This window comes from uncultured Bacteroides sp. (assembly GCF_910578895.1).
Lineage (GTDB): Bacteria > Bacteroidota > Bacteroidia > Bacteroidales > Bacteroidaceae > Bacteroides.
Genome location: NZ_CAJTSC010000031.1, coordinates 1 through 41,318 on the forward strand (window position 1 = coordinate 1; position 41,318 = coordinate 41,318).

Annotated in this window: 23 protein-coding genes and 1 pseudogene; 10 read left to right on the forward strand and 14 right to left on the reverse strand. The window is 45.1% G+C overall.

All coding sequences use genetic code 11. From position 1 onward, the window contains the following. The first annotated feature begins 476 nt into the window (after positions 1-476). From QZ327_RS09100 to QZ327_RS09130, 7 genes are all read left to right on the forward strand, one after another. A complete protein-coding gene (locus QZ327_RS09100) occupies positions 477-1,652 on the forward strand; it encodes a glycoside hydrolase family 88 protein (RefSeq protein WP_294618782.1) in 1,176 nt (391 codons plus the stop codon). Between the two features lie 449 nt (positions 1,653-2,101). Further along, positions 2,102-5,224, forward strand: coding sequence for a TonB-dependent receptor (locus tag QZ327_RS09105; RefSeq protein WP_294618761.1), 3,123 nt, complete (start codon positions 2,102-2,104; stop codon positions 5,222-5,224). A 13-nt stretch (positions 5,225-5,237) separates the two neighbouring features. Next, complete coding sequence (locus tag QZ327_RS09110) at positions 5,238-7,040, forward strand: RagB/SusD family nutrient uptake outer membrane protein (protein WP_294618762.1); 1,803 nt, start codon at positions 5,238-5,240, stop codon at positions 7,038-7,040. 31 nt (positions 7,041-7,071) lie between these two features. Next, complete coding sequence (locus QZ327_RS09115) at positions 7,072-10,068, forward strand: SusC/RagA family TonB-linked outer membrane protein (protein WP_294618763.1); 2,997 nt, start codon at positions 7,072-7,074, stop codon at positions 10,066-10,068. A gap of 16 nt (positions 10,069-10,084) precedes the next feature. Beyond that, complete coding sequence (locus tag QZ327_RS09120; RefSeq protein WP_294618764.1) at positions 10,085-11,779, forward strand: RagB/SusD family nutrient uptake outer membrane protein; 1,695 nt, start codon at positions 10,085-10,087, stop codon at positions 11,777-11,779. A gap of 27 nt (positions 11,780-11,806) precedes the next feature. Continuing rightward, a complete protein-coding gene (locus tag QZ327_RS09125) occupies positions 11,807-13,528 on the forward strand; it encodes a BACON domain-containing carbohydrate-binding protein (RefSeq protein ID WP_294618765.1) in 1,722 nt (573 codons plus the stop codon). Positions 13,529-13,610: 82 nt separating this feature from the next. Next, positions 13,611-16,004: a polysaccharide lyase family 8 super-sandwich domain-containing protein gene (locus tag QZ327_RS09130; RefSeq protein WP_294618766.1), complete on the forward strand. Its 2,394-nt coding sequence runs from the start codon at positions 13,611-13,613 to the stop codon at positions 16,002-16,004. A gap of 336 nt (positions 16,005-16,340) precedes the next feature. Here QZ327_RS09130 and QZ327_RS09135 read toward each other — a convergent pair whose 3' ends face one another. From QZ327_RS09135 to QZ327_RS09155, 5 genes are all read right to left on the reverse strand, one after another. Further along, positions 16,341-17,441 carry a glycoside hydrolase family 88 protein gene (locus QZ327_RS09135; protein ID WP_294618767.1) on the reverse strand — a complete coding sequence of 367 codons (1,101 nt, stop codon included), beginning with the start codon at positions 17,439-17,441 and terminating at the stop codon, positions 16,341-16,343. 13 nt (positions 17,442-17,454) lie between these two features. Then, a complete protein-coding gene (locus QZ327_RS09140) occupies positions 17,455-19,230 on the reverse strand; it encodes a RagB/SusD family nutrient uptake outer membrane protein (protein WP_294618768.1) in 1,776 nt (591 codons plus the stop codon). Positions 19,231-19,240: 10 nt separating this feature from the next. After that, entirely contained in the window at positions 19,241-22,270 is a 3,030-nt protein-coding gene (locus QZ327_RS09145) for a TonB-dependent receptor (protein WP_294618769.1), read from the reverse strand. Between the two features lie 208 nt (positions 22,271-22,478). Then, a complete protein-coding gene (locus QZ327_RS09150) occupies positions 22,479-23,705 on the reverse strand; it encodes a DUF2264 domain-containing protein (protein ID WP_294618770.1) in 1,227 nt (408 codons plus the stop codon). Between the two features lie 18 nt (positions 23,706-23,723). Next, complete coding sequence (locus QZ327_RS09155; RefSeq protein ID WP_294618771.1) at positions 23,724-24,956, reverse strand: DUF2264 domain-containing protein; 1,233 nt, start codon at positions 24,954-24,956, stop codon at positions 23,724-23,726. Between the two features lie 585 nt (positions 24,957-25,541). On the opposite strand from QZ327_RS09155, the pseudogene QZ327_RS09160 reads away from it, so the two are divergent. Together QZ327_RS09160 and QZ327_RS09165 are read left to right on the forward strand one after the other, a co-directional pair. Beyond that, positions 25,542-26,093, forward strand: a pseudogene (locus QZ327_RS09160) (two-component regulator propeller domain-containing protein); the annotation flags it as partial. Between the two features lie 339 nt (positions 26,094-26,432). Then, positions 26,433-29,126, forward strand: coding sequence for a hybrid sensor histidine kinase/response regulator transcription factor (locus QZ327_RS09165; RefSeq protein ID WP_294618783.1), 2,694 nt, complete (start codon positions 26,433-26,435; stop codon positions 29,124-29,126). 38 nt (positions 29,127-29,164) lie between these two features. Here QZ327_RS09165 and QZ327_RS09170 read toward each other — a convergent pair whose 3' ends face one another. The 7 genes from QZ327_RS09170 to QZ327_RS09200 all read right to left on the reverse strand — a co-directional run bounded on the left by QZ327_RS09170 (position 29,165) and on the right by QZ327_RS09200 (position 35,392). Next, positions 29,165-29,383 carry an immunity 17 family protein gene (locus tag QZ327_RS09170; protein ID WP_294618772.1) on the reverse strand — a complete coding sequence of 73 codons (219 nt, stop codon included), beginning with the start codon at positions 29,381-29,383 and terminating at the stop codon, positions 29,165-29,167. A 40-nt stretch (positions 29,384-29,423) separates the two neighbouring features. Then, the gene (gene tsaE, locus QZ327_RS09175; RefSeq protein WP_294618773.1) at positions 29,424-29,849 is read right to left on the reverse strand and encodes a tRNA (adenosine(37)-N6)-threonylcarbamoyltransferase complex ATPase subunit type 1 TsaE; all 426 of its coding nucleotides are present in this window, start codon (positions 29,847-29,849) and stop codon (positions 29,424-29,426) included. Positions 29,850-30,192: 343 nt separating this feature from the next. Next, a complete protein-coding gene (locus QZ327_RS09180; RefSeq protein WP_294618774.1) occupies positions 30,193-30,999 on the reverse strand; it encodes a metal ABC transporter permease in 807 nt (268 codons plus the stop codon). Between the two features lie 86 nt (positions 31,000-31,085). After that, a complete protein-coding gene (locus QZ327_RS09185) occupies positions 31,086-31,508 on the reverse strand; it encodes a phospholipase (protein ID WP_294618775.1) in 423 nt (140 codons plus the stop codon). A 287-nt stretch (positions 31,509-31,795) separates the two neighbouring features. After that, entirely contained in the window at positions 31,796-33,085 is a 1,290-nt protein-coding gene (locus tag QZ327_RS09190; protein ID WP_294618776.1) for a 3-phosphoshikimate 1-carboxyvinyltransferase, read from the reverse strand. Positions 33,086-33,825: 740 nt separating this feature from the next. Continuing rightward, on the reverse strand, positions 33,826-34,425 hold the full coding sequence (locus QZ327_RS09195) for an aminotransferase class IV family protein (RefSeq protein ID WP_294618777.1): 600 nt from the start codon (positions 34,423-34,425) through the stop codon (positions 33,826-33,828). Then, the gene (locus QZ327_RS09200) at positions 34,409-35,392 is read right to left on the reverse strand and encodes an aminodeoxychorismate synthase component I (protein WP_294618778.1); all 984 of its coding nucleotides are present in this window, start codon (positions 35,390-35,392) and stop codon (positions 34,409-34,411) included. Before QZ327_RS09200 ends, QZ327_RS09195 begins: the two co-directional genes overlap by 17 nt. Positions 35,393-35,513: 121 nt before the next feature. Between QZ327_RS09200 and QZ327_RS09205 the strand changes: the two genes are divergently transcribed. After that, positions 35,514-35,903 carry a DUF2721 domain-containing protein gene (locus tag QZ327_RS09205; protein ID WP_294618779.1) on the forward strand — a complete coding sequence of 130 codons (390 nt, stop codon included), beginning with the start codon at positions 35,514-35,516 and terminating at the stop codon, positions 35,901-35,903. 244 nt (positions 35,904-36,147) lie between these two features. Here QZ327_RS09205 and QZ327_RS09210 read toward each other — a convergent pair whose 3' ends face one another. Then, the gene (locus tag QZ327_RS09210; RefSeq protein ID WP_294618780.1) at positions 36,148-39,438 is read right to left on the reverse strand and encodes a S41 family peptidase; all 3,291 of its coding nucleotides are present in this window, start codon (positions 39,436-39,438) and stop codon (positions 36,148-36,150) included. Positions 39,439-40,676: 1,238 nt separating this feature from the next. Continuing rightward, positions 40,677-41,318: transposase (locus tag QZ327_RS09215; protein ID WP_294618781.1), on the reverse strand; the 642-nt coding region annotated here is incomplete at its 5' end.

Below are 41,318 nucleotides of genomic sequence, written 5' to 3' on the forward strand. Positions count from 1 at the left end.
GATATCGGTGTTTGTGGCGAGCGGCATTAATGCTGCTCGTGATGGACATTAATGTCTATCGTGACAGACATTAATGCCGCTCACGTCAGACATTAATGTCCCTCGGCCGAAACACTTGTGTCCGACGGGAGAAAAAACGGTTTTCCGCATAAACCGTGCATCTTTATCGGGAAAAAGCGCATGCGTATCCGCGTTTTATGCAAGGTATCTCTGTTTCGGAACAAAGGCGCAGGGGCGGGAGTAAGCAAAACAGCGGTTTTGCTCTCTTTTTGTCATGAAACGGGAGCGGGGGCGGGAGTACAAAACACCTGCGTTCTGCGTACATTTCGTTTTGTCCGGCGTGGTGTACGCAGAACGTATGCCGGATGTATTTACACTTCACGCCTGTTTCCGGTTGTCTTGCCACATTTGCAGTGTGATTAAGAACCATTATGAACGATGTATATATGAGAAGCTGTTTGTTGATATTCGCCGGGATGTCGTTGTTGGCATTTGCGGGTTGCAAGCCGGGAGCGGCAACTGCCGGTGATTTGATTTCGGACAATGTGAGGAATGCCGCCGGGCAGTATTCCCTGATGGCGGAGCAGATAGAGGAGAGCGGGCGGATATTGAATCCGCGCACCTTGGATAAAGACGGAAAGACGGTTTACGTCCCTTACCGGGATTGGACCAGCGGTTTTTTCCCGGGAAGCATGTGGCACTTGTATCACCTCACGGGAGATAAGAAGTGGGAAGCGTTGGCGGTGAAATACACAGAGGCCATCGATTCGGTGCAATATGTCACCTGGCATCACGATGTCGGCTTTATGGCAGGATGCAGCTTCCTCAACGGAATGCGTTTGGGAGGCAGGGATTACGGCAAGGTGATTGTCCGGGCGGCTGAATCGTTGTCTACCCGTTTTCGTCCCAATGCCGGCGTGATCCAGTCGTGGAACGTAGACCGGGGATGGCAGTCGGAACGTGGCTGGAAGTGTCCGGTGATAATTGATAACATGATGAACCTGGAACTGCTTTTTGAAGCAACCCGCCTGTCCGGCGATTCCACCTATTATAATATGGCGGTCAGCCACGCCGATCGCACCTTGAAGAACCATTACCGCGAGGACTACAGTTGTTATCATGTGGTGGATTACGACCCGGAAAGCGGTGAGGTGCGCGGCAAGCAGACAGCTCAGGGATATGCCGACGAGTCGGCTTGGGCAAGAGGGCAGGCATGGGGGCTGTACGGTTATACGATGTGCTACCGCTACACACGCAAACCGGAATACCTGGCACAGGCGCGGCGCATTTATGACTTCATATTTACCCACCCTAATCTTCCGAAGGACCTGGTGCCCTATTGGGACTACGATGCGTTGAATATCCCCAATGTGCCGCGTGATGCCTCGGCGGCGGCCATTACAGCCTCCGCCTTGTACGAACTGGACGCTTACCTGCCGGAATCGCATTGCTGCGAGGTGGCGGATAAGATTGTGGAGAATTTGAGCTCCGCCGCTTATCGGGCAAAGGCGGGTACGAACGGCAACTTCATCCTCATGCACTCTGTAGGGGCGTTGCCGATGGGTGCGGAGGTCGACGTGCCGTTGAATTATGCGGATTACTATTTCCTGGAAGCGCTGAAACGTAAAAAGGATGGAAGCAAACAAGGGTAAACAGGATAAGGGTGAGAAGTTTTTTTCAGGATAACACCCCATTCTATTATTAATCGTTCCTTTTGTCGGGACACATGAATTGAGGCAAGAAACAAACGCATGCGTTGCGGACAGGAGTGCTTTCGCATTCCCTTTTTGAATGAAATTGTAACTTTTGTGAACTATAAGTGTTGTTTTTCCCACGCTTATGTTCCTGTTTTTGTAACAGTAGCAGTATTTTAACATACAGGTATTAAACCTGCTTAATTAATCTTTTAAAATCTAATAAATTATGGAACGAAGATTTGTGTTGTATAATAGTTTCAGATGTTGACCTGTCTTTTTTACCCTCCTTGCATGGGACTCTGCAAATGAGCATGAAGTTAAAAATGTGTGTGAAATGTAATAATTTAAATTTAGTATTTATGAAAAGAAAAATCAGATTTAAGTTAGCTTTTTGGCTATCACTTATGATGTTTTTTGTGCCGGTGACGGCTTTTGCGCAAGTCACGGTTACAGGTAATGTCTCTGATGACATGGGACCTGTAGCCGGTGCCAATGTCATTGAAAAAGGAACTGTTAACGGCGTTATTACCGATATGGACGGTAATTTCCGCCTTCAAGTCCAGAATCCCAAGACAGTGGTGCTGAAAGTTAGCTTTATAGGTTACAGTGATCAGGAAATTCCTTTGAATGGCAAAACAAACATTAAGGTGGTTTTGAAGGAAGACTCTGAAATGTTGGAAGAAATGACGGTGGTGGCATACGGCGTTCAGAAGAAAGAGACGCTGACCGGTGCCATTTCATCGGTGAAGACAGATGCGTTGCTGCAGTCGCCCAACTCGAGTGTCGCCAACTCGTTGGCGGGAAAGATTCCGGGTCTTTCATCGGTTCAGTCGAGCGGACAGCCGGGTGCCGAAGATCCTAAGATTTTCATCCGTGGTGCGGGTGCGTTGACTGAAGCCGGTTCTGCCCCGTTGATTCTGGTGGATGGTGTGGAGCGTAGTTTCTTTCAGATGGATCCCAACGAGATAGAAGATGTGACGGTGTTGAAAGATGCTTCCGCTACAGCCGTGTTCGGTGTGCGTGGTGCGAATGGTGTGATACTTGTAACGACTCGCCGTGGTGAAAAAGGCAAGGCTAAGATAGCGGTTAATTCATCGGTAGGCATGCAGACCCCCACCCGTATGTTGCACAATGCGGACAGCTATACGTATGCCATGCTGTTCAGGGAACGTGAGGTAAATGACGGACGCGACCCGGACAGATATTTTACGGAATATGACCTGGAACGTTTCCGCTTGGGTGACGACCCTATTATGTATCCAAGTATGGACTGGCGTTCATATATGCTGAATAAAGCAGCCGTACAGACCCAGCACAATCTGAATATATCGGGTGGAACCGACCAGGTGCGTTATTTTATTTCTGTAGGCTATCTTTTCCAGGACGGTCTCTTTAAGAAATTCGGAAACAACTCGGAGGGATACAACTACAACCGTTATAACTATCGTACTAACCTGGATATTGACATCAGCAGGACCACTACCTTGAAGCTGGGCATTGGCGGGGTTGTAGGCAACCGTAAACAGTCGGCTGTTGACGAACAGACTATGTGGAGGACTATGAATAACAGCCAGCCGTTTACCAGTCCGGGGGTGATTGATGGAAAAGCGGTCGTTATTCCTAACCGGTACGGTGATATTGTAAATAATAACCCGGTCACGAGTATTTATAATCGCGGTTGGCTCAAGACGATGACCAATACGTTGAATATGGATCTGCACTTAGTGCAGAAGCTGGATTTTCTGACCAAAGGACTCTCTGTGGAAGTCAAAGGTGCTTATAATACTGACTATACATTTAAGAAAGGGATGACGAAGCGTGCCGCACGTTACCGTTCGTACGAAGCTTATTACCAGTCGGAACTGGAAAATCCTGAAATGGATCCCGCAGACCCGGACTTCAATAAGACGATTGTTTACAAGGTGAATGGAAACGAGGATGGCCCGGATTATAGCGAGGATGATGGCCGTGGACGTAACTGGTATTTTGAGGCCAGTTTCCGTTATAACCACAAATTCGGTGACCATAATGTAACGGGTTTGTTGCTTTACAACCAGAACAAGAAATACTATCCCTCACAATTGACGTTTATTCCAACTGCTTATGTAGGTTTGGTCGGTAGGGCTACTTACGATTACAAATCCCGTTATCTGGCAGAATTCAATATAGGTTACAATGGTTCTGAGAACTTTGCGCCGGACAAGCGTTTCGGTACTTTCCCTGCTTTTTCTTTAGGTTATATCCTTTCAGAAGAGAAATTTATGAAAGACATCAAGTTCCTTGATTTCCTGAAGTTCAGAGCCACAGTTGGTTTGGTAGGTAATGATAATATGAGTAACAATCGTTTCCTTTATCTTCCGGACAGTTATGATATAGACAAAAGCGGTAAAGATAAAGACTGGGCACATAATCAGTGGGGGTATAATTTTGGTTATGATAATAACACCGTTATGAAAGGTGCGTTGGAAAACCGTTTGGGTAATCGTAACGTAACTTGGGAAACTTCCTTGAAACAGAATTATGGTGTCGATGTGAATTTCTTGAGTAACCGTTTGAAAGCTAAATTTGACTACTTTATTGAAAAACGTAAAGATATCCTGATTGCTCGCAAGACTCTTCCGGGCATTACTGCTTTTACCAGTGCCTTGCTCCCGGTAGTGAATATGGGTGAAGTGGAAAATAGGGGTTATGAAATCGAATTGAGTTGGAACGACCGTATTGGCGATGATTTCAGTTATTATATCAATTCCAATATGTCTTATGCCAAGAATAAAATAACGTTCCAGGACGAGGTGGAACCTAACGAACCTTATTTGTGGCGTACGGGCAAACAGGTCGGTGCCGTGTTTGGTTATGTTGCTGAAGGTTTCTATAATGATGATGATTTCGACATCACTACCGATGATAGAGGTAACAAGAAATATACGTTGAAAGAAGGTGTACCGGGTACTCAGATTGCCGTATTGCCAGGTGATGTGAAGTACAAGGATTTGAATGGTGACAAGTTTATTGATGAGGATGACCAGTGCCAGATAGGTTATTCGTCGCGCCCTAACTATACATTCGGCCTGAACTATGGTTTTGACTATAAAGGTCTCTTCTTTTCCATGAACTGGACAGGCGCTGCCGAGCGTTCGGTCGTGTTAAGCAGTTACTTCAGCACTCCGTTTGAAGGCACATTGATGAAATATCAGACAGAGGGCATTTGGCGGCCGGAAACAGCAGAGACAGCTACTGCTCCCCGCCTTTCTAAAGACCATTCGGTTTATAATCATAGGCAATCGGACCTTTGGGTGAGAGACGGTTCTTATCTGAAACTGAAAAACTTGACTGTGGGGTATAATTTTACTAACCGTCCGGCCTTGAAGAAGATAGGCATCAGCCAGTTGGGCATCAAATTTACAGGCTATAACTTGTTGACTTTCGACAAGCTTGATATTATGGATCCGGAGTCCAATCCGGATTGGTATAACGACCGTTATCCTGTCGTGAAGATTTATAACCTGGGTGTGAACATTACTTTCTAAAGATAAAATGACTATGAAGAAATATATCAGTAGTTTATTAGTGGCTTCCTCGTTGTTGTTCGTGGGATGCGACGACTTCAAGTTTGGTAATGCCTTTCTTGAGAAACCGTTGAGTGACGAGATGAATATAGATAGTGTCTATGCACATGAAGTGTATGCAGAACAGGCATTGGCACAAGTTTATCATACGCTTCCCGATTTCCAACCCCATCAGAACCGGTTGTCGTGGGGCATATTGGAGTCTTTGACCGATTTGGCGGATATGACTAAAGGTGGTGGTAACGGTTATCATAAAGGAACCATATCTGCTGCTGACCCGGGGGGTGGTCCTTATCAGATACTTTATGACGAAGATGACGGTGCGTTTTCTGCAACTTGGGGTATCCGTAAGGCTTATCTTTTCTTGGATAATGTGGACCGTGTGCCAGATATGACAGATGAAAAGAAGCGGATCCGTAAAGGGGAAGCTAAAGCTATCATCGCTTTTCATTATGTACAGATGTTCCGTTATTTGGGAGGTATGCCTTGGATTGATGGCGCTTATAGCCCTGAAGATGAGATGTACTTCACTCGTATGACAGTGGAAGAGATGGTAGACAAAGTTTGTACGTTGATAGACGAGGCTGCCGAAATGCTGCCTTGGGAAGTGGAGGCTGCCGATGACGGGCGTATGACAAAAGCCGGTATGATGGCGTTGAAGGTTCGTTTCTTGTTGTTCGCTGCCAGTCCTTTGTTCAATAGCGATAAACCTTTCAAGGCGGGTGAAGCTTCTGACTTACATTACACTTGGTGGGGAGGTTATGATAAAAACCGTTGGCAAAAAGCTTTGGAGGCTGGTCTGGCATTCTTACGCGAGAACCAAAAACATGGTAACTCTTATCAACTGGTTAATACTGGTGATCCTCGTAAGGACTTTTGTACAGGTTATTTCACCCGTTACAACCATGAAATCTTGATTTGTAGCCATCGCTATACCAAATGGGATGTAAACAGCAAAACTGTCGCACAAATCAGATACGGTGCAGGACAACCTACGATGAACTATGTGAATATGTTCCAGATGAAGGATGGTTCTGAATTTGATTGGAATGATCCGATGCACGCCAAATATCCTTTCTTTGATGCGGATGGTAATATGCTTCGCGATCCTCGTTTGTATGAGACGGTTATTGTAAATCAGGATAAGATGTTAGGACGTAAAGCCGAAATCTACTGGTCGGGGCGTGATGCTCCCAACCGTATGGGAGGAAAAGGTAATGGTGACTGGATTTGGAATAACTATGCCATCCCTGGTATTGCCGTACGCAAGCATACACAAGATTTGAGAAATGATGTGCAGAATAAATTCTATGAGTGTCCTCTGATGCGCCTGCCGGAAGTTTATTTGAGCATAGCCGAAGCAATGAACGAGCTGGGCAAGGCTACGGAAAAGGATGAGTTCGGACGTGATGCTTACGACTACATCAATTTGGTCCGCAGCCGTGTGGAGATGTGGGGATATACCAAAGAAATGGTCGCTCCGGGCGAAGATTTGCGTGAAACTATTTTGCGTGAAAGGGCATTGGAATTTGGTTTTGAGGAAGTCCGTTATTTCGATATCAACCGTTGGAAACATAAGGATTATCTGGATATCACCCGGTATACGTTGGACACTTGGAAAGAACCAGATGGCTCTTTCCGTCATGAACTGACACAATTCTTCCCCAACAGACGCCAGTGGGTGGAATTTTGGGACGACCGTTACTATTTGACTCCACTTCCGTTGGCGGAAATCAATAAAAAGTATGGCTTGGTTCAAAATCCCGGTTGGGAATAATCTAAATTCTAATTATTAGCACAAAAGCAGTATGAAAAAAAGAAATATATTGATGTTTGGGCTGGTGGGGCTATTTTCGCTCTCGGCAATGGCTCAACAGACAGTTACAGGTATAGTGCAAGACCGTTACGGCATTCCTATGAAGGGAGTGTCGGTAGCTACCGTAGGTGCACCGGGAAACAAAGTGATTACCGATGAAAACGGTACATTCGCTATCAAGGCGGATGAAGGCGACTATATCGAAGTGAGATATGCAGACGGGAAGGTAAGACGTGTATGGGTATCGGGCAACTCGATTGAAATCCGTTTGGCCGATATGGATTTCCTGATAGAAAACAGGGGAGTAGACCATACGGAACGCGAACAGACACAAGCGGTCACTACTGTCTCGGGAGATGTGTTACGGACAAACTCGTCTCCTAATCTGAGCAATGCATTGTATGGTATGTTTCCGGGTCTGATGGTAAAACAAAATACCGGATGGACGGACAACGCAAGTCTTACGGTCCGTGGAGGAGGGTCCTTGAAGGGCTCCGAACCACTGGTAATCGTAGACGGGATACCTCGTCCGTTGGAATATGTCAATATGGACGAAGTGGAAAGTGTTTCTGTTCTGAAAGATGGTGCTGCCACAGCTTTATGGGGATTACGTGGTTCTAATGGGGTTATTGTAGTAAAGACAAAACGCGGTCAGTATAACACCAAGAGTATGAACGTGAATTATACCTTTGGAGTGGGGATGCCGGTCAATCAGCCGGAATTTGTGGATGGCTATACGTATGCTGCCATGAAGAATGAAGCATTATATTATGACGGACTACCCTTGCAGTATGACAGGACGGAACTGGAACACTTTAAAAACGGTACCAACCGTGACTTGTATGCCAATACGGACTGGATGGACGAGGCGTTACGTAATCATACTACAAACCATCAGTTGAATCTTTCTTTCCGTGGAGGTGGTAAGGCATTACGTTATTATGCACTGGTCAATTATAAAAACGACCAAGGTATTTTGAATAAGAACCTTACACGGATGTCCGACCGTTATGATGCGCAGATGAAGAGGTACGACCTGAATGCACGTATCAATCTGGATATAGATCTTACCAGTACTACTACGGCTACGTTGTCTATGTTTGGCATGCTGCGTGAGGAGAATCGTCCGAGAACAAGTGAAGGTAATATTTTTTCTTACTTGTATGATACTCCTTCGGCTGCGTTCCCGGTACGCACTTCTTCCGGACAATGGGGTGGAAGTATGCTTTTCCCGCACAATCCGATAGCAGAGATTGCTGATATAGGGTATTTCAGAACGGATCGCCGCTTGCTACAGTCTAATCTGCGTATTCATCAGGATTTGTCTATGCTGACGAAGGGGCTGAGTGCCGAATTGTCCATAGCTTATGATAACGATGCCGTATTTCAGGAAACGGGAACTCAATCTTATGCTTATGAACAGAATAATCTGGTACTGAATACCGAAACGGGAGTTTATGAGGTGGTGAGTGAATTGAAGGGTGAGGATAAAGCCTTGTCCATTAATAATAGCCACTTGAACAGTCAGTATATGCGTACGGTAATTGAAGGTAAGGTTGGTTATGACCGTGCTTTTGGTCGTCATGCGGTAAATGGATTGTTGCAATATTGGCAACAGTCGTATGTTCCGAAAGGAAGAAACAAGTCTATGTATCGCCAGTCATATATGTTTGCCGGAGGATACAATTATGATAATCGCTATGCGTTGGATGTTTTGGTGAACCGTATGGGGACAAGCGTATTGAGCAAGAACGATAAATATCGTACTTATCCGGCTGTATCCGCTGCTTGGCTTCTTTCCAACGAAACATTTATGAAGAATCAGAATGTGTTGGATTACTTGAAACTCCGTGCTTCTTGGGGGCGTTCGGGCAATGACAATATCGATTACGAATTGGATAGACGTTATTGGGACAATAGCGGGGGATATCAGTTCGGAGATACTCCGCAAAGTTTTCCAGGTATGATTGCCGGTGCATTAGCAATGGAAAATGTAGATATTGAAATGGCGGACAAATATGATGTTGGTTTTGATTTGCAGATGTTGGATAGACGTTTGTCTTTGACTGCTGATTTCTATATGGATAAACGCAGAAATATGTTGGTTAATGCGGATGCATTGTATTCGGGAGTAATTGGTACAAGGGTTCCGCAAGAATGTATCGGTGCGGTTGATACCAAAGGGCTTGAACTGTCGTTGGCTTGGCGGGACAGAGTAGGTAAGGACTTCAACTATTATGTGGGCGGGAATTTCTCATCCATGAAGACTGAAATCATAGAAAACGGCGAAGGATACCAACCATACGATTATCTGTATAAGAAAGGTAATCGGTTAGGACAGAATTACGGTTTGGTGGCCATCGGATATTTCGATGATTGGAAGGATATTGAAAACAGTCCTAAACAGTTGTTCTCTGAAGTACGTCCGGGCGATATAAAGTATAAGGATCAGAACGGTGATAAGCAGATTGACGAGCACGACGTGGTAGCTATCGGTCATTCCACCACACCGGGATTTTTCTACGGCATAAATCTGGGCTTTGAATACAAAGGTTTTGGATTGGATATGTTGTTCCAAGGTGCAGGCCAGTTGAGCCGTATGTTGAATACGGCGAGTGTGTACTGGCCGTTGCGTAATGGCAAGAACAACTTGTCTAAGTGGTATCTGAGTGATAATGTGCGTTGGACTGAAGATACTAAGGAGATTGCTACCTTGCCTCGTCTGACTACGCTCGACAATGCCAACAATTTCCGTAGCAGTACCCAATGGTTGGCAGACGGCTCTTATTTCAAATTACGCAATCTGAACATTTATTATAACTTGCCTCAAAAGTGGGTGAAGTCCATGAAGATGGAAAAATGCCAGGTATACGTAAGAGCTAACAATCTGTTTTCACTGGACCACATCGATTATTCCAATTGCGAGGATCTTTCCGTGAATTATCCCGACTTGATGTCTGTGTATGTCGGTTTAAACATTAACTTCTAAAAAACAACAGAACGATATGAAAATAACTAAATATTTCGCTTTTGTGTCCGCTGCGATTCTATTAGGCGGTTGCGATTTTCTGGAGTTCGATGAGTCACAGGGGCTTAACAAGCACCAGGCTTATGCGACTTTTGAGAATATCCAAATGCAGTCTACTGCTATTTATCGTAAGTTACCTTCCGATTACGGTGTCATTGGAAGTGCGTTGCGTGAGTCTGCCACCGACAACGCGATGTATACGGAAAACAGCAATGCCGTGTATGATATGTACACCAATAAATGGAGCCCGATTAATCTGATTGACAATCAGTGGGGAGGATATTATGACATCATTCATGACGTGAATCTTTTCCTGGAAAACTATACGGAAGAATTGCTTGACATTTATAAATGGGACAAGAATTATGAAGATGATATGGCGAAAGCCCGTATGGCATTGAAAGAGGTGAAGGTATTGCGTGCCCTTTATCACTTTGAACTCGCCAAGCGCTATGGGGACATTCCTCTGGTACTGAAGACTTATGCAATGGATGAAATCAATCATGTGGAGAAATCAGCATTTCAAGAGGTAATCGACTATATTGATGAAGAGTGTGCCACACAGGCTTCCGAGCTTCCTATATCTTTCAATGATTTTGTCGGTAAGGAGACCGGTCGTGTGACTCGTGGTGCCGCTTATGCCATCCGTGCCCGCGCATTGCTCTATGCGGCGAGCCCGTTGTTCAATAAGGACAATAATGTCGAACTTTGGAAAAAAGCTGCCGATGCGGCATACGAGGTAATCAAACTGAATGCCTATCAACTGGAAACGATTGACAAGGACCCGTTGTGGAACCAAAGCGGTAATGATGTCTTGCCTTCCAAGCAATTGGTCTTTGAGACCCGTGGCGGTACGAACAATACTTTCGAACGCAACAATCTCCCGGTTGGCGGTTTCGGCGAAGTGTCACTGGGCAGAAATGTGCCGACACAGAATCTGGTAGACGAGTATGAAATGGCGGATGGCACTCCGTTCGATTGGAACAATCCGGGGCATGTGGCAAATATGTACTATGATGCGCAAGGAAAGCCGACCCGTGATCCCCGTCTTTATCAGAATGTGCTTTGTAATGGCAGGACGTTTATGAAAATCAAACTGGAAACTTACGAAGGTGGGAAGAACGGTACTCCGTTGGATGGCGCCACTACTACGGGTTATTATTTGAAGAAGTTGGTGGACGAAACTATTTCTTTGGATCCGGTGAAGCCGGTTACCAAGCCTCATCATTTCCCCGGTTACCGTTATGCGGAAGTTTTATTGAACTATGCTGAGGCTATGAACGAGTGGCAAGGTCCCGACTACACAGATGCTACTCATCCGCTTTCTGCCCGTGATGCACTGAATCAAGTTCGTACGGCTGCCAATATGAAAGCGGTGGTTGCTGCCAACCAAACGGAGTTTCGTGCGAAGGTACGTAAAGAACGTCGTATCGAATTGGCGTTCGAGGATCATCGCTTTTGGGATATCCGCCGTTGGAAAGAGGGTGAACTTGTGAAGGAGATTTACGGTGTGAAGATACAGAACAATAATGGTACGCTCTCTTATAAGAAAGAAAAGGTACAGGATCGTGTTTGGGATGACAAGATGTATCTGTATCCTATCCCTCAGAAAGAAATCTATGTCAACGGAAATCTGACACAGAACCCTGGTTGGACTGAAGGAGGTAATTAAATTGGTTCTCTTTAAAAATAAGATGTAATGAAACATATATTCAACTATATAACAGTGGTTTTGTCGCTCCTTCTGGTGTCGTGTGGCGACAATCAGATTATGGAGTCTACTCTTCCGGCAGGCTTTACTACGGATGCGCTGACAAAGTATGAAGTGCCCGCTGAGCCGGGATTGGATTTTTCAATAGCCTTTACGGTGGAGGATCCTTTCAACTGTTCGATAAAGAGTGACCGGGAATGGTGCAAGGTAGTTATCACATGGGATAATGGCATCCACGCCCGGTTGGAGGTGGAAGATAACACGACAGGCAAGAACCGAACCGCTAACGTAATAATTGCGTCTCCTAAGATAAAGGGAGAGTATGTGATTGAGGTAAAACAACTGGCTGCCGTGTTTGAGTTTGGAAACCTGAGTGATGAGTTACTTCCGGAAGGGGGACGATTTCCTATTTATGTAGCAGCAGATTGTCCGTGGATGTTGGAAAGCGATGTGGATTGGATTGAGTTTGATGTGATTTCGGGAGAATCGACCTTAGAGACTGGTCCGATGGAAGTGAACGTGACGGTGAAGCCGAATGAAGACGGCATCGTCCGGAGTGCGAGCATGACCCTGCGCTCGTCATCGGGAAAGGAGAGAATATTTGCACGGCAGGTATGGCAATGTGAGCCTTGGAATACACAAACAAGAATAGGAGACGCTAATGTTCAATTTGATTTGAATAAATTAGATGACAATTATCCACAAATGCAAGAGTGGATGAAGGCTGGCGTAACAGGGGGAATACCCTCTTTGGAGGTACAGCTATCCAAGATTACCAAAATATTTGAAGCGGGAACTTCTGCTAAAGAGATTAATGATTTTATTCTTAGTGGAGATAAGTATGCACCGCGGATTATATTGTTGAAGAATGGAAATTATACTTTTGAATCACAAATAAGGCTTTATAATCAGGATGTATTAATCGGTGAAAGTAGGGATGGAGTAATTGTTGCATTGACAGATAAGGGTGGATTCTCTTATTATAATGCAGATAAAGCGGGTATCCGTAATATATCAATTGAAGGGAAATACGCTTCTACCCCGCCTGATCCTACAATCATGGAGGAAACCTTGCTTGGTATGGGGCTTGCTAAGCATGCTACTATAGAAATGAAAGGAGCCAGGAATTGTTACATTGATAATGTAAAAATGAAGAATATTGCTTCACATGCTTTTGTGATAGGTAATACAACTCAAAACGATGGTAAACATAATACAATTCGTGATTTGGATGTTGATGGTTCTTATAATAAAGGTGGTTATATGGGATATTTACATATCGGGGGATCTTATAATCTGATTACAGGATGTCATGTGATTCATCTTCGTCATATCTCAATGCAAGATCCTACTTCGTTTTATAATGTGTTTTATAAGAATGATGTAGAACAAGAATTTTCTTTTCACAATGATGATGGCGGAAATAACTTAATTGAATATAATAAAATAACCCTTCCTACAACATTAGGTGAAAGCTATTGTGCTATCATGGGACCTTGGTCCGTTCAACATAAAGTAGGCGGTAAGAATTTTATTTACCGCAACAAATGTCTGGAATTGAACAGGGACAACAATACTCCTTGGTCAGATAACGAACTTTATGTAGGGCCTTGGGAGGTAAAACCTGCTGACCTGTATACAAACTTCAGGGTCGTGGAGGATTATCCGAAACCGGCAGGCGGCACGTTGTATCCTGTGATTTTGAAATAATCATATTATAAAAACAGAAAGAGGTTTTTGTTGCTTGGATGCCTGGTGATGGAAACCTCTTTTGCAATAAGAAAAGAATAAAATGAAATACAGATTGTTTTTATTAGCTAGTGCGCTGCTATTCTCATCGGCCTTGCTGGCGCAGGAGATGGAGCGGAAGATTGCTTTCGACAACTACCGCCAGTATGCGAACGCCGCCCGGGAAATGAAGGATGCGGCGAAAGAAGCATCCATCCTCGCTTTCCGTGACCATTTCTCGAAACATCCGTATCGGGGGATTGACTTCTCCAAATCTCAATGGAAAGAATATGTGCCGTTACTCATGGCGGACGGCTCTTTCTCCGACCTGAAGGATGAGGATGCGGGGAAGGCCAAGGGAGGAAATGCGGCTGACAGTGCCGGGTCGATTGCCGATGCTCTGAACCGCATTATGCATATCTCGGAAGCTTTTCGGCATGGAGTGTTGACAGTGGACAAGAATGCGGACATTTGGGACAGATGCCAGAAGTCCATACTCCGTTATGGTGACATGGAAATCGGGCGTCCGAATACCTGGCAACGTTTCCACTCCTCCTGCTTTGCCATTCCAACGGTGGCGGTGAACATCTACTTCTGCCACCTGAAGCAGATGGAAGACGTGGAACAAGGACGTGTGGAGGACAAGCAACTGTCCGCCACTTGCGATATGCTGAAGATGCTTGCCTTACAGGCATGGACACAACCCTTCCGGAACGACGAGACCGACAAGAATGTGGTTCAGATAGAACGTTTCCGTCATCACGTCTGGTGGGTAGGCGGCAATGCGCTGGCTTATCGTTCGTTGCTGCCGGTGGCATTCATGTATCGTTCCATTCCCATGATAGACCTGCTGTCCGAAGTGTGCCGGAAGGCAATCAGCGTGACCTCGCAGCAAACGTATGAGGAGTCTTTCTGGAACGAAGGTTTTACGGTGGATGGTGCCGGGTGGGGACATGGAAAGCAATGTCTGATATGGGGATACCCCATCGACGGCACGCTGAACGCCCTGAATATGCTGAGTATGCTGAAAGGCTCTCCGTGGGAACAGAAACTGACCCGAGAGAACGTGGATGCCCTGCTGAACTATTTCAGAGGAAGCAACTATTACTACTATAAAGGATATGCCTTGCCTTGCCTGGACCGTAACTCCATGAGCTACCAGCCAAGTCCTTCCGTCATCCGCTATGGAGGGATGCTGAAGCAGCTGATAGAGCATTGGGCGGACTCCTTTACTTCGGAAGAACTGCAGGAAATCAAGCAGCTATATGCCGAGAGCCAAGAGAAATCCATCCGTATGGCAGAGTATGGCAATGTGTACAACGGGACACACTGGTTCTTCAACAATGACGACCTGATGAAGAAGAACGACCGTTATCACATCACAGTCAATATGACTTCCGTCCGTTGCGATGGTATCGAAAGTGCGAATGGTTTTGCCGATTGCTATAACTTCTACACCACAGACGGCAGTACCCTTTTCCAAAAGAGCGGAGACGAATACCGCAAGGTCTTCGGCGCTTTCGATGTGACTGCCTTCCCCGGTGTGACCGCCCGTGAAGGCATGGATAAACTGGTGCCCGTGACTAACTGGCGCGGTTATTGCAGCAAGCACAACTTTGCCGCTGCCGCTACTTTGGGTGGCGAGAATGCCGTTGCCGGACACATTTTCGAGAAGATGAACGGCTCAGACAAGGAAGGGGTGAACGACCAAGGCGACAACCAAGGGAAAAATGCACTCCTTTATGGCGTACAAGCTTATAAAGCTTATTTCATGTTGGGCGATTATATGGTGGCTTTAGGTGCCGGCATCACCAACAAGCAACCTGAAATGGAAGGGAACATCCGGACTACCATAGAACAGACGGCAAAGACCGGAGAAGTATATGCTTACAAGGGAAAAGGCATCGAATGGGTGGTGCAGCAGGACAAGTTCGCCTATTCCGTATTTCCCGAATACAGGCAGAAGGCCCGCTATGTCTGTGAGACCAAGAAAACCGACTGGGTGAAAATGAATCAGTCGAATCAAAATAAAAAGGATTTGCCTGCTGAAGTGGATATTTTCCGGATGTGGATAGACCATGGGCAGGCTCCGGTGAACGATACGTATGGTTATGTGGTCTATGCCGGCGAGGGAATGCCCGCAACGAAATATCCATTTAAAGTATTACGTAATGATACATTGGTACAGGCGGTGCAATCTTTAGATGGAAAAATTATAGAAGCGGTCTTCTATAATGAACAATCGAACTTGAAAACCGGAAAGGGACAATTATCGGTATCAGCTCCGTGTGCTATCTTGATAGAACAAGATGCTTCGGGAGTAAAGTTTTCGGTAACAGATGCATTGATGAACAAAGATTGCAAGAAAATTAATGTAATGTGGAACGGGAAAATTTATTCTTGTGATATGCCGGACGGACAATGGTGTGGAAAACCGGCTGTTTATATTGATAAATAGACAACGATGAATATTAACTGTAAACAGTACGAAAGAAAGATATAATTTCAATGCAGAGAGCGAACCGATGGGTTATATCGCTCATGAAATAACGCCTTTTTTTCCGGCGGATTTCACTATATAGGGATATTCAGCAAATAACATAAAATTAGCCAACTAATTTGCAATTGACTATAAATTAGTTGACTAATTTTATGTTATTTGCTGAATATCCTGATGTTATTCTGAGCGAAGCGATTATCTGTGTTCTGATATCTTCTAAAACAGGCAGTTCTTCTTAACTGAACAGATTGTTACACTGTATAAGAACAGGCAACTCCGCTTCATAGGAACAGTTTATTTCTTTATCATTTTATATAATTCACTACCTGCCAATAAGAAAGCACCTATACCATATACATCAGTAGCATCACGTCCTGCTGCTTTAGGAGCAGCTCCCACAGGTTGTATATATCCTAATTTTCCATCCGTATGTACTGCTTTAACTAATGACTGCCATCCTTTTTCGAGTACGGATTTATAAGTACGTTTAGACAAATACTCATTCCTGAGACCCCATGCGATTCCGTAACACATAAAAGCGGAACAGCTATTTTCGGGCATATCGTAAGAATCCGGATCGAGCAAACTTGTACGCCAATCCCCGCCTTCACATTGAGTCTTACGTACAGCCTCAGCCATCTTTACAAACAGTTGAATGTAATAGTGGCGTGATTCGCAATCTATCGGAAGATTGTCTATAATCAACGGAAGTCCTGCAAATACCCAACCATTGCCACGTCCCCAAAATTGTTTGGCACCATTTTTCTCACGCATTGGAATTCTCTTATTGTCTCTATAAAAGAGAGAATATGCTTCGTCATATAATGAATCGACACATTCCCTATATTCGTTATTCATGTAATTCAAATAAACATAATCTCCCGTTATTGTATACAAAGCGGCATATACCGGAGGTGCCATGAATAAAGCATCCGCCCACGACCAACGTTCCAATGTGCCTACTGCATCCGTTTTCAATAAAGGAGCTTTCGATGGATGGGTAGCAATGTAATATGCCCGTTCCATTACCGGTTGTAACATGCGTTTGTCTCCCAGTTTACGATACATTTCGATAAACGCCTGTCCCACACAGATATCATCTGCATGATAAACACGATCCCACATGTTCCAATTGTGTTTCTCTCCAATTTCATGTACAAAATCATAACATGCTTCATTGCCGGAAACTTTTCCCCACTCGGTCATACCTCGGTACAGTGCGCCGTTTGTCCAATCCAAAGGATGATGTTTTACCTCTTTTTGATGATTTATCTGCCATTGGGCTACTGCATTGCAAACTTTCACTATATCAGCTTTTTTCATCCCAGCCGAGAATTGTTGGGCATGTAAACCGTAACCTATTGATAACAAAAACAAAACTAAAATTTTCTTCATGTTTTTTTATAATTTATTGTTCAACTTCTAATGCCGGTACGTTCTGGTCGGCTCCCGGATAGCCTAAATTCTGGTTTATGCGACCTCTGGAGTTGGAAGCAATTGCGTTCTCTGGAACAGGCCATAATATATGATAAGGTTTAATCGTATATGTATTAATACCATTATGATTAATCTTCTCGCGAAAGAAGTTATTATATCTCATCATCCTGTCATAGTAATAATTCTTTTCTGAAATATTACTGAGTGAATAACCATTCAATCCCTTTTCTGCCATAATAAAAGCAACACGGGTCAATTCCGTTTTGCGAGGTTCTTCAAAGAATAGTTCTCTGGCACGTTCATCTAATATGTATTCAATGGTTACTTGTTGGGCATTCGTTATCTTCGTGGCATTGGCGCGTACCCTGATTTTATTGATATCGTTCATTGCAGCATCCAAATTCCCTTTCCAATAATAAGCCTCAGCCCTTAATAAGTAAGTTTCTGCCAGACGGAATACATACCAGTCCGTATATCCACCTTGAGGAGTATCAGGTTTGTTGTCTTCAGGGACAAAAGTTTTATAATGCATCATCGGGCTCCAGGCATAAATGGTATCTACGCAATATTCCTTTTGTAACGGTTGCCCGTAATATTTGGATGCCGGATTATTATAAACCATGTCTTCCATATTCAACCAATTAGGAGCAGTATGACGGTAGTCTTCTTTGGAGTCCCATATTTCATAGTTGAAATAGTCAGTTGTCCTGATTCTGCCGATTCCACGTCCTACCTGTCCTATTTGAGGTTGTCCGGCAGCTTTGTCTATCGTTCCGCGTTTACCATCCGGATCATTATTGGTGTTTGCATTCCACCAGCAGGGTACAAGGTCTCTCATCCGGTAAGAACCGGTAGAGGTCCCTCCTTCAGTCAGCCGTTTGTCCTCAACCAGGAAGATGCCCTCTAGATTGGCAGAAGAATTGATGTTCTCCCTATTAAAAAGATCACTTATAATATTATATTGAGTGTTTGCCATATTATTCCCGAATCTTTTTTCCATCAGTTTATGTTGGCTATGATCTATAACAGCAGTAGCGGCATTGACGGCTCCGTCAAAATCACAGCATGCCAAGCATATTTTAGCCAGCAGATGACTTCCTGCTGCTTTGGAAACGGCATCATGCGGAACATTTTCCGGTAAATGCCGAACGGCAAACAGCATATCTTGTCGCAAACGTTTTAAAATACTGCTACGTGTATGCGAATAAAAATCCAGTTTAGGAGTTGTAACCTCTTCCCCGATAAAAGGGACATCACCGAATTGATTTACCAATTTATAATACCAATAAGCTCTGTGAAAATATCCTTCAGCCAAAATGGCGTTTTTTTCATTTTCAGTAATCTCTTCAGCAGCTTGTACACGTGATATAATCGTATTTGCTTTCTGAATGGCACTATAACCTTCACTCCAGAAAGTACCGATTTGAGAATCTCCATAGGCTCCCGGTTTCAACTGAATTTCGAAATTCTTTAAAGTTTGGGCTACGATATTTCCGGCCACGGCAACGTCTGAAGTCATTAACTCCGTGCAGGTATAAGAATTATTACCTATAAATTCCGGACGTATCATTGCACGGCAAGAAATCAAGCCACCTTCCAACCCCTCTTTTGTGACATAAGTATTCTCGGGAGAGTAGAATGACAAAGGCTCCGGTTTTAGCCAATCATTACAAGAAACTAAACATGCGGAAAACAGGAATGCGGTGAATGCACACTGTACTTTTTTGAATGTTATTTGTGTTTTCATATTTGTTGTTTTATAATGAAAAATTGATACCGAAAGTAAACGTACGCGGTGCCGGAGACAATGATTCAGGGTCCCAATAGTCCCATCCGGTTATCAAGAATGGATTAGAAATGTTCACATAAATACGTGCGTTAGAGAGGCTCCATTTAGAAGCTGTCTTATTAGGTATTCTATAGGCAAGCGACACTTCCTGCAAACGTGCGAACGAACGGTTTTTATACACTTTAAATGAGGGAGATTTTGTATTTGAGCCTAACCGTGCAAATTCATTAGTCGGATTTTCAGGAGTCCAATAATCATATTTATAAGCGTTAACACGATCGTAATAATAGTCTGTGGGATGAGCGTAATGGCTATTGGAAGATTTATGTCCGAGATCTGAGCGAATAAAAAACGAGAAGTCCACACATTTAAAGAATTCCATTGTATTACCTATGCCGAATGAAAATCGGGGACGCTTATATCCTTGGAAAACTTTATCATCCTCGGGTAAATATTCTCCGTCATTATTTGCATCCCATATTTTAAAGTCACCCGGTTCCTTACCATACTTGGCAGCCTCTTCACGTTCATTTTCCTGCCATACTCCTAAAATCTTATAGTCATAAATTTCATCCAAAGCATGCCCGATATACCAGCCATTCTGAATGTCATCATCTTCTCTCTGACCTATTACATTTCCATCTTTATCTAAAACATCTACTGTTTCACCATATAAATGAGCTATTTCGTTCCGGTTAAGAGAAGCGATAAAAGAAGAAGACCATTTAAAATTTTTCTGATTGATATTTACTGAATTTAAAGATACCTCAAAACCTTTATTTCGAACTTCTCCCAAATTGGCTGTTACTCCGGAGAAACCAATAATGTCCGGTAAAGAGCGGGTCAATAATAAATCTTTTGTTGACATGTAGTAACCTTCTATCGTTCCGTTTAAACGATTTCCCAAAAAGGAGAAGTCTAATCCGATATTATACGCTTCAGTCTTCTCCCATTTTAAATCTTCATTAGGAAGGCGGGTTGCATAAATACCTATAACCGTATTTCCATTGTGCAAATACTTCTCCGAATCCAAATTTGCCAAAGCTGCATAACGTCCGATACTCCGATTGCCATTGATTCCCCAAGATAAGCGAAGTTTCAGATTATCAATCCATGCAACAGGCTTTATGAAACGTTCTTCACTCATTCTCCAACCGAATGCAAATGCAGGGAAATTAGCATACGGATTATTAGAACCAAATGCCGAGTAACCATCACGCCGGAAAGAAGCTGTAAACAAATAACGATCCATTAAATTGTAATTTAGTCTCGCCATCATTGCATTTCCGGTATCTACAGTATCATCGCTTCCTACAATCGGATTTGTCCCATTTGCAATAGCATGCCAACCAAGTACTTCGGAAGGGGTAAGATTGGAATTCTCGGCTTTATCCGACCAAGTCTCATTCTTTTCGAGGTTGAATAAAAGAGTCAAATCGAATTTATGTATTTTGTTGAATGTATGGTTCCATCTCAAAATATTGTCAAGCATCCAGGAATGTGCACTATTATTGCGCCGAACCGCATGTCCCTTGTACTTTTCGCCGGCCATACTGGTAGATGGATCGAAATAATGGTTCTTTTGCCAGCTGTTATAGTCTGAATAGTTCATTTCATAAGCAAATCCCCATGGCAATGTAATCTTTGCATTCAATGTGGCATTGAATGTCTGAGACACATTGAAACGATCACGCTGTTCATAATTAGCGAAAGGATTCGTACTCATGTTATCGTCATTAGGATAGAACTTCAAAGAACCATCCTCTTCATATTTACTGCCCCAAGGGCTGGCTTGGATGGCTTCTTCCCAATCAACTTCATCCACACTTTCATTACGGGTAGCATAATGTGCCTGCAGACCTATCTGAAACCAATCTGTGACATTTGCTTTTAAATTTAAACGTGAGCGAATTGTCCTATATTTGTCCCCAACAACAACTCCTTGATTATTGATATTCCCTAATGACCAATAATAAGAAACCTTATCATTCTTTCCGGAGATACTAACATTATAGTCTTGACGCAAAGCATTTTGGAAAGAAGCATCATACCAATCAGTCTCTCTTCCTGCCAGGTAATTATCTATCTCTGTGGTGGAAAATGCCAGGCGGTTCAACCAGATTTCTGTAGGATTTGAATTCGCTGATGCTCCTGTATACGATAGCCAGGTATCCAAATCAATTCCTTGTGGCAAATTATCCGGATTGTGAAAGTACCCTGAAGGGCGGGAAGGATTACTACGGATTTTTTCATCCCTTCTCATAACCATATATTCCTGCCCATTAAAAGGACGCTGATTACGAGTCAAATTCTGCATACCTATTTTCATATCAAAATTGATGACCGGTTTTCCTTCATTACCCTGTTTGGTTGATATGACGACCACTCCCGAAGCCGCACGTGATCCGTAAACAGCAGCAGAACTACCATCTTTCAAAATATCAATCGTTTCAATGTCACTGGGATTGATGTCCACCAAATCACCGTTAAAGATTACTCCGTCCAATACAATTAAAGGAGAATTGCTGGCATTAATGGATTTTTCACCACGAATCAGCATAGAGCCGCCACCCTTGGCAGAAGTTCCGAATCCGGCTGAAAATCCGGCTACCGTGCCACGCAGCATTTCGGTTACACTGGTTACCGACTGCGTCGTATTTTCTGTAGAGATACGGGTTATTGCTCCAGTGAGATCTTTTTTTCTCATCGTTCCATAACCAACAACAACAACCTCTTCCAATTGAGCGACATCTTCTTCCAGTTCCACGTTAATCACATTCTTTCCATTAACCGTAATCTCTTTAGACTGATAACCAATAAATGAAAAAACGAGAGTCTCTTTGGAATTTTCCAATGTTAACCGATAATTACCATCAATATCGGTGATAGTACCGGTTATTTTCCCTTTCACTTGCACAGTTGCTCCTATGACGCTTTCGCCATTGGCCATCACTTTCCCTGTGACTACAAAATTTTGGGCACAAATGCCTATTGACAAACTGATTATACAGAAGAACAAGCATAATTTCATGAATAAATAGTGCTTCTCATGCATGGTTATTAATACTTAAATGGTTAATACTAAAATTCAGTAGTTATTTTGTATTGTATCTCATTGGCATCAGATTCAAAATAGGTAATATCCTGAGAGCAGATTTGACTAATATAAGATTGTAATGTCACTTTTTTACCCTGAAAATTTATTTTCAGGGTTTTATAGCCTTGTCGAGTTTAACATTTGAATTTCCACACCATATTTTCTTTCCAGTCCATTCGGTATATGGGGTATTCCAGTATTCATCGGTAGCGGAAAGTCCCAATGCGGTGAAAACTGCTGTACACAGATAGAGGCTTCCCGTGGATATATATCTTTCTGCTATCTGTGGTTGATGACCTGCAAATCCTAATGTCAGCCATCCATCTGCATCAAAATTCCCTTTAACTGACATGTGTTTCTTTATGACGGCTGTCAGAGCACATCTAACCTGTGCCTTTGTAACCGATACTGGCAACAAATCTTTCAATGCAGCTTGGGATAGTACATGAAACGTCCCGAACCTATAGGCTATTGACCGCCCTATCACCGGATACGCTCCATCCGGAGAAATCATTCTTTCTTGTTGTTCCGCATATCTGGAAAAGCGCTTTTTCTCCAACCGATAAAATTCTTCTTCACCTTTTGCATGCTTTTGCATCACTTCCAGAACATCCAACAGCATCGGATGAATCACATAGCTATTGTAATAATCCATATGCAAGTCTGCTCCATCACCATACCATCCATCACCCTTGTACCATTCTTTAAAGCGCATAATGGCATAGTTGACCGGCTTCATATTGCATTCTCCTGTCAATTCCAGTAAAGTGGCTTCTACCATTGCCGAAAATAATAACCAATTACTCTCTATCGGTTTTATCTTACGTATCTCCTGCAATGCATTCAATACATTCTGACGAGTCTTGTCCGAAAGATTTCCCCAAATTTGTTTAGGAGCACGCAATATCCCCTGACAGAAGAAAGCGGCATCCACCAACGGCTGTCGTGTCACCACAAAATTTAAATAATCAGGAGACTCGGGATTGAAACCATTATCTATGGAGAGAAGCATCAGACGTATATATTTATTTCTCAATTTTCCCTCTTCTGTTTCATCAGGGCCGAGTTCCAGCCAAGGAGCCATGCCAACTAACAAACGTCCCAAAGCTTCTAAGTGGGTAGTACGCATATTGGGAGGATTCAATGCACCGGATATGGTTTCTACCGGCATTTTCTTCTTCAGTTCCCCCTTGCTCATATTTTCCAATACCGGGTCGGCTATTTGAGTTAGTATGTCAATCCAATAAGCCCGGTCTTCCAATCCGGATGGATTTTGTGAATAACCACACAAACTTATTAACAGGAACAAAGTACAGCTAACAATATTCTTTTTCATGATTCTATGGTATATTGATTATGGTTTCATAAATTTATCTATGGGAAACTCCTCTCCGGAAAAGGCTTTAACGCTGGTCCACGGGGAAAGAGGAGCTGACCAGAAGATGTCATTTTCCGGTAGTCCTAAAGGAAGAAAACCTAAAGAACAGAGATAGACACAAGGAGTTGATAAATAAGAGTCTCCCAATTCCGGTTGCTCCCCGCACACTCCGATTGTTAACCAACCGTTTTTATCAAAGGTGCCGGGTTGCTCAAACAACCGCTTCAACATAGCAGTCATTGCCCCCCGTACTTGACCTGCTTTCAAACTTGGCGGGAGTTTATGAAACAATGCACTGGCTCCCAAAACCTGAAAAGCAGCAGAGCGATAACTAACCGAACGTCCCAATACCGGATAACTTCCATCCGGTGCAATCATACGTTCCTGATTTTCCGCATATCTCATGAAACGCTCCCACTCCCGATTTAAAAGTTCCTGATAAGATGAGTCATGTTTTACTACAACTTTCAAAACCTGTAACAACATAGGATGAATGACATAACTATTGTAATAATCCAAATGGAAATTCTCCCCATCTCCATAAACTCCGTCTCCTTTATACCATTGCTCATGCGATGAAATAGCCTTCTCTACTACTTCAAAATTCCATTCATTACCGAAACTTTTCAACCCGCACTCCACCATCGCAGAAAACAACAGCCAATTATTATTCCCCGGCTTCATTGTACGTGTCGATTTCCATTGTTCCATTAAACGTTGTTGAGTCTTATCATCAAGATTTCCCCATAACTGAGTGGGTGCCTGTAACAATCCTTGTATCAAAAAGGCACTGTTCACCAAGATCTGCCGTGTGGCCGTACTGTTAAAATAATCATCAGCATGAGGGTCTACGGAATTCTTCAACCCCTTGCAGGCCATTTTAATGTATTTATCACGCAACTTTCCTTCGACTGTTTTATCCGGTCCCAATTCCAACCACGGTGCTATTCCCGCAATGGTTCGTCCCACCGATTCCATGTGCGTGATAAACTCCCTGCTACTGGCTTTTGCAGATGAGGAGCGCCCAACAGGGATATTCTTCTTCAGTTGGTCCTTACTCAAGTTGCTCAATACCGGATCGGCTATCTTTAGTAAGGTATGTACCCAATATTCTCTATCGCTTTGAGAAATGTCCTGTCCTTTTATAGTGGAAATTGCTATAAAGGAAAACAAAAGAACCGATACAATTTTAATCTGTCGATGTGTCATGGCTTTATTTTTAGATTATAACTCTTGGTCGCAAAACTATGGAAAAAAACAGCTCTCGAATAAGATGAGAATTCTTATATATGTTTATTTCATCCGCAAAACCCTCTCTTGGCTAAAAAGGACAATATTGCTATTATTTGAACGATTGTATTATCGAGTCTGCAAGTGAAGCGTTATTTTTGTATTACAATCAGTAATAGATATATGAAAAACACCATTTTGCTAATACTTTATATACTAATAGGAAATGTCTCCTGTATATCTCTTTGGGCGAATAACAGTATAAAGCTGCATGCGTCGCATATATCCATTAATAAGGGAATGCATCAGTCTACAATTCATGCCATGTATCAGGATGAATTCGGGATGATATGGTTCGGAACGAAAAGAGGATTAGTCAGGTATGATGGGACTCAAATGAAATTCATACAAAGGCTTTATAATGATATTCCGAATGCAGAAGAACTGATACGTTCCATAACGGGTGATCAAAACGGTCACATTTATATAGAGACCCGTTCGGGCATCATAGAATATAACCTGCAAAAAGACCGGTTCCGTAAAATAACCTCTTGCTCACAATGCATGTATTACTCGGACTCTTGCCTATGGATAGGTCATAAAAATAGGATTTACCGGTGGAAAAACAATACGTTGAAACTGTATTTGCATTTGCCCGGGGACTCTTGCATAATCGATTGTATCACTGAAACTTCTAAAGGAAATCTATACATAGGTACCAGAAATGACGGTATCTTCCTTATTAGAAGAAACAAGGAAATCAAGCAAATATTATCAAGTATCAATCAGATACGTCAGTTATACATTGATTCAGAACAAAAAATATGGGTTGCTACTCGAAGGAATGGATTGTTTCTTATTGACAATGATGAGAATATCCGCAATTTTTGTCATTCTGAAGATAATAACAATTGTATTTCAAGCAACATCGTGCGGTCCATTTGCGAGGACAATGCAGGTAACTTATGGGTTGCAACATTCAATGGACTAAATAAATACGATAAAAAAGAAAGAAAATTCTTCCAATATGAATTTATTAATGAGAATGCCCGCACTTTGAGTGATGCATCCATTTATTGCTTGATGCAAGATAAGCAAGGCACCATCTGGAGTGGTTCATTTTATGGTGAGATAAATTGCTTTCATCCTGAACACAGCACGTTTTCCTATCATTTCATCACAAAGGATTCGATGCCGTCCTCCCCATCCAAACATGCTATCTTTGGAAAGACCGTAGAGGATAATGAAGGCAACCTGTGGATGGCAACCGAGCGGGATGGATTATATTTTTTCGATACACATGCCAAAAGCTTGAGAAGACTGCCGTTTGCGGATAATGTTCAGACTTTATATCTGGATAAGCGAAATAACATTTTATGGATTGGAACACTGCTTGATGGACTTAAAAGATACAATCTGAAAAATAAATCGACCCAGGTATTTCTTAAAAACGTATTGCACGATAATAGTATCAGGGAAATTATCCCTTATAATGACTCCCTGATAATAGCCACGCATAACGGTATCAGCATATTCGATACTCATACAAACCAAAGCACCATCCTCTCTTCCGAACAGATAGACCTACAGAGAATGTCTGTGACCACCATCCTGTTAGACTCTCAAAAACAACTGTGGATTGCTGTCCGGAATCAATTACTTTGCTATGACCTGCTCAATAAATCATGGCAGCAGATTTGCATTCGTAAATCGGAGAACTGTATAGTCAACAAGATTATTGAGAACCGGAATGGGGATATCCTGATAGGTACTTCCAGGCATGGGATATTCCGGAAAAGAAAAGGAGAGGCGGAATTAGAACCCTTTGCCACAGATGCCATCCGGATGAAAGACATTATAGATATGTGCGAAGACAAGCATGGCGGCATTCTTATTGTTACCAATGAAGGGCTTGTTTATATAGATGATGAAGAAAACATTACCCATATTGATAAGAGCCGGTTTTTATCCACTTTCCGGGTAAACAGCAACTGCCTGTTTCTGGACCGAAACAATAATGTCTATTTGGGAGGAACCAATATGTTCTGCTCATTCCCTTTAAAGCAAATTTTCAACAAACCGGAGTATTATCAAGTAGGTATATCTGAGTTTTCCGTCAATGATACTCCCTTGGAGATAGACTCGACCGGTGATATGCTTAAGCAATCTGTTTTTTATACTGACAAGATTGAATTGTCCCATAATCAGCATGCCATAGGAGTCAGAGCATATACCAATAATTATGCGGCTTCTTTGACCTGTGGTATAAAGTATAAATTGGAACCTTTTGACAAAGAGTGGAAACGCACTAACAGTTTAAACGAGATAAACTATACAAATTTGTCACCGGACAAGTACACGCTTCGTATTCAAGGAGATGTAGCGTTGGCTGATGGGACATTTCCGGAGCGTAAACTTGATATCCTGATAAAGCCTCCTTTCTATCAGACCCCTTTTGCTTATTTATTATATGTTCTGCTCACTATTGTGCTGCTATACGAAGCATATCAAGTAATCATTTTACGCTCGTCCCTAAAAATGGAAAAGGAACAAAAGAGGAATATGGAACAACTTAATCAAAGTAAACTGCGTTTTTTCACCAACATATCTCACGAATTCAAAACCCCTTTGACGCTTATATCCAACCAGGTGGAGTTATTGTTGCAGAGTAGAGGTGTACCTCCCAAGCTGAATGCAAGATTGCTCAGTGTCTGGAAAAACATCACCCGATTAAATCAGCTTATTACGGAGTTGATGGAGTTCAGAAAACAAGAACAGGGTTTTACCCCCTTAAAAGTAAATTGCTATAACTTGATAGAAGTAGCCAATAATGTGGTGGACTCTTTCAAAGAGTATGCCCACACAAGAAAGATAAGCTTGACATTGCTTGCCGGGCAAGATGACATATCTTTCTATTTTGATAAACAATTGATTGAGAAAGCGCTGTTCAATCTGTTATCCAATGCTTTCAAATTCACTCCGGAGAATGGGAGTATTCTTGTGCGGTTAAAATATGAGAATATGAAGGCCGCGTTGGAAATTTCAGATACCGGTGTAGGAATTAGCCCCGGAGAATTGGAAAATATATTCGTGAGATTTTATCAGACAGATAATACTTGCTTTACCAATAACATCGGAACAGGCATTGGCTTAGCCTATACGAAGAGTATAGTGGAAGCGCATAAAGGAACCATTACGGTTAAAAGCATCAAAGGAAAAGGTAGTTGTTTCACGATACAATTGCCAACCGGCATCAAATACCCTTCCGGCAATATTCAGGAAAATCTTCCCATTATAGAAGACCACGGTCTGCATACCGCTGATTTCATTTCTACAAATACGTCTTATGAGAACGGCTCGGAAGAAAAAGAAAACAACGAGAAACATCATAAACTGTTGATTATAGAAGACAACCGTGAACTCAGGCAACTGCTTGCCGAAGTCTTTTCTCCGCTCTACAATGTGGAAACGGCAGAAAATGGAGTAAAAGGATATGAAGCCGCCTTATCTGCTCTGCCGGACATCATAATCAGTGACGTGGTTATGCCTGAAATGTCCGGAACAGAGTTGTGTCAGAAACTGAAAAACAACATAAAGACTTCCCATATTCCTGTCATTTTGCTGACATCACAAACTGCTTCCGAATACATTATCGAAGGACTGAAGATAGGGGCTGATGATTATATATGCAAGCCGTTTAGTGTTGAACAGTTGATTGCCAGATGTAATAATCTGATTAATCTGCGCAAGGCGTTGCAACGGAAATATGCCAAGGAAAGTGGTTCCGGCAGCGATTTAATAGCTACCTCTGCTTTGGACCAGGCTTTGTTGGATAAATCCATTGAATTAATAGAAAGCAATTTGGAGAATCCGGTATTCGGTGTCGACTTTCTTGCACAAGAACTCCGTATCGGCCGGACCAGGTATTTTGCAAAGATAAAAGCGATAACAGGTATGACTCCCAACGAGTTTATTATAAACATCAAGCTCAAATCAGCCTGTAAACGTATTGAGCGGCAACCGGATATTCCAATAACAGAACTGTCTATGCAATTGGGGTTCAGTTCTCCCAGTTATTTCATAAAACGGTTTAAAGAGTTTGCGGGAATGACTCCCAGCCAATACAAGCAAACAATAAACATAACATGACAAGTATAAAAAAGAGAGACCTTAAAGCCTCCCCCTTTTTATGCTGCCGGCGGAGTATTCAGAAAAAAGAACACCGCCGTCCCGATAAGTATCCCGCCCAATACACCGTAAAACCAGCGTGCTTGCCGGCGACCTACATTCCGTACGACAAACTGTGTGTTTTGGGCGGTAAAGAACCAATTCCAATCAAAAATTGCAGCCAATAGAGAGAGGCTTCCCGCAATGGCGAAGATACCTTGGACAATGTATTGGGGCATTGTAAAGCGATTGATGGTTAATGAATGATTTGCGCGGACTCTAATCCATGGGTTCCATGGCAACCTTCCGTTCGCCGTTCTCCACTTCTTCAATAGTGACCTTTACGGCATTTCCCGGCAGAAGTTCCTCAATCAGTTCCGGCCATTCGATGAAACAGAGCGCACCGCTGTACAGGTAATCCTCGTAACCCATGTCGTACACCTCTTCCAGTTTCTTTATGCGATAGAAGTCGAAGTGGTAAATCAACTCTCCGGCGATATCGGAACGATATTCGTTGACGATGGCGAAAGTGGGAGAGGTGATGACATCGGACACGCCGAGCTCTTCGCATACGGCCTTGATAAAGGTGGTTTTCCCGGCTCCCATTTTGCCGTAAAGGGCGAACACGGTGTTGTCGCCCATTGCCTCGATGAATTGGCGGGCGGCTTCATGAATCTGGTCTAATGACTGAATTTTGATTTCCATTGTCTTGTATTTTGTGTACAAAGATAGGAAGATTTTAGATTTCTGATTTTAGATTTCTGATTTATTTCCTTCGGTAACTACGGCTTTTGCATTTAAAGGAGTTATCGCTTCGTCAGGAGCTAAAGGGAGTTATCAGCCACCAAGCCGGTTTAGGAGTCAAAGCCGATACTTCTGTAATAATATCATACGCAAGAGTATCGGCTTTAACTCCTTTAACTACCGGCGAAGCGATGCGAAGTGATAACTCCTCTAACTCCTTTGACTCCCCTGACTTCTTTAATCCCCTTTAACTCTTTTATTAAATGCAAGAGCCTTGTCCGGCAACTCCTCCCCGGCCGTTTCCTCAAAAACAGTGCATAAGGCTTTTCCCTCCTTTGCAGATGGCGTAAATAATAATGGAGAAGAAGATAATGGCAGCTCCCGAAGGCACATTGAGATAGTATGAAAAGAGCAGCCCGCCCAGGCAACTGAGGTATCCGATGCCGACAGACAGCCAGATGATGCGGTGAAACCTGTGCGAGAAAAGATTTGCCGTCATTTGCGGAATTGTCAGCAGAGAGATTACCAGCACGATGCCCACCATGCGCAGGCACGCCACGATGGTCAGTGCGATGAACATCATCAGCACATATTCAAACGCTTGCACGGGTATTCCTTGCGAGCGGGCAAATTCGCGGTCGAATGCCACGTAGATTATCGGGTGCAGGAAAAACGAGAAGAACAGGATAAGCACTATTGCCAACCCGCCCAACAGGGCGATGTCTCCCGACGTGATTGTCAGGATGTTGCCGAACAGATAGGCGGAGAGGTCGGGAGCAAACCCGGGAGACAGGAATGTGAAGATAATGCCCAATGCCATCCCCAGCGTCCAGAACACGGCGATGGCAGAGTCCTCGCGCATGTCTTTCCGCCTGCTGAGCCACTCTACGCCGAACGCCGACAACACCGAGAAGACCGCTGCCGAAAGAATCGGTGAAATTCCGGCATACAACCCCAGTCCTATGCCGCCGAAAGAAGCGTGCGTCAGTCCGCCGCTGATGAATACCAGCCGGCGGGTAACGATATACGTACCGATAATGCCGCAAACAATGCTTGCCAGCAGGCTGCCGATAAGGGCGTGTTGAAAGAAAGTGTATTGCAACAGTTCCATGGGGAAGGGCGGGGTGTAATTAGGTGATTATTGATTAGGCGGTCAGTGATTATTGAAAAGATGGTTAGTGAATGTTGATTAGGCGGTCAGTGATTGGTTCTTCTTTCTCCTACTATCAGGAACACTTCGTCTTTTATGTTGTCCGGCAGTGCAATGCCCCGCAGTTGCAGGCTGCGCACCCATCCTGCCACATCTTCCGACTGCATGGTGTAGAACACATCGCGAAACTCCTCTTCCTGTTCGGAGGTATATCCGTCGGGAGCGGTTCCGATGTATTTGTCCAGCTCCTCGTCGTCGTAATATTCTATTTTCTTGCTGACGGCGGCAAGCAGGCTCTCTTTTTCGCATACCTCGTGCTGTCCGCAACACTCCATGTCCACTTCCTGCACTTCGGGCATGGCATCCAACTCGCCGTTGTCAATCTTCTTTTGCAGGCGGCGGTTGCGCACGGTTCCGGCGGCTGCTGCTACGGCGGCAAGGGCTATCAGGCTAATAATCAGTATCCACATACATTCTCTTTTCTTGAAAAAAGCGTCCTTGTTAGATAGAACAGACAAAGATACGCATTGTTTTCGTATCTGCCGCCACTTTTGCCCTTGTTCTGCGGAGATTGTCACGGCTTTTTCATTTGCAGGAGTTGGAGGAGTTAAAAGGAGTTATCAGCCGGCAAGCCGGCTTGGTAGTTAAAGCCGGTACTTCTGTAACAATGTCATACACAAGGGTATCAATTCTAACTCCGGTGTATCGGCTCCAACTCCTTTAATTCCTGGCGAAGCGATGCGAAGTGATAACCCCTCTAACTCCCCTCAATGCAAAGGTCGTGAGAGATTATGAAGCCCGCTTTCTTTAAGTCTTCCCAATAGCCCGGATAGGATTTGGATACTACCTGCGGCTCGTCAATCACTATCTGCGGCAGTGCGATGCAGGCGGGTGCGAATGCCATCGCCATGCGGTGGTCTTCGTAAGTGGAGATGACAGGGTTGGTTTCGGCGGGGCAGCGTGTCCCGTTCCACGACAGGATGCTGTCTTCTTCGGAATGTATCGGATAGCCCAATTTGCGCAGTTCGGTGATAAGGGCGGCGATGCGGTCGGTCTCCTTGATTTTAAGGCTTTGCAAGCCGGTGAAGCGGAAAGGGATATCCATCAGGCAGCACGTCACGACAAAGGTCTGTGCAAGGTCGGGAATGTCCACCATATCTTCTTCGAGGCGGGTGACGGGCGTGCCCGCCGGCGTCAGCCGCACACCTCTTTCCGTATATTCGGTATGCACGCCCAGACGGGAGAAAATCTCCGCACCGCGGCTGTCGCCCTGACAACTGTGGGGGAACAGTCCGAGGAGTTCTATCGTGCATTCCTTTTTCTTTTCCAGCGGTTCGCGCTTCTTTCTGTCCTCGTTTCCTTTCAGTGCCAGTATCTGATACCAGTAGGATGCCGCGCTCCAATCGCTCTCTACGGTGAACGGGACGTCCCGGTAGCCGCCGGGACAGACGGTGATGCTGTGTCCGGAAGTCCATTCGGCACGTCCGCCGAAGTCGCGCATCAGTTGCAGCGTGAGGTCGATATAGGGACGGGAGATAATGTTGCCTGTGAGGTGCAGGTGCAGCCCTTCGGGAAGGACCGCGCCTATCATCAGCAACGCGGATATGTATTGCGAACTGACGTTTCCGGCAAGGGTTGTTTCATTGCCTTGCAGCTCCGTGCCCGTGATGCGCAGCGGCGGGAAGCCTTCGTTGCCTGCATACTCGATGTCGGCGCCAAGCTGCCGCAGGGCATCTGCCAGTATGCGGATGGGGCGTTGCTGCATGCGTTGGGTGCCGGTGATGGTTCGGGTGCCGGGCGTTACGCTGAGGTAGGCGGTGAGAAAGCGCATGGCTGTTCCTGCCGCCATAATGTCTATGTGTTCGGGTTTGCCTTGCAGCGCACGTATCATGACGCGGGTATCATCGCAGTCGCTCAGGTTGCAGGGCGTTTGTTTGCCGTGGGCAAGGGCGTGCAGGATAAGCGCGCGGTTGCTGATACTTTTGGATGCCGGCAGCCGGATGGCGGCATGCAGCGGGGCATCGGGGATGGAGACGGTATGACGCATGGTTGTATTGGTAATGTTACGATAATGGAATCTTTTATACTCTGATGCAAAAGTAGGACAAATCTTTGGGAAATGAAAGAACTGCGGGTGCAAAGTGAAGCGCTATCCGTCCGCTTCATGACAAAAAGGCGGCAAAACCGCCTTTTCTCTTACTCTCCTTCCTGCCGCTTGTTGCCGAAACAGGAGCATCGTGCATAAAGTGCGGATAGATATGCTCTTGTTTTCGATGGATATGCGCTGTTTATGCAGAAACGGGAACTTTCAGCCGATGGACACGAATGTTTCCGCTGTTGGATACAAGTGTTTCAGGCGTTGGATGCTGGTGTTTCAGCCGACAGGCATTGACATCTGTCGTGACAGGCATTAGTGTTTATCATGACAGACACTAATGCCTATCATGGGCGGCATTGATATCTATTGCCACAAGCATCAATATCCGTGAAACAGGATGCCCGCACGCGGCATTTCCGGCGCTTTTTCCCGCCGGTTTGTTTGTAAATATTTCGCTATTGCGCTGGCTGCCTGTAAGATGGGCGTTTTTCGTTCCGTTTTTTCCGCCGGCAGTACGCAAGGACGGAAACAGCCGATTCTGGGGCAACGGGAAATACAAATTGTCAGAAGAAACGGGCGGAATGACAAAAAGACAAAAGGAGAAAAGAGTAAAAAGGTGAAGGGACAAGAAAGGACAAAAAGGGTAAAAGGGTGAAAAGACAAAATGAAAGAAAAAGAGCCGTGGCTTTTCAGCATATCGGTTGCAGGCTGCCGGTGGAGAACTCCAGTTCGCCCCAGTCTATCATCGCATTGAAAAGGCGGATGGTGGAGTAGGAGGGCAGGTCTTCCGTGCGTATGTCCTTTTCGGTCAGTATGCCTTTGTCCAACAGTTCGGCGCGTTTGGTGCCTTTCAGCAAAGGGTGTCGCGGAGTGTGCCAGTGCTTGCCGTCGAAGAGGGCGATGTTGGCGATGCTGGTATCGGTGAGCAGATGCCGGCGGACAATCAGGATGTCATCGTAAGGACCGCGCCGTGCAAACAGCCGGTTGAGCGCCGTGCGGTCGGTGCTTTTATAGGCATAATCCATGTCGTCGGCTTGCATCAACGCCAGCGCACGGACAGGGCGTAGGGTGTAGGGAGTGCAGGTTGCTTCCTCAATGCCGTCCGCCCCGTAGACTATGCGCAACTTCTGTATGCCGTTTGCCGGGACGGCGGGCAGGCATTCTGCCAGTTGCACGACGGGGCTTCCGGGCCAGAAGTGTGCCCGGGTGCCGTTCAGTCTCTGTTCATGGTAGGGCAGGTTGCGCGCTTTGCCGTTCTCCACGCGTATGGTCTCAATAAATCGGCACATATATTTTCTGTTTTACTTCGTGGTATTCGTTTTCCCACCGGCTTTGGGCGGTGATGCCGCCTCCGGCTTTGAAATAGAGTTGCCCGTTCTCCTGTTCGATGAACCGTATCATGACGGCGCTGTCCAGCCGTCCGTTGGCGTAGCGGCCCATGACTCCGGTGTAGAATCCCCGCTCGTAGCCTTCCGCTTCGGCGATAATCTGCATGGTGCGCAGTTTGGGAGCGCCGGTGATGGAGCCGGCGGGCAGTAGCCTGAAAAGGATGTCGCCCAGGTGTCTTGTGTAATCGGCGGGCAGCGTGCCGCATATCTCGGAACTTGTTTGCAGGATGGGTCCTCTGTTGGTTTGCAGGCGGTCTATGTAGCGATAGGAGGTTACGGTGACGTGGTCGGAAACCATGCTGAGGTCGTTGCGTATCAAGTCGACGATGGTGGCGTGTTCGGCGGCTTCTTTGGCATCGTCCAGCAATGTCGTTTCGGCGTGGGGCAGGGTGGCGTCGATGGTTCCTTTCATGGGGAAGGATTTTATCTTGCCCTCTTCCATCCGGACGAAAATCTCGGGCGAGAAACAGACGAAACGGTCTTTCAGCCAAAGTTTATACAGGGCGCGGGAGTGCAGGAATATGTCCTGCAGCGACAGGTTGGTGTGCAACGGCACTTTGCATGTCAGGTTGGTCAGATAGCTGTTGCCGTCCAGCAGGTTGCGCTTCACGATGTCGAAAGAGCGGCGATAACCGGCGGCAGGCGGGGGAGTGAACTCCCAGTCTATCGGTCCGGCATGCCGTGTGCCTGCATCGGGGGTGTTGCCATCCTTGCCGAAACGGTAGCGGCAGACGGATGCGTCTATACTGTCGAGGGGCTCAACGTACGAATGTTCCTGCGTATAGTCGATGATAAATAGGAAAGGGATGTCTTTGCTGCCGAATGTATTCATCCGGCCGATAGCTGTTTCTTTGTTCAATGCTTTCATCGTCTGAAATTGCCGGCTTGGGGAATTAGCTTTTTCACGGGAACAAAGATAGCGGAAAAAAGTCGGATGGAGAAAGTATTGCCTATCTTTGCAACCGCTAAAGATTTAAAGAACCTGTCTTATGGAAATAGATTTGACCACCCCCGCTTTGCTGTTTTCGGCAATATCCTTGATTATGCTGGCATATACCAACCGTTTTCTGTCGTATGCGAGCCTTGTGCGCACTTTGAAAGAGCAACACCAGAAGAACCATTCGTCCGTGACCGCTGCGCAGATTGCCAACCTGCGCAAGCGGTTGTATCTGACGCGCGCCATGCAGGTGACGGGCATAGCGAGTTTGCTGTTGTGTGTAGTCAGTATGTTCTTCATTTACATCCGGCTTCATTTTGCTTCGGGCTATATCTTCGGTTTTGCTTTGGTGCTGTTGATTGTATCGCTTGCGATTTCGGTGTACGAAATCTATATCTCGGTGAAGGCATTGGAGATACATCTGAACGATATGGACGATTAGCGGGAAGTTTGTTTTTAGGCAGCGGAGAGCGTGCGTTGAAACAGTTTGTACGTTATCTTTCGGCCGCAGAAGAGAGTGTGCGTTGAAACAACTTATACGCAATCTTTCAGTTTATACACAATCTTTCAGCCGCAGATGAGGCGGATGGCGCAGGTCTTTTCTTGATTTGTCTGCGTCGTCCGCCTCATCTGCGGCTGAAAGATTGTGTGAGTATGTAAGCCTTTTATCGTTTCGGGACACCCCCTTACCGGGCGGTTTCCAATTCTTTCAGTAACTCTTCTACGGCAACTTTCAGTTGGGTGTCTTCACCTTTTACGATGGCTTCGGGCGAGTTGGCAACTCGGATGTCCGGTTCCAATTGGGAGTTTTCCAGGTAGCTGCCGTCGGGCAGGCGGTAGCCTACAACGGGAATGCCGAATACAAGAGAAGGGTCTTGCAGGCGTTCCCATGACACGCTGGTCATTGTTCCCGGGACGGGCATGCCCACCAGTTTGCCGATATTCCGATGCCGGTATACCCACGGGGTGCCGTGCGCATTGGAATAGTTGGCCTCGCACGTCAACATGATAGACGGTTTGTTCCAGCGGCGGCTGGGCATATCGCAGGCTTCGCGGCCACGGACTACCTGCGTAAAGTATTTCTTGCCGCTGAACAGGATTTCTATGTCTTCGTGCAGGCGGCCGCCGCCATTGAATCGTGTGTCGATAACGATACCTTCGCAATTGTTGTATTTGCCCAGAATGTCCGAGTAGACGGAACGGAAGCTGTCATCGCCCATTGACTGGATGTGGACATAGCCTAAACGTCCGTTGGACCATTTCGCCACGTCTGCCGCGCGTTGTTTCACCCAGCGGGTATAGAGCAGGTCGCTCAATGTGCCGTTGCTTATTGGGATTACCACCTCTTCCCAACGTTCTTTGGTCTGTGGGTTGTAGAGTGAGACGAGGGTTTTTCTTTTCGTCTTATTATTTAATAATGTGTAGTAGTCCGTTTCGGGGGTAATCTCTGTCCCGTCAATCTTTTCAATGATGATGCCGGGTTTTACTTTGGTGGTGGCGTTGTCAAACGGGCCTTTCTCTATTACTTCGGCTATGCGCATGCCCTTGTCTTGATATTTCCAGTCGAAAAGCAGCCCTAAACCGGCTGTCGGTTCGCTTTGTCCGGAAGGAGAGTAGCGGCCGCCGGTGTGCGACACGTTCAGTTCGCCCAGCCATTCGCTCAGCAGTTCGGCAAAGTCGTAGTTGTTGCTGATGTGGGGCAGGAACTTGCGGTAGGCGGCACTCATGGCATCCCAGTCCACACCGTGCATATTGGTGTTGTAGAAACGTTTCTGTTGCTGTTTGTATACATGGTCGAACATGTATTCGCGTTCTGCCGCCAAGTCCATTTTGACCTGTGCCTGATAGGTAATGGGCTTCAGCTCATTGGATGCCACATTCATTTTCCGCATGGTTTTTCCACCCAGCAGGAATAAGTTCTTGCCGTCTTTGTCCATTTCCATGGAAGCCCATCCGGCATCCATTTTGTGAAGCAGCCGGGTCTCTTTTTTGCGGAGATCCATTTTCCAAAGGTCATAGCCGTCTTCAAAGGCGGCGAAGTAGTAAAGGGTTTCGCCATCTTTGGAGATGATGACACTGCCCATATCCGAGGAGTTCGGGGTGAGGCGCACTACGCGGTCTTCGATGCCTTTCAACTCGACGACGATTCCTTTTACTTTAGACGTATCGTTGCCGTTTTTTTCTTGCTCCGCGTTTTTCTTGCTGTCCTTTTTCTTGCTGTCCTTTTTCTCTTTAGAGGCATTATTCTTGTCCTGTTCTTTTTTCTGTTCGGCTTCCAGCTCCTTGCGCAGTTCGTAATCCTCTTTGCTCAGGCAATATTTGTCGTAAGCGTCTTGGTTGAGGAAAACGAGCATGGCATCGTCTTGCGAGCCCCATGAGGCATGGGCACGCATGCCGTAACGCTCTGTTTTGAAAAGGATGGCATTCCCATCGAGTGCAAAACGGGGTGAACCGCTCATGTAGCCGCTGTTAGTCAGGTTGATAATGGGGCTGTTGCCCAACGCGCTTACCAAGCCTATGTCGGAATAAGGGTCGTGTCTGTTGCCGATAAATTCGAGGGTGAACCATTTGCCATCCGGCGACCAGGCATAGTCGAATCCGCCGCTTGTGCTGTACCAAGTGGAGCCATCAGTAATCTGGCGTACTTTTTTTGTTTCGAGGTTGAGTACCATCAGGCGGACACGGTCTTCTATAAATGCCAGTTCCTTGCCATCCGGTGAGAATTGCGGGCAGGCGCGTTCGACGGTGGCGGAAGGTAACAGTACTTCCTCCTTTGTAAGGGTGGCGTTGGGGAAATTAGGGTCTTCCTTACGGACGATTGTGGCAAGATAGAGTTGCCGGTTACCGTTACGTTCGCTGTCGTAGGCCAAGGTGCGGTTGTCGGGTGCAAAAGACAAATGGCTTTCGTTGGCGGGCGTGTGAGTGATTTGCTTGGTGGTGGCATAATCTGCCGAGGTAACGAAAACTTCGCCACGGACGATGAAAGCTACCTGCTTGCCGTCCGGCGAGACGGTGGCCGAAGTGGCTCCGTTGGTGTAATTCAGGCGGGCGGTCTGCGGACGGTCATCACGGGTGATTTCTATTTGGACTTTTTGCGGGGTAGCCGATTTTGCCTGTTGTGTGTATATTTCACCATCGTAGCCGTAGCACAATGTGCCGTTGTTGCTTATGGAAAGAAAGCGTATAGGGTGGGTCTTGAAGGCGGTCACTGCCTTTACTGCCTCGGGCCGGTCAAGCGGGAAGGTGTATACGTTGAACGAGCCGCCGTTGCGTTCGCTCAGGAAGTACAATGTTTGTCCGTCCGGAGCAAGAACGGGGTTACGGTCTTCGCCGGGGCGTTGGGTGAGGTTGGTGTGTTTGCTTGTCCGGGTGTCGTACATCCATATATCACGTGTGACGGACGAGGTGTGGTGTTTCCGCCATTCGTTCTCAAATCCTTTTTGGTCTTGGTAGAAGAACAAGTCACCCGATTTGTTGAAGCAGACAGCTTCGGCAGGTGTACCCAATACCTGTTCGGTGCGTCCGCCGGTTGCGGGGACTTTGTAGAGTTCGGTCATTGCCGAGCGGGGGAAGAGGGCGCTTTCGGCAGGGTCTTGAATGGAGGCTGAGAAGAGAATGTATTTGCCGTCGGGCGTAAATGCCGATGGAATTTCCCCGGCGGAGTTGGTGGTCAGGCGTTGGGGCGTTCCGCCGTCGGAAGGCATTACGAATACGTCAAAGTTTCCGTGCCTGTCACTGGCAAATGCTATTTGTTTGCCGTCCGGTGACCAGACGGGGTTGGATTCATAGGATTCCTGTGTGGTGAGTTGTGTCGCCATTCCGCCTGTTGCAGGCACTTTGTAAATATCTCCTTTGTAACAGAAAGCGATTTCCGTTCCATCGGGTGAAATTTGTACATCGCGCATCCAGAGCGGAGTTACGGCATTGGCTGTAAGGGCGGCGAAACTCAGGGTAAGGCAAGCAAAAATTTTCTTCATATCGGGTATGGTTCTATAGGGTTAGGGATTTATGATTTTATATTGTATGTTGTATGTTGCAAAAATAACCATTCTTGTCTTTATTTTCCTGGTTTGTACCGATTATTTTTAGGAGTACAGCTGCGGCTTTTTCATTTACAGGATTTAAAGGGAGTTGGAAGGAGTCATCTCCCTTCGGGGCAGGAGGCAAAAGCCGACAGTTACACCGGGAAACACAACCGGAGAGACCGCGTAAACAGACAGGCGGGAGCGGACAAACGGAAACGGATCGGTGAAGAACAAACAGATAAGAACAAACGGATAAGAATAAATCGGCGGAATATCCCCGCAAGATATTTATTGTCAACGGCATACGAGTGCCACACAATCTCTGCATGGTGGAACTTCATTCCCAGTTAACTGGAAACGCGTTCCCACCGAATTGGGAATATGTTCCCATCGTACAGGAAACACGTTCCCAATTAAGTGGGAACATCGGAAGAAAAAGAATCTGTCAGTCACGGGGCTTTTATTTACGGGATTTATCAGGAGTCAGAGGAAGAAGGGCGGCAGTTCCTCTGACTTCTGTAAATGAAAGAGTCGTGGGAGCATAGAAATCCGTTCTTTGGATAATTGTTAGGCTTTGCGTCTTCAATGGTAAAGTGAAAATCCCTATATATTGGGGGGGGGGAAATCCGGGCTTACTGATTTATTGTTGGGATTAAAGATGTTATGTTTTGCTCTGTTATGAATTTTTCGAGGGCGTTCTTTGAACGCCTGTCTAACTTTAATTCATTATTCCATATCGGTAATCTTTTGTGGTAGATAATGTGTGTTAATATCAAGCAGAACTCAATAATTAAAGGATTATCATCTTTTCCCGTATCATACCAGGATATCTCTAATTTATGGATAGAGTCTTTTTCCATTAATTGAGGCCATAATATGCTTCTGTAGACGAGATTATCTGATGATTCATCTTTTTGCCTTCCATAGAGCCTTCTCCGTAGGCCGCCTTTCCGAGAGATGGGGCAGTTGTTTTCAAAATGACCTGAACTGCCTATATAGACGATTTCTTTACTATTGTTGCGATAACCATATATAATATATACACCACAACACTTGTCTATATTCTCATATTGGATTTCCATGCATTTTGCTTTCAGGTTGTCTTTGATGTGGAAGGTGAATGAACCGTTAGGATACTTTTTTATGGCTCAGTTGTAATTCTTGGGGGATTAACCTTTGTTAATTCCCCTTTATGCATACACCTTTGCTAATCTATACAGAAAGAACCTCTTATCTACCACTCCACGAAATGAAGCCCTAAATGCTTTAATTTTTGCATTAAAAGCTTCCGCAGCAGCATTTGTGCTCCTGTTTACAAAGTAGTTTAATATCCGTTCGTAATGATTCTCAATGGAACTTGCAACAGTGGTGAATGTATCATACCCAAACTCCTCAATTTCATTATACCAAAGTGCGAGTTTGGCACGAGCCACATCTTTATCTGTATAGTCTGAAAATATCTTCCCTAATCGTAGTGCGTAATAGTACACTGATTTTATATCCGGGAACTGTTCAAAGAGTATTTGGGCTCTTGTCTTCTGGCTTTGCAGCCACTTGTCCGGAGCCTTAAACAGCAGGTACCGGCTTCTGGCTAACAACTGTCTGAGTGTATCTCCATTGCTAAACACTTCAGGTTCATGACTTTTCCCCTTGGCTTTAGCTTCCTTGATTTTCCTGTTCTCATCCTTCATTACTTGCCAGCGATAAGCGATCCGAAGGTCTTGTACAGCTTCATAAACCAACTTTGAAACATGGAAACGATCCACTACCTGCATGGCCCCGGGAAAACAACGTCCGGCTATTTTCCGCATACTGCCGGCCATATCAAGTGT

Excerpts from the sequence above, each read along its gene's own strand:
- QZ327_RS09100 (WP_294618782.1), top strand. The coding sequence starts at position 477 with ATGTCGTTGTTGGCATTTGCGGGTTGCAAGCCGGGAGCGGCAACTGCC.
- QZ327_RS09105 (WP_294618761.1), top strand. The coding sequence starts at position 2,102 with ATGATGTTTTTTGTGCCGGTGACGGCTTTTGCGCAAGTCACGGTTACA.
- QZ327_RS09110 (WP_294618762.1), top strand. The coding sequence starts at position 5,238 with ATGAAGAAATATATCAGTAGTTTATTAGTGGCTTCCTCGTTGTTGTTC.
- QZ327_RS09115 (WP_294618763.1), top strand. The coding sequence starts at position 7,072 with ATGAAAAAAAGAAATATATTGATGTTTGGGCTGGTGGGGCTATTTTCG.
- QZ327_RS09120 (WP_294618764.1), top strand. The coding sequence starts at position 10,085 with ATGAAAATAACTAAATATTTCGCTTTTGTGTCCGCTGCGATTCTATTA.
- QZ327_RS09125 (WP_294618765.1), top strand. The coding sequence starts at position 11,807 with ATGAAACATATATTCAACTATATAACAGTGGTTTTGTCGCTCCTTCTG.
- QZ327_RS09130 (WP_294618766.1), top strand. The coding sequence starts at position 13,611 with ATGAAATACAGATTGTTTTTATTAGCTAGTGCGCTGCTATTCTCATCG.
- QZ327_RS09135 (WP_294618767.1), bottom strand. The coding sequence starts at position 17,441 with ATGAAGAAAATTTTAGTTTTGTTTTTGTTATCAATAGGTTACGGTTTA.
- QZ327_RS09140 (WP_294618768.1), bottom strand. The coding sequence starts at position 19,230 with ATGAAAACACAAATAACATTCAAAAAAGTACAGTGTGCATTCACCGCA.
- QZ327_RS09150 (WP_294618770.1), bottom strand. The coding sequence starts at position 23,705 with ATGAAAAAGAATATTGTTAGCTGTACTTTGTTCCTGTTAATAAGTTTG.
- QZ327_RS09155 (WP_294618771.1), bottom strand. The coding sequence starts at position 24,956 with ATGACACATCGACAGATTAAAATTGTATCGGTTCTTTTGTTTTCCTTT.
- QZ327_RS09170 (WP_294618772.1), bottom strand. The coding sequence starts at position 29,383 with ATGCCCCAATACATTGTCCAAGGTATCTTCGCCATTGCGGGAAGCCTC.
- tsaE (WP_294618773.1), bottom strand. The coding sequence starts at position 29,849 with ATGGAAATCAAAATTCAGTCATTAGACCAGATTCATGAAGCCGCCCGC.
- QZ327_RS09180 (WP_294618774.1), bottom strand. The coding sequence starts at position 30,999 with ATGGAACTGTTGCAATACACTTTCTTTCAACACGCCCTTATCGGCAGC.
- QZ327_RS09185 (WP_294618775.1), bottom strand. The coding sequence starts at position 31,508 with ATGTGGATACTGATTATTAGCCTGATAGCCCTTGCCGCCGTAGCAGCA.
- QZ327_RS09190 (WP_294618776.1), bottom strand. The coding sequence starts at position 33,085 with ATGCGTCATACCGTCTCCATCCCCGATGCCCCGCTGCATGCCGCCATC.
- QZ327_RS09195 (WP_294618777.1), bottom strand. The coding sequence starts at position 34,425 with ATGTGCCGATTTATTGAGACCATACGCGTGGAGAACGGCAAAGCGCGC.
- QZ327_RS09200 (WP_294618778.1), bottom strand. The coding sequence starts at position 35,392 with ATGAAAGCATTGAACAAAGAAACAGCTATCGGCCGGATGAATACATTC.
- QZ327_RS09205 (WP_294618779.1), top strand. The coding sequence starts at position 35,514 with ATGGAAATAGATTTGACCACCCCCGCTTTGCTGTTTTCGGCAATATCC.
- QZ327_RS09210 (WP_294618780.1), bottom strand. The coding sequence starts at position 39,438 with ATGAAGAAAATTTTTGCTTGCCTTACCCTGAGTTTCGCCGCCCTTACA.